56 protein-coding genes (1 of these 56 running past the window's edge) are annotated in these 55382 nt (G+C 71.5%); 34 read left to right on the plus strand and 22 right to left on the minus strand.

The genetic code is table 11. From position 1 onward, the window contains the following. The first annotated feature begins 417 nt into the window (after positions 1–417). From ACWD68_RS17115 to ACWD68_RS17150, 8 genes are read left to right on the plus strand one after another with little or no spacing between them, the layout of a single operon-like run. Positions 418–1500, plus strand: coding sequence for an NADH-quinone oxidoreductase subunit B family protein (locus tag ACWD68_RS17115; protein ID WP_451807232.1), 1083 nt, complete (start codon positions 418–420; stop codon positions 1498–1500). 50 nt (positions 1501–1550) lie between these two features. Then, complete coding sequence (locus tag ACWD68_RS17120; protein ID WP_451807233.1) at positions 1551–3332, plus strand: nickel-dependent hydrogenase large subunit; 1782 nt, start codon at positions 1551–1553, stop codon at positions 3330–3332. A 25-nt stretch (positions 3333–3357) separates the two neighbouring features. Continuing rightward, a complete protein-coding gene (locus ACWD68_RS17125) occupies positions 3358–4269 on the plus strand; it encodes a NifU family protein (protein WP_451807234.1) in 912 nt (303 codons plus the stop codon). Next, the gene (locus tag ACWD68_RS17130; RefSeq protein ID WP_451807235.1) at positions 4266–5000 is read left to right on the plus strand and encodes a DUF5947 family protein; all 735 of its coding nucleotides are present in this window, start codon (positions 4266–4268) and stop codon (positions 4998–5000) included. Before ACWD68_RS17125 ends, ACWD68_RS17130 begins: the two co-directional genes overlap by 4 nt. Next, positions 4997–5638: a DUF6084 family protein gene (locus ACWD68_RS17135; protein WP_351535134.1), complete on the plus strand. Its 642-nt coding sequence runs from the start codon at positions 4997–4999 to the stop codon at positions 5636–5638. The genes ACWD68_RS17130 and ACWD68_RS17135 overlap by 4 nt, the downstream gene beginning before the upstream one ends. Before the next feature lies 1 nt (position 5639). Further along, entirely contained in the window at positions 5640–7070 is a 1431-nt protein-coding gene (locus ACWD68_RS17140) for a hypothetical protein (RefSeq protein WP_451807236.1), read from the plus strand. After that, positions 7067–7627, plus strand: a complete 561-nt coding sequence (locus ACWD68_RS17145; protein ID WP_451807237.1) for a hydrogenase maturation protease — start codon at positions 7067–7069, stop codon at positions 7625–7627. Before ACWD68_RS17140 ends, ACWD68_RS17145 begins: the two co-directional genes overlap by 4 nt. Positions 7628–7644: 17 nt before the next feature. Further along, a complete protein-coding gene (locus ACWD68_RS17150; RefSeq protein WP_398392185.1) occupies positions 7645–7749 on the plus strand; it encodes a DUF6893 family small protein in 105 nt (34 codons plus the stop codon). Here the strand turns inward: ACWD68_RS17150 and ACWD68_RS17155 are convergent. After that, positions 7725–8186, minus strand: coding sequence for a helix-turn-helix transcriptional regulator (locus ACWD68_RS17155; protein ID WP_451807238.1), 462 nt, complete (start codon positions 8184–8186; stop codon positions 7725–7727). The two genes, ACWD68_RS17150 and ACWD68_RS17155, sit on opposite strands and share 25 nt — an antisense overlap. A gap of 64 nt (positions 8187–8250) precedes the next feature. Here ACWD68_RS17155 and ACWD68_RS17160 point away from each other — a divergent pair, with 64 nt between their 5' ends. From ACWD68_RS17160 to ACWD68_RS17195, 8 genes are all read left to right on the plus strand, one after another. After that, complete coding sequence (locus ACWD68_RS17160; RefSeq protein ID WP_451807239.1) at positions 8251–8700, plus strand: hydrogenase maturation nickel metallochaperone HypA/HybF; 450 nt, start codon at positions 8251–8253, stop codon at positions 8698–8700. Continuing rightward, on the plus strand, positions 8684–9535 hold the full coding sequence (hypB, locus tag ACWD68_RS17165; RefSeq protein WP_451807240.1) for a hydrogenase nickel incorporation protein HypB: 852 nt from the start codon (positions 8684–8686) through the stop codon (positions 9533–9535). The genes ACWD68_RS17160 and hypB overlap by 17 nt, the downstream gene beginning before the upstream one ends. Further along, positions 9532–11889 carry a carbamoyltransferase HypF gene (hypF, locus tag ACWD68_RS17170; protein ID WP_451807241.1) on the plus strand — a complete coding sequence of 786 codons (2358 nt, stop codon included), beginning with the start codon at positions 9532–9534 and terminating at the stop codon, positions 11887–11889. The genes hypB and hypF overlap by 4 nt, the downstream gene beginning before the upstream one ends. Positions 11890–11925: 36 nt before the next feature. Next, positions 11926–12264, plus strand: coding sequence for a HypC/HybG/HupF family hydrogenase formation chaperone (locus ACWD68_RS17175; RefSeq protein WP_451807242.1), 339 nt, complete (start codon positions 11926–11928; stop codon positions 12262–12264). Next, positions 12261–13379 (plus strand): hydrogenase formation protein HypD, encoded by a 1119-nt coding sequence (gene hypD / locus ACWD68_RS17180; protein ID WP_451807243.1) that lies wholly within the window; start codon positions 12261–12263, stop codon positions 13377–13379. Before ACWD68_RS17175 ends, hypD begins: the two co-directional genes overlap by 4 nt. A gap of 73 nt (positions 13380–13452) precedes the next feature. Next, positions 13453–14442: a hydrogenase expression/formation protein HypE gene (hypE, locus tag ACWD68_RS17185; protein ID WP_451807365.1), complete on the plus strand. Its 990-nt coding sequence runs from the start codon at positions 13453–13455 to the stop codon at positions 14440–14442. 216 nt (positions 14443–14658) lie between these two features. After that, positions 14659–15015, plus strand: coding sequence for a DUF779 domain-containing protein (locus ACWD68_RS17190; protein ID WP_451807244.1), 357 nt, complete (start codon positions 14659–14661; stop codon positions 15013–15015). 75 nt (positions 15016–15090) lie between these two features. Then, positions 15091–16320 carry a phosphodiester glycosidase family protein gene (locus ACWD68_RS17195; protein ID WP_451807245.1) on the plus strand — a complete coding sequence of 410 codons (1230 nt, stop codon included), beginning with the start codon at positions 15091–15093 and terminating at the stop codon, positions 16318–16320. A gap of 12 nt (positions 16321–16332) precedes the next feature. Here the strand turns inward: ACWD68_RS17195 and ACWD68_RS17200 are convergent, their stop codons facing one another. The 6 genes from ACWD68_RS17200 to ACWD68_RS17225 form a co-directional block, all read right to left on the minus strand. Then, positions 16333–16527 (minus strand): hypothetical protein, encoded by a 195-nt coding sequence (locus ACWD68_RS17200; protein ID WP_355772382.1) that lies wholly within the window; start codon positions 16525–16527, stop codon positions 16333–16335. Positions 16528–16631: 104 nt separating this feature from the next. Then, a complete protein-coding gene (locus ACWD68_RS17205) occupies positions 16632–17501 on the minus strand; it encodes a phosphatidylinositol-specific phospholipase C/glycerophosphodiester phosphodiesterase family protein (RefSeq protein ID WP_451807246.1) in 870 nt (289 codons plus the stop codon). A 206-nt stretch (positions 17502–17707) separates the two neighbouring features. Further along, entirely contained in the window at positions 17708–18814 is a 1107-nt protein-coding gene (locus tag ACWD68_RS17210; protein WP_451807247.1) for an acyl-CoA dehydrogenase family protein, read from the minus strand. Continuing rightward, entirely contained in the window at positions 18811–20013 is a 1203-nt protein-coding gene (locus tag ACWD68_RS17215) for an acyl-CoA dehydrogenase family protein (RefSeq protein ID WP_451807248.1), read from the minus strand. Before ACWD68_RS17215 ends, ACWD68_RS17210 begins: the two co-directional genes overlap by 4 nt. Next, entirely contained in the window at positions 20010–20987 is a 978-nt protein-coding gene (locus ACWD68_RS17220; protein ID WP_451807249.1) for an NADPH:quinone oxidoreductase family protein, read from the minus strand. The genes ACWD68_RS17215 and ACWD68_RS17220 overlap by 4 nt, the downstream gene beginning before the upstream one ends. A 130-nt stretch (positions 20988–21117) precedes the next feature. Further along, positions 21118–21762, minus strand: coding sequence for a helix-turn-helix domain-containing protein (locus ACWD68_RS17225; protein WP_451807250.1), 645 nt, complete (start codon positions 21760–21762; stop codon positions 21118–21120). A 77-nt stretch (positions 21763–21839) separates the two neighbouring features. On the opposite strand from ACWD68_RS17225, the gene ACWD68_RS17230 reads away from it, so the two are divergent. The 5 genes from ACWD68_RS17230 (at position 21840) to ACWD68_RS17250 (ending at position 26644) form a co-directional block, all read left to right on the plus strand. Next, on the plus strand, positions 21840–22784 hold the full coding sequence (locus ACWD68_RS17230) for an NAD(P)/FAD-dependent oxidoreductase (RefSeq protein ID WP_451807251.1): 945 nt from the start codon (positions 21840–21842) through the stop codon (positions 22782–22784). A gap of 83 nt (positions 22785–22867) precedes the next feature. Continuing rightward, positions 22868–24406, plus strand: a complete 1539-nt coding sequence (locus ACWD68_RS17235; RefSeq protein WP_451807252.1) for an ATP-dependent DNA ligase — start codon at positions 22868–22870, stop codon at positions 24404–24406. Then, entirely contained in the window at positions 24403–24879 is a 477-nt protein-coding gene (locus ACWD68_RS17240) for an NUDIX domain-containing protein (RefSeq protein WP_451807253.1), read from the plus strand. Before ACWD68_RS17235 ends, ACWD68_RS17240 begins: the two co-directional genes overlap by 4 nt. Before the next feature lie 108 nt (positions 24880–24987). Next, on the plus strand, positions 24988–26379 hold the full coding sequence (locus ACWD68_RS17245; RefSeq protein ID WP_451807254.1) for an NADP-dependent succinic semialdehyde dehydrogenase: 1392 nt from the start codon (positions 24988–24990) through the stop codon (positions 26377–26379). A 25-nt stretch (positions 26380–26404) separates the two neighbouring features. Next, positions 26405–26644, plus strand: coding sequence for a DUF6213 family protein (locus ACWD68_RS17250; protein WP_451807255.1), 240 nt, complete (start codon positions 26405–26407; stop codon positions 26642–26644). 122 nt (positions 26645–26766) lie between these two features. Here ACWD68_RS17250 and ACWD68_RS17255 read toward each other — a convergent pair whose 3' ends face one another. Both ACWD68_RS17255 and ACWD68_RS17260 read right to left on the minus strand, forming a co-directional pair. After that, positions 26767–27462 carry a transcriptional regulator gene (locus ACWD68_RS17255; RefSeq protein WP_451807256.1) on the minus strand — a complete coding sequence of 232 codons (696 nt, stop codon included), beginning with the start codon at positions 27460–27462 and terminating at the stop codon, positions 26767–26769. Between the two features lie 286 nt (positions 27463–27748). Continuing rightward, on the minus strand, positions 27749–28978 hold the full coding sequence (locus ACWD68_RS17260; protein WP_451807257.1) for an acyl-CoA dehydrogenase family protein: 1230 nt from the start codon (positions 28976–28978) through the stop codon (positions 27749–27751). Between the two features lie 169 nt (positions 28979–29147). Here ACWD68_RS17260 and ACWD68_RS17265 point away from each other — a divergent pair, with 169 nt between their 5' ends. After that, complete coding sequence (locus ACWD68_RS17265; protein WP_266756003.1) at positions 29148–29792, plus strand: TetR family transcriptional regulator; 645 nt, start codon at positions 29148–29150, stop codon at positions 29790–29792. Positions 29793–29908: 116 nt separating this feature from the next. Here ACWD68_RS17265 and def read toward each other — a convergent pair whose 3' ends face one another. Beyond that, positions 29909–30448: a peptide deformylase gene (def, locus tag ACWD68_RS17270; RefSeq protein ID WP_451807258.1), complete on the minus strand. Its 540-nt coding sequence runs from the start codon at positions 30446–30448 to the stop codon at positions 29909–29911. 154 nt (positions 30449–30602) lie between these two features. Here def and ACWD68_RS17275 point away from each other — a divergent pair, with 154 nt between their 5' ends. The 7 genes from ACWD68_RS17275 (at position 30603) to ACWD68_RS17305 (ending at position 39235) form a co-directional block, all read left to right on the plus strand. Then, positions 30603–31841 carry a MurT ligase domain-containing protein gene (locus ACWD68_RS17275; protein WP_351535065.1) on the plus strand — a complete coding sequence of 413 codons (1239 nt, stop codon included), beginning with the start codon at positions 30603–30605 and terminating at the stop codon, positions 31839–31841. Between the two features lie 19 nt (positions 31842–31860). Beyond that, positions 31861–32589 (plus strand): type 1 glutamine amidotransferase, encoded by a 729-nt coding sequence (locus tag ACWD68_RS17280; protein WP_451807259.1) that lies wholly within the window; start codon positions 31861–31863, stop codon positions 32587–32589. Positions 32590–32882: 293 nt separating this feature from the next. Beyond that, the gene (locus ACWD68_RS17285; protein WP_451807260.1) at positions 32883–33908 is read left to right on the plus strand and encodes a 6-phosphofructokinase; all 1026 of its coding nucleotides are present in this window, start codon (positions 32883–32885) and stop codon (positions 33906–33908) included. A gap of 136 nt (positions 33909–34044) precedes the next feature. Further along, on the plus strand, positions 34045–34998 hold the full coding sequence (locus ACWD68_RS17290; RefSeq protein ID WP_451807261.1) for a cytochrome c oxidase assembly protein: 954 nt from the start codon (positions 34045–34047) through the stop codon (positions 34996–34998). 118 nt (positions 34999–35116) lie between these two features. Then, positions 35117–36808 (plus strand): DUF6777 domain-containing protein, encoded by a 1692-nt coding sequence (locus ACWD68_RS17295; RefSeq protein ID WP_451807262.1) that lies wholly within the window; start codon positions 35117–35119, stop codon positions 36806–36808. Beyond that, positions 36808–38982, plus strand: coding sequence for a serine/threonine-protein kinase (locus ACWD68_RS17300; RefSeq protein WP_451807263.1), 2175 nt, complete (start codon positions 36808–36810; stop codon positions 38980–38982). The genes ACWD68_RS17295 and ACWD68_RS17300 overlap by 1 nt, the downstream gene beginning before the upstream one ends. 94 nt (positions 38983–39076) lie before the next feature. Then, positions 39077–39235, plus strand: a complete 159-nt coding sequence (locus tag ACWD68_RS17305; protein WP_351535053.1) for a hypothetical protein — start codon at positions 39077–39079, stop codon at positions 39233–39235. Positions 39236–39364: 129 nt separating this feature from the next. On the opposite strand, the gene ACWD68_RS17310 is transcribed toward ACWD68_RS17305, so the two are convergent. The 4 genes from ACWD68_RS17310 to ACWD68_RS17325 form a co-directional block, all read right to left on the minus strand. Further along, on the minus strand, positions 39365–40570 hold the full coding sequence (locus ACWD68_RS17310) for a sensor histidine kinase (RefSeq protein WP_451807264.1): 1206 nt from the start codon (positions 40568–40570) through the stop codon (positions 39365–39367). Positions 40571–40694: 124 nt separating this feature from the next. After that, positions 40695–42461, minus strand: coding sequence for a sodium/solute symporter (locus tag ACWD68_RS17315; protein ID WP_451807265.1), 1767 nt, complete (start codon positions 42459–42461; stop codon positions 40695–40697). A 3-nt stretch (positions 42462–42464) separates the two neighbouring features. Then, a complete protein-coding gene (locus ACWD68_RS17320) occupies positions 42465–42824 on the minus strand; it encodes a hypothetical protein (protein ID WP_451807266.1) in 360 nt (119 codons plus the stop codon). 10 nt (positions 42825–42834) lie between these two features. Further along, on the minus strand, positions 42835–43590 hold the full coding sequence (locus ACWD68_RS17325; protein ID WP_451807267.1) for a LytR/AlgR family response regulator transcription factor: 756 nt from the start codon (positions 43588–43590) through the stop codon (positions 42835–42837). Positions 43591–43688: 98 nt separating this feature from the next. Between ACWD68_RS17325 and ACWD68_RS17330 the strand changes: the two genes are divergently transcribed. From ACWD68_RS17330 to ACWD68_RS17350, 5 genes are all read left to right on the plus strand, one after another. Next, on the plus strand, positions 43689–44192 hold the full coding sequence (locus ACWD68_RS17330) for an Lrp/AsnC family transcriptional regulator (protein WP_451807268.1): 504 nt from the start codon (positions 43689–43691) through the stop codon (positions 44190–44192). 125 nt (positions 44193–44317) lie between these two features. Next, positions 44318–45130 carry a dimethylargininase gene (gene ddaH / locus ACWD68_RS17335; RefSeq protein WP_451807269.1) on the plus strand — a complete coding sequence of 271 codons (813 nt, stop codon included), beginning with the start codon at positions 44318–44320 and terminating at the stop codon, positions 45128–45130. Continuing rightward, complete coding sequence (rocD, locus tag ACWD68_RS17340; RefSeq protein ID WP_451807270.1) at positions 45127–46377, plus strand: ornithine--oxo-acid transaminase; 1251 nt, start codon at positions 45127–45129, stop codon at positions 46375–46377. The genes ddaH and rocD overlap by 4 nt, the downstream gene beginning before the upstream one ends. A 100-nt stretch (positions 46378–46477) precedes the next feature. Beyond that, positions 46478–47203 (plus strand): lysophospholipid acyltransferase family protein, encoded by a 726-nt coding sequence (locus ACWD68_RS17345; protein WP_451807271.1) that lies wholly within the window; start codon positions 46478–46480, stop codon positions 47201–47203. A gap of 55 nt (positions 47204–47258) precedes the next feature. After that, on the plus strand, positions 47259–48272 hold the full coding sequence (locus tag ACWD68_RS17350; protein ID WP_451807366.1) for an NAD-dependent epimerase/dehydratase family protein: 1014 nt from the start codon (positions 47259–47261) through the stop codon (positions 48270–48272). A 69-nt stretch (positions 48273–48341) separates the two neighbouring features. On the opposite strand, the gene ACWD68_RS17355 is transcribed toward ACWD68_RS17350, so the two are convergent. From ACWD68_RS17355 to ACWD68_RS17390, 8 genes are all read right to left on the minus strand, one after another. Then, on the minus strand, positions 48342–49952 hold the full coding sequence (locus ACWD68_RS17355; RefSeq protein WP_451807272.1) for an alpha/beta hydrolase: 1611 nt from the start codon (positions 49950–49952) through the stop codon (positions 48342–48344). 193 nt (positions 49953–50145) lie between these two features. Continuing rightward, positions 50146–50904, minus strand: coding sequence for an urease accessory protein UreD (locus tag ACWD68_RS17360; protein ID WP_451807273.1), 759 nt, complete (start codon positions 50902–50904; stop codon positions 50146–50148). After that, a complete protein-coding gene (ureG, locus tag ACWD68_RS17365) occupies positions 50901–51578 on the minus strand; it encodes an urease accessory protein UreG (protein WP_451807274.1) in 678 nt (225 codons plus the stop codon). The genes ACWD68_RS17360 and ureG overlap by 4 nt, the downstream gene beginning before the upstream one ends. Before the next feature lie 314 nt (positions 51579–51892). Then, a complete protein-coding gene (locus tag ACWD68_RS17370; RefSeq protein ID WP_451807275.1) occupies positions 51893–52567 on the minus strand; it encodes an urease accessory protein UreF in 675 nt (224 codons plus the stop codon). Next, complete coding sequence (locus tag ACWD68_RS17375; protein ID WP_451807276.1) at positions 52567–54288, minus strand: urease subunit alpha; 1722 nt, start codon at positions 54286–54288, stop codon at positions 52567–52569. The genes ACWD68_RS17370 and ACWD68_RS17375 overlap by 1 nt, the downstream gene beginning before the upstream one ends. Further along, the gene (locus ACWD68_RS17380) at positions 54281–54592 is read right to left on the minus strand and encodes an urease subunit beta (RefSeq protein WP_451807277.1); all 312 of its coding nucleotides are present in this window, start codon (positions 54590–54592) and stop codon (positions 54281–54283) included. Before ACWD68_RS17380 ends, ACWD68_RS17375 begins: the two co-directional genes overlap by 8 nt. 16 nt (positions 54593–54608) lie before the next feature. Beyond that, the gene (locus ACWD68_RS17385; protein ID WP_451807278.1) at positions 54609–54911 is read right to left on the minus strand and encodes an urease subunit gamma; all 303 of its coding nucleotides are present in this window, start codon (positions 54909–54911) and stop codon (positions 54609–54611) included. 386 nt (positions 54912–55297) lie between these two features. After that, positions 55298–55382, minus strand: the 3' end of a protein-coding gene (locus ACWD68_RS17390) for a type II toxin-antitoxin system Phd/YefM family antitoxin (protein WP_266756051.1). Its footprint extends 194 nt past the window's final position; only the last 85 of its 279 coding nucleotides appear in the window; its start codon lies off the right edge, out of view; it ends in the stop codon at positions 55298–55300.

Consider the following 55382-nt stretch of genomic DNA (forward strand, 5'->3'; position numbering starts at 1 on the left):
TGGTGCGGCACTGTTGAGCCAGTGCCGCACCCTGCACCACCGACAAATGAGGCAGTCCGCCATGGTGACTCCATCACGCATCACGCTGGCCCGGATCACCGGTCAGGCGCCGTTCCGCTGTTCACCGGCTGCACGGGCGGGCGCTCACCGAACGCCCCGCGGTCACAGCGCCGGCCCCGGCGCGCCCTGCCGTCACAGCGCCGGCCCCGATGCGCCCTACCGTCACAGCGTCAGCCCCGACGCCCCACCGTCGCAGTGCCGGCCCCGGCGCTCGCGCCGTCGAGGGTGTCGGCGCGACGAAGGTGCGCGGCGGCGATAGGGCCCGTTCGCACTTACCGCCGACACGTCGGGTCGGTAACCATGGGAAAGGCTGTTTGTACAGTTATGACCGGAATGAGCTGATTCCCAGGAGGGCTCATGGACGCCCCGACCGCGACGACGGCCGACCCCGTCGCGCAGGACGACGCGCAGGACGATCCGACCGTCCACATTCTCTGGATCAACGCGGGGCTGAGCTGCGACGGGGATTCGGTGTCGCTGACCGCCGCGACCCAGCCGAGCATCGAGGAACTGGCACTCGGTGCCCTGCCAGGACTGCCGAAGGTGGCGGTCCACTGGCCTCTGATCGACTTCGAGTGCGGGCCCGTGCAGGGCGCGGACAATTTCGTCGAGTGGTTCTTCAAGGCCGACCGGGGCGAGCTGGAGCCCTTCGTGCTGGTCGTCGAGGGGTCCATCCCGAACGAGCGGGTCAAGCCGGAGGGCTACTGGTGCGGATTCGGGGACGATCCGGAGACGGGCCAGCCGATCACCACCAGTGAGTGGCTGGACCGGCTCACCCCCAAGGCGCTCGCCGTCGTCGCCATCGGCACCTGTGCGACGTACGGCGGTATCCACGCGATGGCCGGCAATCCGACCGGCGCGATGGGAGTGCCGGACTATCTGGGCTGGGAGTGGAAGTCCAAGGCCGGCATTCCGATCGTCTGCATCCCGGGCTGCCCCGTGCACCCGGACAACGCCTCCGAGACCCTGCTCTACCTGCTGTACCAGGCGGCGGGCGCGGCGCCCATGATCCCGCTGGACGAGGAGCTGCGGCCGACCTGGCTGTTCGGCGCCACGGTGCACGAGGGCTGCGATCGTGCCGGCTACTACGAGCAGGGGCAGTTCGCCACCGAGTACGGATCGCCGCAGTGTCTGGTGAAGCTCGGCTGCTGGGGCCCGGTGGTCAAGTGCAACGTGCCCAAGCGCGGCTGGATCAACGGTGTGGGCGGCTGTCCGAACGTCGGCGGCATCTGCATCGCCTGCACGATGCCGGGCTTCCCCGACAAGTTCATGCCGTTCATGGACGAGCCGCCAGGCGGCCATGTGTCCGCGACGGCGAGCGGCATCTACGGCTCGGTCGTACGACGGCTGCGGCACATCACCGAGAAGACCGTCGAAAAGGAACCGAAGTGGCGCGGCAAGGGCGAGAAGCTCACGACCGGCTACAAGGCCCCGTGGTGACCACGGTTGCCCGCTGAGCAGGACACTCGACAGGAAGGTGGCGCGGCACCATGGCGACGGCGACGAACAAGCCGGCCGGTGACGGCCTCACGGAGATGTCGTGGGACCCGATCACCCGCATCGTGGGCAGTCTCGGCATCCACACCAAGATCGACTTCAAGGCGAAGCGGGTCGCGGAGTGCTACAGCACCTCGTCCGTCTTCCGCGGGTACAGCGTGTTCATGCGCGGCAAGGACCCGCGCGACGCGCACTTCATCACCAGCCGGATCTGCGGCATCTGCGGTGACAACCACGCCACCTGCTCGGTGTACGCCCAGAACATGGCGTACGGCGTGGCACCGCCGCACCTCGGTGAGTGGATCATCAACCTCGGCGAGGCCGCGGAGTACATGTTCGACCACAACATCTTCCAGGAGAACCTGGTCGGTGTGGACTACTGCGAGCGGATGGTCCGCGAGACCAATCCCCGCGTACTCGAACTCGCCGAACGCACCGAGGCCCCGCACGCGGCCGACCACGGCTACCGCACCATCGCCGACATCATGCGCTCGCTCAACCCGCTGGAGGGCGAGTTCTACCGCGAGGCGCTCCAGGTCAGCCGCTACACACGGGAGATGTTCTGTCTGATGGAGGGCCGCCATGTGCACCCCTCCACGCTCTATCCGGGCGGTGTCGGCACGGTCGCGACCATCCAGCTCTTCACCGACTACCTGACCCGGCTCACCCGCTACGTGGAGTTCATGAAGCGGGTCGTCCCGCTGCACGACGACCTCTTCGACTTCTTCTACGAGGCACTGCCCGGGTACGAGGAAGTGGGCAGGCGCCGGGTACTGCTGGGGTGCTGGGGCGCGCTGAACGACCCCGAGTACTGCGACTTCCAGTACGCCAACATGGAGAACTGGGGCCGGCGGATGTTCGTCACCCCTGGTGTCATCGTGGACGGCAAGCTGGTCACCAACAGCCTTCTGGACATCAACCTCGGCATCCGCATCCTGCTCGGCAGCTCGTACTACGAGGACTGGTCGGGCATGGAGAAGTTCGTCGAGCGGGACCCGCTCGGGAACCCCGTCGACGAGCGGCACCCGTGGAACCAGCACACCATCCCGGCCCCTCAGAAGCGGGACTTCGACGACAAGTACAGCTGGGTCATGTCGCCGCGCTGGTTCGACGGCACCGACCATCTGGCCCTGGACACCGGCGGCGGCCCGATCGCCCGCCTGTGGTCCACGGCGCTGTCCGGACTCGTCGACATCGGCTACATCAAGGCCACCGGGCACAGCGTGCAGATCAACCTGCCGCGCACGATGACCAAGCCGGAGATGGCGCTTGAGTGGAAGATCCCGCAGTGGAGCAACGCCCTCGAACGCAACCGGGCCCGCACCTACTTCCAGGCCTACGCCGCCGCGGCCGCCCTCCACTTCGCCGAGCGGGCGATGGAGGAGGTACGCGCCGGACGCACCCAGACCTGGGAGAAGTTCGACGTGCCGGACGAGTCGATCGGCTGCGGCTTCACCGAGGCGGTCCGGGGCGTGCTGTCCCACCACATGGTGATCAGGGACGGCAAGATCGCCAACTACCACCCGTATCCGCCGACGCCCTGGAACGGCAGCGTGCGCGACAGCTACGGCACACCGGGCCCGTACGAGGACGCGGTACAGAACACCCCCATCTTCGAGGAGAACCCGCCCGAGAACTTCAAGGGCATCGACATCATGCGGGCCGTCCGCAGCTTCGACCCGTGTCTGCCGTGCGGCGTGCACATGTACGTCGGCGGCGGGCGGACCATCCAGCAGACGCACATGCCGACGGGGCTGAGCGGACTGGCGGTCTGACCTTCCTCAGGAGAGGGGCTTGCCGATGGCCGGACAGGAGACGGGTGAGCGGATAGGCGCGCTGCTCGACGAGCTGGCGCAGCAGGCGGGACCGGAAGCACGCGACACGGCGGACGAACTCGTGCGCTGCGTCGTGGAGTTCTACGGCGAGGGTCTGGCGCGGGCCGTACGGCTGCTGCGCGCGGCCCCGGACGGCGCGGATCCCCTCGCCGTCCTGACCGCCGACGAACTCGTCAGCGATCTGCTCATCCTGCACGATCTGCATCCGGAGGACACCGCGACCCGGGTGGGCCGGGCCCTCGACAAGGTCCGTCCCTACCTCGGCTCGCACGCGGGTGACGTCGAGGTGGCCGGGCTCGACATGGAGGCGGCCGACGGCCTGACACTGCGGCTCAGGCTGCGCGGCAGCTGCGACGGCTGCCCGTCCTCCACCCAGACCGTGCGCTGGACCATCGAGGAGGCGGTCGCCCGGATCGCCCCCGAGGTGGAGCACATCGAGGTCGAGGGGATGGCCGAGGAGAACCCGCAGCCGTCGCTGCTCCAGATCCTGCCGCACCGCCCGGACGACGTTCCGGGCGGTCCGGCCGCGTCCGGGGAAACGGGCGACCCGGCGCGCTGGTACACCCTCGGCCCCCGGGCGCTGCCCCTGGGCGAACGGGCCACCGGCGTCACGGATGTCGCCGGCCGCACCCTGCTGCTCGTCCGCCTGCCGGGACAGCTGTACGCCTACCGCGACCGCTGCCCGGTCTGTGCGGCGAGCCTCGCACCGGCGGCCCTGGACGGCGAACTGCTGCGGTGCGCGGGATGCGCCGCCGAGTTCGACGTGCACCGGGCGGGCCGGGGCGAGAGGGGCCACCTGGAGCCCGTACCGCTGCTGGAGGAGGACGGATCGGTGCGGGTGGCGCTGCCCGGCGAGCTGCTGGGGGCGGGGCCATGACCACCGACGTCCTCAAACAGTTCACCCGGAGGCCGCCGCCCGCTGGCGAGCGCTGCGACCTGTGCGGGGAGCCGCTTCCCGCCGAGCACCGGCATCTCGTGGACAGCTCCCGGCGGTCCCTCAAATGCGCCTGCCCGCCCTGCCATCTGCTCTTCACCCGGCCGGGCGCGGGGCAGGGCCGCTTCCGGGCCGTCCCCGACCGGTATCTCACCGATCCCGGGTTCGACCTGGACGAGGCGGACTGGAACCGGCTGCAGATCCCTGTCGCGCTCGCCTTCTTCTTCCGCAACTCGGAACTCGACCGGCTCGCGGCCTTCTACCCGAGCCCGGCGGGCGCCACCGAGAGCGAACTCGATCCGCAGACCTGGGACGCGGTCCTCGGAGGCAGCCGGCTCACGGAGCTGCTCGAACCCGACGTGGAGGCACTGCTGCTGCACTACGAACGGGGCAGCTCGGTGACGTGCACGCTCGTCCCGGTCGACGTCTGCTACGAGCTGGTCGGCCGGATGCGGCTGCACTGGAAGGGCTTCGACGGCGGTGCCGAGGCACGCGCGGACATCGCGGAGTTCTTCGATCGGATCACGGCGGCCGCCCGGCCGCTGGAAGCGGAACCCGGGCCCACCGCCGCATCGGCGCGACCTGGGCCCACCGCCGCATCGGCGGAATCCGGGCCCCCCGCCGCTCCCGCGGAATCCGGCAGCCGGGCCACGCACTCCGGGGGCGCCCCGTGACCGATCTCCAGTTCACCTGCACCGGTGTGCGCCCCGAGCCGTACGGAGCCGGGCCCACGCTGCTGTTCGGGCTGCGCATCGAGGAGGCCGATCACCAGCCCGTGCACGCCGTCGCGCTGCGCTGCCAGATCCGTATCGAGCCCGCCGGGCGATCGTACGAGCCGGAGGAAGTCGGCATGCTGGGTGACCTGTTCGGCGAACCGAGCCGCTGGAACAGCACGCTCAAGCCGTTGCAGTTCGCCCACGCCTCCATCACGGTCCCGGGGTTCACCGGTTCGACGGAGGTCGATCTCCCGGTGCCCTGCACCTACGACACGGAGGTCGCCTCCGCGTCGTACTTCCGGGCGCTGTCCCGCGGGGAGGTCCCGCTGCTCCTGCTCTTCTCCGGCACGGTGTTCACGGGCCGGGACGGCTTCCGGGCCGAGCCGGTGCCCTGGCACAAGGAGACGTCGTACCGGATGCCCGTGGACGTGTGGCGGAACATGATCGAGCAGTACTTCCCCAACTCGGGCTGGCTGCGCGTCCGGCTGGACGTGCTGGACGCCTTGCGCCGCTATCGCTCCGCCCACGCCCTGCCGTCCTGGGAGCGGGTCTTCGAGGAACTCCTCGCCACCGCCGACGCGAAGGGGGCCGACTGAGATGAGCAATCCCCTGGAGAACGGCTTCGAACAGGCCCGCACCGTCGCGGACGCCGTCCTGTTCGAGGGATATGTCCTCTACCCCTACCGTGCCTCGGCCGCGAAGAACCAACTGCGCTGGCAGTTCGGCGTCCTGGTGCCACCCGCCTGGACCGCGACGACCGGGGAACACGCCGTCCAGCGCACCGAATGCCTGCTGGAGCCCCGCGCCGGGGACCGGCTCCACACCGAGCTGCGCTTCCTGCACGTCCGGCGGCGCACGGTCGAACGGCTCGACGCCGACGGCGGCTACACGGAGGTGCCCGAACTCGACCTTCCGGACCGGGTGTTGGTGCCATGGGACGAGGGTCACGAGGAGCGCGTACTGATCCATGAATCGCTCGCCGAGCTGATGGGTGATCAGGCGGCCGTCCACGCCGTACGTTTCGACCTGCCGGATTCCGTCGAGTACGAGCCGGTGACCGACTCCGAGGGCCGGACGCTCGGTCGTCTCGTGCGGCACAGGAAGCGGCTGACAGGAGAACTGCGCCCGCGCGTCGAGGAGTTGCCGGGACCGTACCGGGTGCTGCGGCTCACGGTGAGCGTGCACAACACCACCGTCGCCCCGAAGGACGCCGGCACCGACCGTGAGACCGCCCTCGCCCACAGCATGATCGGCACCCATCTGCTGTTCGGCGTGCCCGGGGGACGGTTCCTGTCGCTGACCGACCCGCCCGAGTGGGCCCGCCCGGCCGCCGCGAGCTGCCACAACGACCACACCTGGCCCGTACTCGCGGGACCGCCCGGTTCGGACGACGTCATGCTGTCCTCGCCGATCATCCTGGAGGACCACCCGGCCGTCGCCGAGGAGAGCCCGGGGCCCCTCTACGACGCCACCGAGATCGACGAGATCCTCTCGCTGCGCACGGCCGCGCTCACCGAACGGGAGAAGCGCGAGGCCCGCGGCACGGACGCCCGCGCCGCCGAGGTCATCGACCTGGTGGACGACATGCCGGAGGCGGTCCGCGAACGGCTGCACGGAGCGATCCGGGGGCTGCGCGAGATCACCGGCGACGGCCTTCCGGGCGAGACACGCCCCGCTGCTCCCGAGACCGGACTGCCCCTGCCCGAGGGCCCCGGGCACCCCTGGTGGGACCCGGCGCAGGACCCCGGGGCCGACGAGGTGCCGGCCGCCGTCGTCATCGACGGCGAGAGCGTACGGGCCGGCAGCAGAGTCCTGCTCAGACCGGGCGCCCGGCGTTCCGACGCCCAGGATGCCTTCCTCTTCGGCCGCCACGCCACGGTCGAGGCCGTGGTCGGGGACCTCGACGGCGAGACGCACCTCGCCGTCGTCGTGGACGACGATCCGGGCACCGACGTACGCCGCGCCCAGGGCCGCTTCCTGTACTTCAAGCCCGACGAGGTGGCCCCGTTGAAGGAGGAGGCGACATGACCGGACCCGATCGCGTCGACCCGTCCGGTACGGCCGCACCGGACGGGACACACCGTGTCCTGGTCGCCGGGGTGGGCAACGTGTTCCTCCAGGACGACGGATTCGGGGTGGAGACCGTACGGCGACTCGCCGCGCGCATGCCCGAACTGCCGCCCGGCGTCGAGCTGATGGACGCCGGCATCCGCGGGGTGCACCTCGCCTACCGGCTGCTGGAGGGCTATCGGACCCTCGTGCTGGTGGACATCGTCGGCCGGGGCGGCCCGCCGGGAACGCTCTACACGATCGACGTCGGCCCCGAGCCCCCCGCGGCACGGCCCGAGCCGGGGCCGATGGACACGCACGCCATGGACCCCGCCACCGTGCTGGCCCTGCTGCACGATCTGCACGCCGGCGCGGGCGGCACTCTCCCCGAGGAGGTGTACGTCGTCGGCTGCGAACCCCGCGACACGGACGAGGGCATGGGCCTGACACCCCCGGTGGCCGACGCCGTGGAGGCCGCCGCCGATCTGGTGCTGGACCTGGTACGCCGCGCTGCCTCTGTACCCCAGAGGAGCTGACCACGATGGAGGCAAGGATGGAATGGCAATGGGTGGGCGTGGCCGCGGGCCTCGTACTGGCCTACGGAGTCGCCAGGAACCTGTCGGACATCCGCCGCTACTTGCGCATGCGGCGCATGTGATCCGGCGTACGCGCATGATCCGGCGCACGCGCGCCGGCGCCCGGGCCTTCGCCCGTGCGCCCCGCACGGCCACCGACGTCCTCGAGCTGCACGTACCGCTCGAGGAAGAGATGCAGGGTGCTGTGGAGTTCGCCCAGGCGAACGAACCACAGGGCGAGGTTCATGGCGCCCTGCTGGGTGATCGCGTAGACGCGGCGCGCGGGACCGCTCTCGGAGGCATGCCAGTGCGAGGTGACCTCACCGCTGCTCTCCATGCCCCGCAGCAGCCGGTACACATGCGCCTGATCGGCGTCGGCACAGCCGAAAGCGCCCAGGCGCTGCACCAGCTCGTAGCCATGCCCTTGGCGTTCGGCCAGCAGCAGGAGCAGCACCGGGGTGAGCAGAGCGCGTCGCTCGACCTCGTGGCCAGTCATCGTCTTCTCAGAGTAACCAGCCATGCGCGAGCCCCACACCTGGGCGCCGGAAGGCCCCACGAGGGCCCGGCAGCGGGAGGTGAGGGCCGTGCATGAACTGTCCATCGCCGTGGCGGTCGTCGAACAGGTCGAAGAGGCCCTGCGGGAACAGGGCGGCACGGTCGCGTCGCTGACCCTGCGGATCGGCGAGCTCGCGGGGGTGGTGCCCGAGGCGCTGGACTTCTCGTTCGACCTGGCGACGGAGGGCACCGCGCTGGCGGGGGCACGTCTGCTGATCGAGACTGTCGAGGCACGGGCGCACTGCGACGGCTGCGGCCGCGAGGCGCCGACCGGGATGCCTCCGGTGCTGTGGTGCGTCGCGTGCGGGGCCACGCTGACGCTGCTCGCCGGCCGGGAGCTGGAGATCGTCCGGGTGACGCTGGCCGACCGCCCCCTGGAAGGGAAGAGCGACACGAAGAGCGCGGACGACGGGCCACGGGCCGCGCCGGCCGGGCTGGCGACACACGACGAGGAGGCGAGCCATGTGCCGCACCGTTGACCTGCATCAGGCCGTCCTCGCCAAGAACGACGAGAACGCCCTGGCCCTGCGGAGCTATCTGGGTGACCGCGGCACCGTGGCGGTGAATCTGCTGTCCAGTCCGGGCAGCGGCAAGACGGCCCTGCTCGAACAACTGCTCGCCCGCGCCGTCGCGGGCGGCACCCCGGCCGCCGCGGTCACCGCCGACCTGGCGACCGAGAACGACGCGGTACGGCTGGCCAGGTCCGGCGCCCCCGTGCGGCAGATCCTCACCGACGGGCTCTGCCATCTGGAGGCGGGCATGCTCCAGCGCCGGCTCGAGGACTGGCTGCCCGAGGGCACGCGCCTGCTGTTCGTCGAGAACGTCGGCAATCTCGTCTGCCCGGCCTCCTACGACCTCGGAGAGACCCTGCGCATCGCGCTCGCGTCGGTCACGGAGGGCGAGGACAAGCCGGTCAAGTACCCGACGGCCTTCGGACTCGCGCACCTGGTCGTGATCACCAAGACCGACATCGCGGACGCCGTCGGCTTCGACCGGGAGGCCTTCCTGGGGGGTGTTCAGCAGGTCAACCCCGGAGTGCCGGTCCTGGAGACCTCGGCCCGCACCGGCCAGGGGGTCGACGCGCTGCTGGCCCACATCCTGCGCTGCGCGGCCGGCGACGAGACGCACGTCCCCGTCCTGGCGCGGCAGCACGAGCGGTACCTGCACCGCCACGAGAACGGCGACGGCCACCCCCGACCGGACGGGCACCCGCACCCGGACGGCCCCTCGCACGCCGACGGACACCAGCACCCGCACGAGCGGGAAGACGGGGCCGGCCGGAGCCGGAAGCCGGAGCAGGAGCACGCGCGGTGACACGGACCCCGGGGCGCGAGCGCAGGCACATCACCGTCACGGGCGTCGTCCAGGGAGTGGGTTTCCGGCCCTTCGTGTACACCCTCGCGGAGGAGCTGGGACTGACCGGCTGGGTCACCAACAACGCGCGGGGCGTCGAGGCCGAGGTCGAAGGCCCGGCCGCCGATGTGGAGGCGTTCTGCGCGCGGATCGGGACGGGTCCGCCGCCGCTCGCGGTCGTCGAGTCGGTCGAGCACCGTGGCGTGCCCCTGGAGAACGACGGCTCGGTGTTCACCATCCGCCCCTCCTCCGGCGGCCCCGGCCGCACGCTCGTCTCCCCCGACACGGCCACCTGCGACGCCTGTCTGAGCGAGCTCGCGGACCCCGCCGACCGGCGGTACCGGCACCCGTTCATCACCTGCACGCACTGCGGTCCGCGGTTCACCATCGTGACCTCGCTGCCGTACGACCGGGACCGCACCACCATGGCGGGCTTCCCCATGTGCGCGGACTGCGCCCGCGAGTACACCGACCCGGCCGACCGGCGTTTCCACGCCCAGCCGATCGCCTGCCCGGCCTGCGGCCCCCGGCTCACCCTGCGCACCGGGCCCGGTGATCCGGGCGAGCTGCGCGACGCGCAGGCGATCGCCGAGGCCCGCCGGCTGCTGGCCGAGGGTGCCGTGGTGGCGGTCAAGGGGATCGGCGGCTACCACCTGGCGTGCGACGCGGGCGACCCCGCGGCCGTCCGCACCCTGCGCAAGCGCAAGAACCGTGGCGGCAAGCCCTTCGCGGTGCTGGCCGACTCGCTGGAGACCGTGCGCCGGCTGGCCCACGTCGGGCCGGCCGAGCAGGAGCTGCTGCTCGGGCCGCGCAAGCCGGTGGTCCTGCTGCGGCGGCGGGCGGCCTCCGGCGAGATCGCGGCGGGGGTCGCCCCCGGCAGCCCCGACCTCGGCTTCATGCTCCCGTACACGCCGGTGCACCGGCTGCTGCTCGGTCTGCCCGGTGATCCACCGGGCCCGGCCGTCCTCGTCATGACCAGCGGAAACCGCTCGGGCGAGCCCATCGTCACCGACGACGCCGAGGCGCTGACCCGGCTGGTGGGGCTGGCCGACGCCTGGCTCGCCCACGACCGCCCCGTCCACGTGCCCTGCGACGACTCGGTGGTACGGGTCTGCGCGGGAGCCGAGCTTCCGGTGCGCCGTTCGCGCGGCTACGCCCCCTTCCCGATCGCGCTGCCGGTGCCGGTGGTCCCGGCGCTGGCCGTGGGCGGCGACCTGAAGAACACCTTCTGCGCCGGGGACGGCCGCTACGCCTGGCTGTCCGCGCACGTCGGGGACATGGACGACCTGGCCACCCTGACCGCCTTCGAGCGGGCCACGGGCCATCTGACGGACCTCACCGCCGTCGCGCCGCGCCTGCTGATCGCCGACCTGCACCCCGGCTACCGCTCCACCCAGTGGGCGCGGCGCGCCGCCGAGGCCCGCGGCCTGCCGCTTCGCCAGGTGCAGCACCACCACGCCCATGTCGCCTCCGCCATGGCCGAGCACGGTCTCGACGGCTCGGCCCCGGTGATCGGGATCGCCTTCGACGGGACCGGTTACGGCGACGACGGTGCCGTGTGGGGCGGCGAGGTGCTGCTCGCCGACTACGACGGATACCGGCGGTTCGCTCATCTGGGCTATGCGGCGCTGCCGGGCGGCGACGCGGCCGTACGCAACCCCTACCGGATGGCCCTGTCGCATCTGCGGACGGCGGGACTGCCCTGGTCCGACGAGCTGCCGTGCGCCGCTGCCGCCACCCCGGAGGAGCGGCGGCTGCTCGAACGGCAGCTGGAACGGGGGCTCAACTGCGTGCCCACGTCCAGTATGGGCCGCCTGTTCGACGCGGTGTCCTCGCTCGCGGGGGTCTGCCACCGGGTGGAGTACGAGGCGCAGGCGGCGATGGAACTGGAGAACGCGGCACTGGACGATCTGGCGGGCCCGCTCGGCGACGACGAGCGGAAAGACGGGTACCGGTTCATGCTGAGAACGGTCCGTCAGGACCCCGAGGCGCCATTGATCGCCGATCCGGCGCCGGTCCTGGCCGCCGCCGTCGCGGACGTCCGTGCCGGCGTCACGGCCGGTCCGGTGGCGCGTCGGTTCCATCGGGCCGTGGTCGCCCTGGTCCAGGAGGTGTGCACGGTGGCGCGAGAGCGGACCGGCATCAGCACTGTGGCCCTCAGCGGCGGGGTGTTCTGCAACGCCCTGCTCACCGAGGGCTGCGGCGCCGCTCTGGAACGGGACGGCTTCACCGTACTGAGGCACCACAGGGTTCCCCCCAATGACGGCGGTCTGGCCCTCGGGCAGCTGATCGTCGCCGCACGAGCGCGGGACTAGCGCGGCGGGAGCGCAGGAACGAGTCAGGAGCGAGTCATGTGTCTGGCCGTACCCGGCCGAGTGCTGGAGATCGAGGAACGCGACGCGACGCGGATGGCCAAAGTGGACTTCGGCGGTGTCGTCAAGGACGTGTGTCTGGAGTACGTGCCGGACATGCAGGTCGGTGACTACGCCATCGTCCATGTGGGATTCGCGTTGCAGCGGCTGGACGAGGAGTCGGCGAAGCAGACCCTGCAGCTCTTCGAGAACCTCGGGGTGCTGGAGGAGGAGTTCGGTGACGCCTGGGGCAAGGCCGCCCGGGACGCCGGCGCCGACCGCCCCGCCGGAACCGAACCAACGCCCATGGATGGCGTCGAGAAGGAGGCACGGTCATGAAGTACCTGGACGAGTTCAGCGACCCTGTCCTTGCCAAACGGCTCTTCGACGACATCAGGGCGACCACCACCCGGCCCTGGTCGATCATGGAGGTCTGCGGCGGTCAGACGCACTCGATCATCCGCCACGGCATCGACCAGCTCCTGCCCGAGGAGATCCAGCTGATCCACGGGCCGGGCTGTCCGGTGTGTGTGACCCCGCTGGAGATCATCGACAAGGCGCTGGAGATCGCCTCCCGCCCGGACGTGATCTTCTGCTCCTTCGGCGACATGCTGCGTGTGCCGGGCAGCGGACGCGACCTGTTCAAGGTCAAGAGCGAGGGCGCGGACGTGCGGGTCGTGTACTCGCCGCTGGACGCGCTGAAGGTCGCGCAGGAGAACCCCGACCGTCAGGTCGTGTTCTTCGGCATCGGCTTCGAGACCACCGCGCCGCCCAACGCGATGACCGTCTACCAGGCCAAGAAGCTGGACATCCCCAACTTCAGCCTGCTGGTCTCGCACGTCAAGGTGCCTCCGGCCATCGACGCGATCATGAACTCGCCGGACTGCCGGGTACAGGCGTTCCTCGCCGCCGGGCACGTCTGCACGGTGATGGGCATGGCCGAGTATCCCGAACTCGCCGAGCGGCACCGGGTGCCGATCGTGGTGACCGGGTTCGAGCCGCTGGACATCCTGGAGGGCATCCGCCGCGCGGTACGGCAGCTGGAGGCCGGGCAGCACACCGTGGAGAACGCCTATCCGCGGGCGGTGCAGCCCGAGGGAAGCCCGGCGGCCCGGGCCATGCTGTCCGACGTCTTCGAGGTGACCGACCGGGCCTGGCGCGGGATCGGCATGATTCCGCAGAGTGGCTGGCGGTTGTCGCCCAAGTACCGCGAGTACGACGCCGAGCACCGCTTCTCGGTGACCGGCATCGACACCCAGGAATCGACCGTCTGCCGCAGCGGCGAGGTGCTCCAGGGCCTCATCAAGCCGCACGAGTGCGCCGCGTTCGGCAAGGAGTGCACCCCCCGCAATCCGCTGGGCGCGACGATGGTCTCCAGCGAGGGCGCGTGCGCCGCCTACTACCTGTACCGGCGGCTGGAGGCCCCGAACAAGGAGGCGAGCTCCGTTGGGTGACTCCGCTTCGGCTCCCGTCGACTTCTCCTCCTGGACCTGCCCCGCGCCTCTGCGCGACCACGACAGGATCGTGATGGGGCACGGCGGTGGCGGCACGCTCTCCGCCGAACTGGTGGAGCACCTGTTCGCGCCGGCCTTCGGCAACGATGTGCTCGCGGAGCTCGGCGACTCCGCGCATCTGCGGCTGGGCGGCGCCCGGCTCGCCTTCTCCACCGACTCCTTCGTCGTCCGGCCGCTGTTCTTTCCCGGCGGCAGCATCGGGGACCTCGCCGTCAACGGCACGGTCAACGACCTGGCCATGGCGGGGGCCGTACCGGCCTACCTCTCCTGCGGGTTCATCCTCGAAGAGGGCGTCGAGCTCTCCGTCGTGGGGCGCGTGGCCGAGGCGCTGGGCGAGGCGGCCCGGACGGCCGGGGTGGTGGTCGCGACCGGCGACACCAAGGTCGTCGACGCGGGCCACGGCGACGGCATCTTCATCAACACCGCCGGGATCGGCCTGATCCCGGACGGCGTCGACATCCGCCCGCAGCGCGCGGCACCCGGTGACGTGGTGCTGGTCAGCGGACCGATCGGCGTGCACGGGGTGGCGATCATGAGCGTGCGGGAGGGGCTGGAGTTCGGCGTCGAGATCCAGAGCGACACCGCGTCGCTGGCCGGTCTGGTCGCGGACATGCTGGCCGTCTGCCCCGACCTTCATGTGCTGCGCGATCCGACCCGTGGCGGCCTGGCCACCTCCCTGAACGAGATCGCCGCGGCCGCGGGAGTCGGCATCGCGCTCGACGAGCGGTCCCTGCCCATCCCGGAGACGGTCGCCAACGCCTGCGCCTTCCTCGGCCTCGACCCGCTGTACGTGGCCAACGAGGGCAAGCTGGTGGCGTTCGTGGCTCCGGAGCACGCCGACGCCGTGCTCGCGGCGATGCGCGCCCACCCGCTCGGCAAGGAGTCCGTGGCGATCGGCCACTGCGTCCCCGACCACCCCGGCATCGTGGTCGCGGCCACCGGTCTGGGCGGCACCCGCGTGGTGGACATGCCGCTCGGAGAGCAGCTGCCGCGCATCTGCTGACAGCCGTTCGCCGAACCCGGCACTCCCGAGGCCGGTCCCCGGTGACGACCCGCACCAAGCGGGCGTCAACCGGGGGCCGGCCTCTTTCGGGTCCAACGCGTGCAACCCCCTCGCAACGTCCGGGATGGTCGGCTGAGTCGTGCCCCTGCGGGCGGTGCGTCCGCGGCGGGGCCGCGCACGACGTGTGAGAGCCGCGAGACCCGAGGGGGAGAGCCGATGGACGTCGTCCCACGTGTGGAGCTGACCCCCGCCGCCTCCGAGCTGCTGCGGCGACTGCGCACGCTGCACGGACCGCTGATGTTCCACCAGTCGGGCGGCTGCTGCGACGGCAGCGCGCCCATGTGCTTCCCGGAGGGCGAGTTCCGCACCGGCGGCTCCGACGTCCTGCTGGCCGAGCTGGAGGTCGAGGGCGTCGAGGAGCCGGTGACCTTCTGGATGTCGAAGAGCCAGTACGAACTGTGGAGCCACACGCGGCTGATCGTGGACGTCGTGCCGGGCCGGGGCAGTGGCTTCTCTCTCGAGGCACCCGAAGGAGTGCGTTTTCTGATCCGTTCCCGCGTCGTCGGCGCCTAGCCACCGGCCCGGGCACCGACCTCTGGTGCAATTCCCCTGAGTCCTGCGAAAGTTGACGAGACATCAGGGGGCACCGTGACGCGTCGCGACGGACGGTTCAGAACGGCACTGACGGTCTTCACGGCATGCGGAGCGCTGGCCGGTATCGCCCTGACCGGGGCGGCACCGGCCAGCGGCGCGGAGGGCGCGGCGGACATCGCGCCCGGCGTCGAGTACACGCAGTTGGACATCCCGGCGGCCAAGGGGATGGCGCACGCGCACGTATTGAGCGTCGATCTGCGCAATCCTCATGTGCGCGTCGACCTCTTGTACCCGGGAGTCGTGGCGTCCCGGGCGCCCGTCTCCCGGCTGGCCGACTCCCGGGGCGCCGTCGCCGGAGTCAACGGCGACTTCTTCAACATCGCGGAGACCCAGCATCCGGGGGTCGAGGCGACGGGCGCGACCGTCGGTCCGGCGATCGCGAGCGGTCGCGGGCTCAAGGCCGCGGTCCCCGACGGTCAGCGTTTCGGACCGGCGCTGCCGCCCGGCACGACCACCGAGGACGTGTTCGGTGTGGGCGTCGACCGCCGGGCCCGGCTGGACAGCGTGGCCCTCGACGGGTCCGTCCGCAGCTCCGACGGCACCTGGCCGCTCGGCGGGTTCAACCAGTACGCGCTCCCGGTCGGTTCCGTCGGCGCGTTCACCGCGGACTGGGGCAGCGTCTCCCGGGTGCGGGCGACCTGTGGCACGGACACCGACCGGGCCGCGCCGTGCAGCACCGACACCTACGAGGTGACGGTCCGCCGCGGGAAGGTCGTGTCCGCCGCCGACACTCCGGGCAGCGGCCCCATCGCGTCCGGCACCACCGTGCTGGTGGGCCGCGAAGAGGGCGCCCGGCAGCTGCGGAAGCTGTCCGTGGGCGAACGGGTCGGGGTGCGGCACCGGTTGGTCGCGGAGTCCTCCCGGGTGCCGTACCGCTTCGCGCTCGGGGGCTATCCGATGATGAGCGACGGCGTGCCGCTGCCGGGTCTGGACGACAAGACCTCCGCCGTACGGACCGCGGTGGGCTTCTCCGACCACGGGCGCCGCATGCAGCTCCTCGCCCTGGACGGCGCCCCGGAGTTCCGGAACGGGCTCACCATCGCCGAAGTGACGGCGGCGATGCGGCGGTTGGGTTCGCTGGACGCCTTCAGCCTGGACGGCGGCGGATCCACCACGATGGTGGCCCGGCAGGCGGGGGCGGACACCGTCAGCGTCCTCAACCACCCGAGCGGCGGCGCCGAGCGTCCCGTCCCGAACGGCATCGGGGTGTTCGCGCGCCCGTGACGCGGCGGCACGTCATGGCGTCAGACTGCCCACGATGTCCGCCGTCGCGGTGAGGCCACTGTGGATGGTCGGGGCCATGCTCGTGCTGGCCAGCAGGAACCCGAGCAGGGCGCAGACCAGGGCGTGGGAGATCTTCAGCCCTCCGTTACGGAGGAAGATCACCGCCAGCAACAGGAGAAGCAGCACCACAGAGATGGAAATGGCCATCGTCAACCTCCTCCGCCACGTCCACTTCGCGGCGTTCGGCCGCAAGTGTGGCGTAGCGGAGGGTTCGCCCGGGCGGTTGACGTGTCCTCCGAACGAGTGGTGTTCTACCGCCGGTCGTGGGCGTCCAGGAACTCTTGGAGACCGCCCAGGTCATCGGTGTTGAGGTAATCGACGTCGGCGGCGAGCAGTTCGCGCCAGAGCGCCTCGCGTGCCGGACCCGCCAGATCGGGTGTCGCCCAGAACCTGACCTTCTGCCGGCGCGCGTGCGCGGCCGCCATGATGCCCCGCAGCTTCTCGCGCTCGGCGTCCGGGAACGGGCCCGCGCCCAGCCAGCTGAAGTTGAGTGCCCAGTTGTCGCTGATCAGCGGGACGAAGGAGGCGGGGGCGGCGCTGCCGAGGTCGGTGAGGCGGCCGTCGTAGAAGGCGCGGCGCACGGTCTGCGCCTCCATGGGAGCCCGCGCGGCGCGGTCCCCGGAGATCACGGCCGTGACCGGGCCGGGGTGCACCCGGCCGTGCGCGTACGTGGTGAACAGGTGCCGGTAGCGGCGCAGATGCCGGTCGAGTTCGAGGTACGTCGAGGAGCCCTCGGTCTTGATGTCGATGAGGAGTTGGAGCGGCCTGCGGTAACCCCGGTACACCGAGCCGTGGTTGGCACGGACGCGGGCGGCCAGCGGGCCGAGGTAGAGGGATTCGAGCGTGCGGGTGGGATCGAGGTCCACCGGGTCGTGGGCGACCAGGAGCTGGCCGCCGACGAGGTAGATGTCCGCCTCGACGCTGCCGAACCGGTGGTCGAGGGCGTCGAAGAGGGGGCGCGGATGGTCGTAGTCGTTGTGGGCGTGGGCGCGCCACAGGGGGTGCGCATGGGGGTGGGGCTTCGCCTCGCCTGCCAGGGCCCGCGAAGCGGGCAGGGCGATCGAGCCCGCGAGGGCGGCGCCGAGGGTGGTGAGAGCTCTGCGACGGGTGGTAGGGGCCATGTTCCGCCTCCCTTGAGGGTGCCGTACGGGACCTCAGGGAGTATGCGGTCGGCAGGGCTCAAGGAACCCTGCCGTGAAGGGAGTTGGCCGGACCGACGCTACGCGTTCACTTCACCGGATCCGCGGGGGACACGGCGTTCCCCCGCCCGTCTCGGGCACACGGGAGAAGCCCGCCCCAGGTGGGGCGGGCTTCAGTCGAAAGGGTGTCAGGGCGCTTGGAGATCGACCAGTTCGGCCAGTGCCGCGCGATGCGCGCCGGCCGTGCCGTACGCGATCGAGTCGGCCTTGGCGCGCTTCAGATAGAGGTGCACCGGGTGCTCCCATGTCATGCCGATGCCGCCGTGCAGCTGGAGCGCCTCCTCGGCGGCGTGCACAGCGACGGGTGCCGCGTACGCCTGGGCGACCGCGACCGCCACGTCGCTGTCCGCGCTGCCGGTGGCCAACGCGTCGGCGGCGTTCCGCGCCGCGGCGCGCGTGTTGACGACCTCCAGCCACACCTGGGCCAGCCGGTGCTTGAGCGCCTGGAATCCGCCGACCGGCCGGTTGAACTGCTTGCGCTCCTTGAGGTAGCGGACGGTCTCCGTCAACGACCAGTCGGCGAGCCCGAGCTGCTCGGAGGCGAGCAGTCCGGCGCCGGCCCGCAGCGCGCGCCGCACGGCCGTCGGCGCGTCCGTGGTGAGCGGCCGTGCGGGAACTCCGTCGAGGGTGATCCGGGCGAGCGGCCTGGTCTGGTCGAGACAGCTCTGCTGGACGATCGTGACGGCGTCCGCGTCGACGGCGTGGAGCCCGCCGTCCTCGGCCGGAACCAGCAGGACGTCGGCGGCGCCCGCGTCCGCGATTCCCGTCAGTTCACCGTGCAGGGCACCGTTCTCCAGCCGTACGACCTGGTAGGCGCCGCCCGGTCCGACGTTCAGCGGGACGGCCAGGGCGCCCACGGTCCGGCCGGAGGCGAGCGCGGCGAGCAGGTCGGCCGCGACCGGTCCCGTACAGGCCAGCAGCGCTTCGGTCGCGACGACGGCGCTCGTCAGATAGGGCACGGGAGCGACCGCGCGGCCCAACTCCTCCAGGACCACGGCGGCTTCGCGGTGCGTGGCACCCTGGCCGCCCCGCTCCTCGGGCACCAGGAGGCCCGCGAGGCCCATGCTCTCCGAGAGGGCCTTCCACAGCTCGGGGTCGTGCGGAGCGCCCGACTCGCTGCGGGTGATGACGTCCGCCGGGGCGCAGCGGTCGGCGAGGAGGTCACGGACGGCGGCCCGCAGCGCCTCTTCCTCCTCGGTGTAGAGGAGATCGGGCTGGGTGCTCTCCTGGCTCATCGGGCGAGGTCCTTCCATGCGACGTCCTTGTCGGTGCGCGGCTCGGACGGCAGGCCCAGGACGCGTTCGGCGACGATGTTCAGCAGGACCTCGCTGGTCCCGCCCTCGATGCTGTTTCCCTTGGAGCGCAGGTAGCGGTAGCCGGCGTCCCGGCCGGTGAAGTCGACGAGTTCCGGCCGACGCATCGTCCAGTCCTCGTACAACAGGCCTTCCTCGCCGAGGAGTTCGACCTCCAGTCCACTGATCTCCTGGTTGAGCCGGGCGAAGCCGAGCTTCATCCCGGAGCCCTCGTGGCCGGGCTGGCCGGCGACGAGCTGCTGACGCAGCCGCTCGCCCGAGAGCCGGGCGACCTCGGCCTCGACCCACAGCTTCAGCAGCCGCTGGTGCGTGTCGTGGGTGCGCAGTTCGGGCCGCTCGCGCCAGGTCTTGGAGACCGGGCCGATCATGCCGCCCTCACGCGGGATGCGCATGCCGCCGATGGACACGCGCTCGTTCATCAGCGTGGTCTGGGCGACCCGCCAGCCGTCGCCGACCTCGCCGAGGCGGTGCGCGTCGGGGATGCGGACGTCGGTGAGGAAGACCTCGTTGAACTCGGCCTCGCCGGTGATCTGGCGCAGCGGCCGTACGTCGACGCCCGGGTCGGTCATGTCGCAGATGAAGTAGGTGATGCCTCGGTGCTTGGGCAGGTCCGGGTCGGTGCGGGCGATGAGGATGGCCCAACGGGCGACGTGGGCGCTGGAGGTCCACACCTTCTGCCCGTTGACCACCCACTCTCCCCCGCTGCCCGTCTCATCGCCGTCCGCGCGGACCGCGCGGGTGCCGAGGGCGGCCAGGTCCGAGCCCGCGCCGGGCTCGCTGAAGAGCTGGCACCACACCTCCTCGCCGACCCACAGGGGCCGCAGGAAGCGCCGCTTCTGCTCCTCCGTGCCGAAGCCGAGGATGGTCGGAGCGGCCATGCCGAGGCCGATGCCGATCCGCCGCGGGTCGTTGTCGGGCGCGTCCGCGGCCGCCAGCTCGGCGTCCACGACAGCCTGGAGGCTGCGCGGGGCGCCGAGTCCGCCGAGGCCCTCCGGGTAGTGCACCCAGGCGAGCCCGGCGTCGAAGCGCGCCTTCAGGAAGTCCAGGCGATCGGTTTCCCTGGGAGGATGCGCGGCCAGCAACTCCTGGGTGCGGCGGCGCAGTTCGGTTGCGTCGGTCATGCGGCGGCTCCGTTCTGAAGTGCGGGCACCACGGCGATCCGTCCGGTGGTGACTCCGTCGGCGACCCGCTGCACGGCGGCGGCGGCCCCGCTCAGCGGCACCCGCTCGCTCACCAGCGGCTTGATCGCGCCCCGTGCGGCCAGCTCGGTGAGCTGCTCGTGGCAGTGCAGGACCAGCTTCGGGTTCTTGGTGTTGTACAGGCCCCAGTGCAGGCCGAGGATCGCGTAGTTCTTGACGAGGGCGTGGTTCAGCGCGGGGCTCGGGATCGAGCCGCTCGCGAAGCCGACGACCACGATCCGGCCCTCGAAGGCGACGACCTTGGTGGACTGGGTGTAGGCCTCGCCGCCGACGGGGTCGTAGATCACGTCCGCGCCGCGTCCGCCGGTCGCTTCCTTGACGGCGCCGATGACGTTCTCGGCTCGCCGGTCGATGACGACGTCGCAGCCCAGCTCGCGCGCCACGGCGGCCTTGTCGGCGCCGCCCACGACACCGATGACGGTGGCGCCCGCCGCCTTTCCGAGCTGGACGGCCGCGCTGCCGACCCCGCCCGCGGCGGCGTGGACGAGGAGGGTCTCGCCGGCTTCGAGGCGGGCCCGGCGGTGCAGGCCGAACCAGCCCGTCTGGTAGCCGATGTGCAGGGCCGCGGCCTCGGCGTCGTCGAGGGCGTCGGGCGCGGGCAGCAGGGCCGCGGCGTCCGCGATCGTGTACTCCGCGAATCCGCCGTCGGGCAGCGCGGGATTGGCGATCACCCGGCGGCCGTCCTCGGTCTCGCCGCAGATCTCCACACCGGGCGTGAACGGCAGCGGCGGCCTGACCTGGTACTGGCCGCGGCACATCAGCGCGTCCGGGAAGTTGATGTTCGCGGCGCGCACCTTGAGCAGGACCTGGCCGTCACCGGGCGTCGGCCGATCCACCTCCTGGAGGCGCATCACCTCTGCGGGCTCGCCGGTCTGGTGCACTTGCCATGCCTGCATGCGGGGCCTCCAGGGGACTGCGTCGTCTGACCGGGGTCGAGCGCATACTAAGCGGTCGCTTGCCCACCTGGGAACAGGAGGCGCCCGTCGTCTTCGCCACGCCGCACGCCGGCGGCCCCGCCGCCCGTTCTCACAGCTCCTTGCCCCGCACCTTGGGCCGCGCCCGTACGTGCATCCGCTCCCCCTGCGGCCCGAACAGGCTCAGGAACTCCACGGGCCCCTCCCCCGTCGACCCGAACCAGTGCGGAACCCGGGTGTCGAACTCCGCCGCCTCCCCCGCCCCCAGCACGACGTCGTGCTCACCGAGCACCAGCCGCAGCCGCCCGGACAGCACGTACAGCCACTCGTAGCCCTCGTGCGTGCGCGGATCCGGTGCCATCGCCCGCTGCGGTTCGACCACCTTGTAGGCCTGGAGTCCGCCGGGCTGGCGGGTCAGCGGCCAGTGCGTCCGGCCGTACCGCACGATCGGCTCGGAGCGCACCCGGGGATCGCCGACCTGCGGGGCGCCGACCAGTTCGTCCAGCGGGACCTGGTGGGCCCGCGCGATGGGCAGCAGCAGCTCCAGGCTGGGCTTGCGCAGCCCCGATTCCAGGCGCGACAGCGTGCTCACGGAGATCCCGGTCGCCTCGGACAGTCCGGCCAGCGTCGCGCCGCGGTCCTTCCGGATCCGGCGCAGTCGCGGACCCACCTCGGCGAGAACCTCGTCCGTCGCCGCGTCGCCGCCCGCTCCGTGCCGGACTCCGTCACTCACACCCGCATGGGCCGCGTCATTCATGCCCTCATTGCAGAATCGGCAAAGCCATTTGTCAATCCGGCGGGTACCGGGCGACCTTCTGGGTGGAGGTGGTCACCATGACCGAGACATACGAAGTGGTCGTCGTCGGCGGCGGCACGGCCGGGCTCTCCGCGGCGCTGGTCCTCGGCCGGGCGCGGCGCCGCACCCTCGTCGTCGACGCGGGCGAGCCGCGCAACGCGCCCGCCGCGCACCTGCAGGGCTATCTGACCCGGGACGGTATGCCGCCCGCCGATTTCCTCGCGGCGGGCCGGCGGGAGGTCGAGGGGTACGGGGTGGAGATCGTCCGGGACCGGGTGGTGGACGTGGTCCGGGACGGTGCCGGGGAGTTCGACGTCACCGTCGGGGCCGGGCGCACGGTCCACGCGCGCCGCCTGATCGTCACGACGGGGCTGGTCGACGAGCTGCCGCCGGTGCCGGGCGTCGCCGAGCGCTTCGGACGCGATGTGCTGCACTGCCCGTACTGCCACGGCTGGGAGGTCCGCGACCAGGCCTTCGGCGTGCTGGCCAGTACGCCGATGAGCGTGCACCAGGCACTGATGGTCAGCCAGTGGTCGAAGGACGTGACGCTGTTCCTGCACACGGTCGGCGAGGACCGGCTCCCCGACGAGGACCTGCGCCGGCTCGCCGCCGCGGGGGTCGCCGTGGTGCCGGGCGAGGTCGCGGAGCTGGTGGTCGAGGCCGACCGCCTCACCGGCGTCCGCCTGGCCGACGGGTCCACGCACGAGCGCACGGTGCTGTTCGTGGCGCCCCGCGCCGTGCCGCAGACCGGTCTGCTCGAACGGCTGGGCGCCGAGCTGACGGAGACCCCGTTCGGCTCCTACCCGGTGATCGACCCGACCGGGCTGACGAGCCTGCCGGGCGTCTGGGCGGCGGGCAACGCGACCGGCTTCGCCGAGCAGGTCGTGAACGCGGCGAGCGGCGGCTACCGCGCGGCGGCCACCCTCAACGGCGAACTCCTCTTCACCGACCTCGACGCGGCCGTGGCGCGGGGGCAGGGCTGAAGGGTGTTGCAGAAGGTTGTGTCCGGGCAGGCCGCCACGCGCGTACGGGTGTGAACCCGGCGTCGGCGTTGCACCATGGCTGCATGCTGCTGAGCCGGCTCGCCCATGTGTCCCAGGAGGTCGCCGCCACCTCGGCGCGGTCCCGGAAGACCGCTCTGCTCGCGGAGCTGTTCCGGGACGCCGAGGCGGACGACGTGCCGATCGTGATCCCGTATCTGGCGGGGCGGCTGCCGCAGGGCCGGCTCGGCATCGGCTGGAAGGTGCTGAGCAGACGGGTCGACCCCGCCGCCGGACCCACCCTCACCGTGCGCGAGGTGGACGCCCGGCTCACCGCGCTCGGCAAGGTCTCGGGCACCGGCTCACAGGCCGAACGGGCCCGCCTGGTGGGCGAGTTGATGGCGGCGGCCACCGAGGACGAACAGCGTTTCCTGTTCGGGCTGCTCACCGGTGAGGTTCGCCAGGGCGCGCTGGACGCGGTCGCGGTCGAGGGGCTCGCCGAGGCGACCGGCGCACCCGCGGAGGATGTACGACGGGCGGTGATGCTCGCCGGTTCGCTGCAGGCGGTGGCGCGGGCCCTCCTCGCGGACGGCCCGGGAGCCCTGGACGGGTTCCGGCTCACCGTCGGCCGCCCGGTGCTTCCGATGCTGGCGCACACCGCCGCCTCCGTGTCCGAGGCGGTCGGCAAGCTCGGCGCCTGCGCGGTCGAGGAGAAGCTCGACGGCATCCGCGTACAACTGCACCGCGACGGCGAGGAGGTCCGCGTGTACACCCGCACTCTCGACGACATCACCGACCGGCTGCCCGAACTCACCGTCGCGGCAATGGAGTTGCGGGGCGAGCGGTTCATCCTGGACGGTGAGGTGATCGCGCTGGACGACCGGGGGCGGCCGCGTTCCTTCCAGGAGACGGCCGGCCGGGTGGGGTCCCGCGTGGACGTGGCGACGGCCGCGCGGACGGTGCCCGTCTCCCCCGTGTTCTTCGATGCCCTCTCCGTCGACGGGCGGGAACTGCTGGACCTGCCGTTCACCGAGCGGCACGCGGAACTGGCACGGCTGGTGCCCGAGCCGATGCGGGTCCGGCGGACGCTGGTGCCGGGGCCCGACGATGCCGCCGAGGCCGAGAGGTTCCTCGCCGACACGCTGGCCCGGGGCCACGAGGGCGTCGTCGTGAAGGCCCTCGACGCCCCGTACAGCGCGGGGCGGCGCGGAGCGTCCTGGCTGAAGGTCAAGCCCGTGCACACCCTCGACCTGGTGGTCCTGGCGGCCGAGTGGGGCCACGGGCGGCGCACCGGCAAGCTCTCGAACCTGCACCTGGGCGCCCGCACCGGCGACGGCTCCTTCGCCATGCTCGGCAAGACGTTCAAGGGCATGACCGACGCGATGCTCACCTGGCAGACCGAACGGCTCCGGGAGCTGGCCGTCGAGGACGACGGCCACGTGGTGACCGTACGGCCCGAACTCGTCGTCGAGATCGCGTACGACGGCCTGCAGAGGTCCACCCGCTACCCCGCCGGTGTCACCCTGCGCTTCGCCCGGGTCGTGCGCTATCGCGAGGACAAGCCGCCTGCCGAGGCCGACACGGTCGACAGCCTGCTCGCCGCACACCCGGAGGTGTCGCGATGAGCGCGGAGAAGCACGGAAAGAGGAGCGCCGGCCTGCTGTTGTTCCGGCACACCGACAGCGGCCTGGAAGTATTGCTCGGCCATATGGGCGGCCCTTTCTTCGCACGGCGGGACGCGGGTGCCTGGACCGTTCCCAAGGGCGAGTACGAGCCCGACGAGACGGCCTGGGACGCGGCCCGTCGCGAGTTCCGGGAGGAGCTCGGGCTGCCGCCGCCCGACGGGGAGGCGGTCCCGCTCGGCGAGGTCACGCAGACGAACGGCAAGGTCGTCACGGCCTGGGCGATCGAGGCGGAGCTCGATCCGGCGACCGTGGTCCCCGGCACGTTCACCATGGAGTGGCCGCCGAAGTCGGGACAGCGGCAGGAGTTCCCCGAGCTGGACCGGGTGGAGTGGATGACCCCGGACCGGGCCCGGACACTGATCGTGAAGGCGCAGGCCGTGTTTCTCGACCGGCTGGCGGAGCACTCGGACTGAGAGCCGGTGTCCGGCCAGGTGCGCCGGCTCCCCGAGACGCCCTCCGCGTTGCGCCGCACCGCGCCGCGCGGGAGGGTCGAGGAACAGCCCGCTTTCAGGAGGTCGGCCATGCCCATCGCGACGGTGAACCCGGCGAACGGCGAGACGCTCAAGACGTACGACGCGCTCGGCGCCGAGGAGATCGAGCGCAGGCTCGATGCCGCCGAGGCCACGTTCCGCACTTATCGCACCACCTCGTTCGCCGAGCGGGCACGGCTCATGCACCGCGCCGCCGGTCTCCTGGACGAGGAACTGGAGGACATCGGCCGGGTGATGACCACCGAGATGGGCAAGCCGGTCAAGCAGGCCCGGGCGGAGGCCGCCAAATGCGCCAAGGCGATGCGCTGGTACGCCGACCACGCCGAGGACCTGCTGGCCGACGAAATGGCCGCCCCCGCCGACGCCGCGGACTCCGGGGCCTCCCGGGTCCTCGTGCGCTACCGGCCGATCGGACCGGTGCTCGCCGTGATGCCGTGGAACTTCCCGCTCTGGCAGGTGGTCCGCTTCGCCGCGCCCGCGCTGATGGCGGGCAATGTGGGCCTGCTCAAGCACGCATCGAACGTGCCGCAGACCGCCCTCTATCTGGAGGACCTGTTCCGCCGGGCGGGCTTCCCCGAGGGCTGCTTCCAGACGCTGCTGATCGGCTCTGGGGCGGTCGAGGGCATCCTGCGGGACCCCCGGGTCAAGGCGGCCACCCTGACCGGCAGTGAACCGGCCGGCCGGGCGGTCGCCTCGGTCGCCGGGGACGAGGTGAAGAAGACGGTGCTGGAGCTGGGCGGCAGCGACCCGTACGTCGTGATGCCGTCCGCCGACGTCGAACGCGCCGCGAAGATCGCCGTGACGGCGCGCGCGCAGAACAACGGTCAGTCGTGCATCGCGGCCAAGCGGTTCATCGTGCACACCGACGTGTTCGACGCCTTCGCCGAGCGGTTCGCGGCGGGCATGGGGGCCCTCAAGATCGGCGACCCGCTCGAGGAGGACACCGAGATCGGGCCGCTCTCCACCGAGCAGGGCCGCGCCGACCTGGAGGAACTCGTCGACGACGCGGTGGAGAACGGCGCGACGGTGCTGTGCGGCGGTGAACGCCCCGACGGCTTCGGCGACGGCTGGTACTACGCGCCGACGGTGCTCACCGACATCACCCCCGCGATGCGCATCCACCTGGAGGAGACCTTCGGGCCCGTCGCCACGCTGTACCGGGCGGCCGATCTGGACGAGGCGTTGGCCATGGCCAACGACACCCCGTTCGGGCTGAGCTCGAACGTCTGGACGCGCGACGAGGCCGAGGTGGAGCGGTTCGTCCGCGATCTGGACGCGGGCGGGGTGTTCGTCAACGGGATGACGGCCTCGCACCCCGCGTTCCCCTTCGGCGGGGAGAAGCGCTCGGGCTACGGACGTGAGCTGTCGGGGCACGGAATCCGAGAGTTCTGCAACATCACCACCGTATGGCACGGAGCGTGAGCGTTCCGCAGTTACGATCCCCCCTGTGAACCGCGAAGTGACCCTCCCTCTGATCGTCGACGACCGCGGCACGTTGCAGGTGTCGGCCGCCGACGTCAGCAAGCTGCTGCGCACGGTGGGCGGCCGGTGGCTGCATCTGGTGGAGGCCGGCCAGGACGGCCTCGACGAGGACACGGTGGCCGCGCTCACGATCGAACTGGCCAAGCTGGCCGACCGGATCGACGTCGCCTGCATCGCGCACAGCAGCGGGACGAGCGCGGGCTGAGCGGCAGGCGCCATGTCTCTGGCGCGCCGCCCCGTACCGGGCGCCGGAGGCCCGCCGAGCGGCCATCCGACGCCCCACGGGCCCCGCGCCCGACGCTCCGCGGGCCCCGCAGGCCCGGTGTGTCAGGCGACCCGCTGGTCCAGCTCCCACAGGGCGTGCCAGAACTTCGTCTCGTACGCCTGGAGCAGCCGCCCGTAGCGGTGGACGTCGTCCTGCGAGACCCGTCCGGCGTCGAGCCCGGCCTGCACGGCGCTCAGCGCCCTGCGCTCCAGCTCGGGGGCGGGCGCGGCGAAGAAGTCGAAGAAGCCGCAGGCCTCGTCGGCGAAGCCGTAGTGGTGGCGCAGCGCCTCGGCGATCGTCTCGCAATAGCCACCCCACACCGCGATGTTGGCGCCGAGCGCGAGGACCACGTCGGCCGGCTCCCCGTTCAGGGCGAGCCAGGCGACATACGCGGGATAGGCCTGGCAGTCGGCGAGCGGCTCGTACGCGGACGTCCGCGCCTCGTCGGCCCCCACGGCGGCGGCGAAAGCGGCGAGCCGCTCCTGGGCCAGCGCCTCACCTTCCGCGAGCATCTCGAAGAAGGCGGCGCACGCCGGGTCGGGGGCCGACGTCCGGGTGCCGATCGCCGACCGTTCGGCCAGATGCAGGAACGCGCGGTGGTCCGCGGCGATCACATGGCGCTGTTCGAGTGCGAGAGCCACGAGCGTGGTGCGCTGGGCGGCGCCCCTGGCGATCACGGGCAGCAGCCGGTTGGCATGGGGATCCGGGGCGAGATTCCCGGTGGTGCTCTCCAGCAGTTCCCTGGCCGTCGGCGTCATCGCGTGCTCCTTCGGTCCGGCTGACTCCGAGCCCCTTCGACCAGGGTGCCACGCCGGGACTCCGTGCCCCCGGTCGCGCCGGTCCGGCGATGTCCCAGGTCCAGCCGGCGACCGTCGCCCCGAAGGCGAGCCGGACATGCTCTCGCCTGCGGGCCGCGCGCGAGCTCCCCACGGGGCTGCGCACACCCGTGATCCGCGGTGCCCGGTGAACGAGTGCCCGGTGACGGGTGCGGGGCCGCGGGGAACCGGGCGAGGGGGCGCGACCGCCCCCGCCCGCGCGGGCCTTCTACCGGATCGGCATCCCGGACAGCGTCCGGGCGATCACCAGCCGCTGGATCTCGCTGGTGCCTTCGAAGATGGTGTAGATGGCCGCGTCACGGTGCATCCGCTCCACCGGGTACTCCCGCGTGTAGCCGTTGCCGCCGAGGATCTGGATCGCCTGACCGGTGACCTTCTTCGCCGTCTCGCTGGCGAACAGCTTCGACATCGATCCCTCGGCCGCCGTGAACTGCTTGCCGTTGACCGCCATCCAGGACGCCCGCCACACCAGCAGTCGCGCGGCGTCGATCGAGGTGCGCATGTCGGCGATCTGGAAGGCGACACCCTGGTTGTCGATGATCGGGCGGCCGAACTGCTCACGCGTCTTCGCGTAGTCGAGGGCGACCTCGTACGCGGCCCGTGCGGTGCCCACCGCCATGGCGCCGACGGCCGGACGGGACGCCTCGAACGTGGCCATCGCGGCGTTCTTCACGCGCTCGCCGCCCCCCGCCCTGACGCGCTCATGGGCGCGGGCCATGCGCTCGTCGAGCTTCTCCTTGCCGCCGAGCAGGCAGGAGCCGGGGATGCGGACGTTCTCCAGGACGACCTCGGCGGTGTGCGAGGCGCGGATGCCGTGCTTCTTGAACTTCTGGCCCTGCGACAGGCCGGGCGTGTTCGGCGGCACGATGAAGGAGGCGTGGCCCTTGGAGCCGAGGTCCGCGTCGACGACCGCGACGACGACGTGGACATTGGCGATGCCGCCGTTGGTCGCCCAGGTCTTCGTGCCGTTCAGGACCCACTCGTCCTTGGCCTCGTCGTAGACGGCACGCGTGCGCATCGAGGCGACGTCGGAGCCGGCGTCCGGCTCGGAGGAGCAGAAGGCGGCGAGCTTGACATCGTTGGCATCGCCGTACATCTGCGGGATCCAGGTACCGATCTGCTCCTCGGTGCCGTTGGCGAGGACGCCCACGGCGGCGAGGCCGGTGCCGACGATCGAGAGGGCGATGCCCGCGTCGCCCCAGAACAGCTCCTCCATGGCCATCGGTACGCCGAGGCCGGTGGGGTCGAAGTACTGCTGGGCGTAGAAGTCCAGGGAGTAGATGCCGACCTTCGCGGCTTCCTGGATGACCGGCCAGGGAGTCTCTTCGCGCTCGTCCCATTCGGCGGCCGCGGGGCGGATGACATCGGCGGCGAAGCCGTGCAGCCAGTCCCGGACCTCCTTCTGTTCGTCGTTGAGCTCCATGGTGAACTCGGCCATGTCCCCTCCAGCGCTGCACTAAACTGTTACTTGCGGTAACTGGAGTCTGTTACCGGCTAGTAGAAAAAGTCAACTCCCGAGCCCGGCTCGGCAGCCCGTTCGATACCCATACGCCGATCAGTGTTAGTTTGCGCAGGCGTCACCGAAAAACCACGGGTGGGGAGAGCACATGGACACCACACAGCGGACCGATCAGCAGAGGTCCGCCGACCGCCGCCGGCGTGAGCTGCTGGAAGCCGCCGACAGAGTGGTGCTCCGCGACGGCCCCGGGGCCTCCATGAACGCCATCGCCGCCGAGGCGGGCATCACGAAGCCGATTCTGTACCGCCACTTCGGCGACAAGGGCGGCCTCTACGCCGCACTCGCCAAGCGGCACACCGACGCACTCCTCGGAGCGCTGCGGGCGGCACTGGACGCCCCGGCCGAGCGGCGTGAGCGCGTCGAGGCGACGCTCGATACGTATTTGGCCGCCATCGAGGCCCGGCCGCAGGTCTACCGGTTCCTGATGCATCCGGCTGAGGGCGGCCAGCCGGGCGACCCCGGCTTCGACGTGGGCAAGTACTCCGCGCCGGTGCTGCGCCGCATGGGCGAGGAACTGGCCGAGGTCATCGAGGAGCGGGTGGATCTCGGGCCGGGCAGCCAGCAGTTGGCGCGGGTCTGGGGCCACGGGATCGTCGGCATGATGCACGCCGCCGGGGACTGGTGGCTCGGCGAACGGCCGTGCACGCGCGCCGAGTTGGTGCGAAGCCTGGCCGACCTGCTGTGGGGCCGCCTCGCGGCGGCGGGCGACCGCGTCGGCGGACCGGGATTCTGACCCGGGCTCAGGCGGGCACCCCGCCAGGGGCGCTGGGCACCGCCCGTGAGGGCGGGGCACGACCCACGGAACAAGACCGGCGCGGGCTGGACACGGCCCCCGGCGCGAGGCCGTGCTCAGCCGCTCCAGGAAGCCCGTGCCACCTGCCGCAGCAGCCGCCGCCGGCGCCACCCGGCGAGGCGGTCCGCGTACACCCCGCCGTCGAGGTGATCGCACTCGTGCTGGAGGCACCGGGCGAACCAGCCGGTGCCGTGCACGGTCACCGGTTCACCGGTGACCGTGCGGCCCTCGACGACCGCGTGGTCGTACCGCTCGGTGCCCGCCTCCAGACCGGGCAGCGAGAGGCAGCCCTCCGGTCCGCGCAGAACCACAGCGTCCGCCTCGACAAGACGCGGGTTCACCACATGTCCGACATGGCGGACTTCGTCGTCGTCCGGGCAGTCGTATACGAAGACCCTGAGCCCGACGCCGACCTGGTTCGCGGCGAGGCCGACGCCCTCGGCCGCGTACATCGTCGCGAACATGTCCTCGACGAGCTCGGCGAGTTGAGGGCCGAAGTCGGTGACGTCCTCGCAGGCCGTGCGCAGCACGGGGTCGCCGAGCAGGGTGAGCGGCCGGACGCGCCCGTGGGTGCCCGGGATGGAACCTTGTCGCATGGCGGCAAGGGTACGGTCCTGGGAAGCGCGCGCACATCGCGCGGGCACCGAGGTGGTGCCGCGATTCGGGCACGTGAGTGGATCTCGATAGGCTGAGGCCCACAGGGTGCCGGGGGCAGGGGCGCGGCGCGTACGCAAGGAGGATCGAGAAACGATGTCAGGCAACTCGGACCCGCTGTCGCCGCGGGCCAAGCTGGCCGTGACGGCGGGCAAGGCGGCGGCAGCCGTCTCGCGAGCCGCCGGACGCGGCAGCGGATCGGTGATCGGCGGCCGGGTGGCGCTCAAGCTCGACCCCGATCTGCTGGCGAGGCTGGCCACACACCTGGACGTGATCCTGGTGTCGGCGACCAACGGCAAGACCACGACCACACGGCTGATCGCGGAGGCGCTGGGCGCCGCGGGCCCGGTCGTGTCCAACGCACTCGGCGCCAACATGCCCGCGGGCATCACGTCGGCGCTCGCCGGGGGGTCGGACGCCAAGTTCGCGGTCATCGAGGTCGACGAGAAGTACCTCGCCGGTGTCGCACGTGACACCGACCCGAAGTGCATCGCGCTGCTGAACCTCTCCCGCGACCAGCTCGACCGGGCCGCCGAGACGCGGATGATGGCCGAGCACTGGCGTGAGGGGCTGGCCGGTTCCAAGGCCGTCGTGGTCGCCAACGCGGACGACCCGCTGGTCGTCTGGGCCGCGTCGTCCTCGCCGAACGTCATGTGGGTGGCGGCCGGTCAGATGTGGAAGGACGACGCCTGGTCCTGCCCGTCCTGCGGCGGTGTGATGCAGCGCCCCGGCGACGACTGGTTCTGCGGTGACTGCGGCTTCCGCCGTCCGACGCCGACCTGGGCCCTGTCCGGGGACCACGTCCTCGACCCGCACGGTTCCGCCTGGCCGATCCACCTCCAGCTGCCGGGCCGCGCCAACAAGGCGAACGCCGCCTCGTCGGCCGCCGTGGCCGCCGTCTTCGGGGTGCCGCCGCAGGTCGCCCTGGAGCGGATGTACCAGGTGCAGGCGGTGGCCGGACGCTACGACGTGGTGCAGTTCATGCAGCGCGACCTGCGTCTGCTGCTCGCCAAGAACCCCGCGGGCTGGCTGGAGACCTTCTCCCTGATCGACCCGCCGCCGACCCCGGTCATCCTGTCGGTGAACGCGCGCGGCGCCGACGGCACCGACACCTCCTGGCTGTGGGACGTCGACTACACCCGCCTGACCGGGCACCCGATTTTCGTTCTCGGCGACCGCAAGCTGGACCTCGCCGTGCGCCTCGAAGTCGCCAACCAGCAGTTCCAGGTCTGCGAGAACCTCGACCAGGCCGTGCAGCTGGCACCGCCCGGACGCATCGAGGTCATCGCGAACTACACCGCATTCCAGGACTTGAGGCGTCGTGTCGGCAACTGAGCCACGGAGGACGAAGAGAATGAGTGACAACAGCCTGCGTCTGGTGTGGATCTATCCGGACCTGCTGAGCACCTACGGCGACCAGGGCAACGCCCTGGTCGTGGAGCGCAGGGCCCGTCAGCGCGGCCTCGACGTGGCCCGTGTGGACGTGCGCAGCGACCAGCCGATCCCCACCTCCGGCGACATCTACCTCATCGGGGGTGGTGAGGACCGGCCGCAGCGGCTCGCGGCGGAGCGGCTGCGCCGCGACGGCGGTCTGCACCGCGCGGTCGGCAACGGCGCGATCGTGTTCTCCGTCTGCGCCGGCTACCAGATCCTCGGGCACGAGTTCATCAACGACCTCGGCCAGCGCGAGGCCGGCCTCGGTCTGCTCGACGTGGTCTCCACGCGTGGAGAGGGCGAGCGGTGTGTCGGCGACGTCCTCGCGGACATCGACCCGCGGCTCGGCCTGCCCCAGCTGACCGGCTTCGAGAACCACCAGGGCGTGACCCACCTCGGGCCCACCGCCCGCCCGTTCGCGAACGTGCGGCTCGGCAAGGGCAACGGCACGGGTGACGGCACCGAGGGCGCGTACAACGACACCGTGTTCGGTACGTACATGCACGGACCCGTCCTCGCCCGCAATCCGCAGATCGCGGACCTGCTGCTGAAGCTGGCCCTCGACGTCAACGCGCTGCCGCCGATCGACGACCGCTGGTACGACGCGCTGCGCACCGAGCGCATCGCGTCCGCCCAGCAGCCCGCGTAGCACCTGCCCGCCCGGCGGGCCGGAGGAACCGTTCCTCAAGGAGGAACGGTTCCTCTTCGCGTTTCCCGGGAGGACCTCCGCACGCGTCCCCGAAGGACCGTTTCCGCTCGAGAAGCGGTTCCGCGCAGCCCCCTCCGGAGCCCGTCTGACAGCGCATCCGCACAGGTGAGCGGGTCCGTCCAGCAGGCGGACGCACGGTACGGCCGGGCCCCCTCCCGCCGGTAGGGTGGCGGGAATCCTCGCCGGACAACGTGGTCCGGTCCCCGGCCCACGTTGAGAAGGTATTTCGGGCTATGCGCATTGGTGTCCTCACGTCCGGCGGCGACTGCCCCGGCCTGAACGCCGTCATCCGGTCGGTCGTACACCGTGCCGTCGTCGACCACGGCGACGAGGTCATCGGCTTCCGGGACGGCTGGAAGGGTCTCCTGGAGTGCGACTACCTCAAGCTCGACCTCGACGCGGTGAGCGGAATCCTGGCTCGCGGCGGCACCATGCTCGGCTCCTCCCGGGTCCAGCCGGCGCATCTGCGTGACGGCGTGGAGCGGGCCAAGGGCCACGTCGCCGATCTCGGGCTCGACGCGATCATCCCGATCGGCGGAGAGGGCACGCTGAAGGCGGCCCGCCTGCTGTCGGACGGCGGCCTGCCGATCGTCGGCGTGCCGAAGACCATCGACAACGACATCGCGGTCACGGACGTCACCTTCGGCTTCGACACGGCCGTCGGTGTCGCGACCGAGGCCCTCGACCGGCTGAAGACCACCGCCGAGTCCCACCAACGCGTGCTGATCGTGGAGGTCATGGGCCGCCACACCGGCTGGATCGCGCTGCACTCCGGCATGGCCGCGGGCGCCCACGCCATCGTCGTACCGGAGCGCCCCTTCGACATCGAGGAGCTGGCCGCGCGGGTCGGCGAGCGCTTCGCGGCGGGCAAGCGGTTCGCCATCGTGGTCGCCGCCGAGGGCGCGAAGCCCCGCGAGGGCTCGATGGAGTACGACGAGGGCGGCAAGGACATCTACGGCCACGAGCGCTTCGCGGGCATCGCCCGGCAGCTCTCCATCGAGCTGGAGGAGCGGCTCGGCAAGGAGGCCCGGCCGGTCATCCTCGGGCACGTGCAGCGCGGCGGTACTCCGACGGCGTACGACCGTGTGCTCGCGACCCGGTTCGGGTGGCACGCCGTGGAGGCCGTGCACCGGGGCGAGTTCGGGAAGATGACCGCACTGCGCGGGACCGACATCGTCATGGTGTCGCTCGCGGAGGCGGTCGAGACCCTGAAGACGGTTCCTGACGAGCGGTACGCCGAGGCGGAGTGCGTGCTCTGAGACGTACGAGGCTCGAACCGCCCCCGGTCGCAGCAGCGGCCGGGGGCGGTTCTACTCTGGTGCGGACAGACAGCACACAACCTCCCCCAGTGCCTTAAAAGGGCCTGGGAGGTACCCCAGAAACAGGAGCCGGCGGATGGATCACAGCGGGCACGGCATGACCATGGATCTGCCGCCGTTCACGCTTGGGCGAGGGCTCGTGTGGTCCCCGGACCCGTTCTTTCTCGTCGCGTGCCTGCTCGGGCTCGGGCTGTACGGCTGGGGTGTCGTGCGGCTCGCACGGCGCGGCGACGCGTGGTCGTGGGGCCGTACGGCCTCCTTCTTCATCGGCGTGCTGACCGTGCTGCTCGTCATGTGCACCCGGCTGAACGACTACGGCATGGTCATGTTCAGCGTGCACATGGTGCAGCACATGGTGATCAGCATGCTGTCGCCGATCCTGATCCTGCTCGGGGCGCCGATCACGCTGGCGCTGCGCGCGCTGCCGGTCGCGGCGAAGCGGGGCGACAAGGGGCCGCGTGAACTGCTGCTGATGTTCCTGCACAGCCGGTACATGCGCATCGTCACGCACCCCGCGTTCACCATCCCGCTGTTCATCGCGAGCCTGTACGCGCTGTACTTCTCCCCCATCTTCGACTTCCTGATGGGCTCCACAGCGGGCCACATCGTGATGATGTGCCACTTCCTCGCCGTCGGGCTGGTCTTCTTCTGGCCGATCATGGGCGTGGACCCGGGCCCGCACCGCCCGGGCTACCTGATGCGGATGCTGGAACTGTTCGCGGGCATGCCGTTCCACGCGTTCTTCGGCATCGCTCTGATGATGGCCTCGGAGCCGATGGTCGAGGCCTACAAGAACCCGTCGGCCTCCCTCGGCATCGACGCGCTCGCCGACCAGACCGCCGCGGGCGGCATCGCCTGGGCGTTCAGCGAGATCCCCTCCGTCCTCGTCCTGCTCGCGCTGCTCTTCCAGTGGTACGGCTCCGAGCAGCGGCAGGCCAAGCGCCAGGACCGGGCCGCGGACCGCGACGGCGACAAGGAACTCGAGGCCTACAACGCCTATCTGGCCTCCCTCAACGCACGCGGCAACTGAATTAACCGCGTCATTCGTGCTTGCGTGAAAGGCATTTCCATTCAGTAGCATGGAAGCGAAGCTCCGCGCCCGGTCTCCGGCTCGCGGGGTCCAGGGGGAAACCGCGGGGGGAGCGGTCATGACATTTCGCGCATCCATGCGAAGGGCCGGATTATCGGCGGCCCGCAGGATGGTTTTACCGCTGGTTTCCGTACTGGTAATCAGCGGGTGCAGTAAATCCGATCAATTGTTCGCCATACGTGCCGTGGCCGCAGGGGTTTCCCAGGCCGATCCCTTCTTCAAGGAGGACGGCACACTCGGCAAGGACGCCACCGACGCGCAGCGGGCCCGGCCGATCGGCGGGGTGCAGGCCAGCAACAGCCCGGGGTTGTACGGAGGTACACCCGGCGGCCACGAAGACACCGGTGGGCAGGGCGGGAACGGCGGCACGCCCGGACCGGACGGGTCCGGTGCACCCATCCCCGCCTTCGGCGGCTCGGCGCGGCCCGGCACGTGCGCCGTCGGGAAGCTCAAGAAATTCCTCACCGACCCCAAGAACTCCGCCAAGGCGCGGGAATGGGCACACGTGCTGAATTTCCGGCCGGCAGAGATCCCCGGATATGTCGATCGACTCACACCCGTTGTCCTGCGTCACGACACCCTCGTGACGAATCACGAGTACAAGCGCGGCAAGGCCGTCCCGTTCGACGCCTTGCTCCAGACAGGAATCGCCATTCTGGTCGACCGTCAGGGGCTGCCCGCGGTGAAGTGTTCCTGCGGTAATCCGCTCCGCCCCTCCAAGACGAACATCAAAAAGACCTCGGTGCAGTTCAAGGGCGGAAACAGGAAATGGTCCGGATATCGTCCGGACCGGATCGTCGTCGTCGAGCCGCCGCCGGGGAAAGCGCGGATCGACCGGCTCCGGCTCGTGGACGTCGAGAACCCCGACCGGGGGATCACGCGCCCGCTCGGCACGGCGGGCGAGGACGACACCCCCTTCGACCCACACGTGGAGAAGACCGTTCCGCAGGTGACGGGCCTGACGTTCGCCGAGGCGAGCGGCCGGCTGGCGGACGCGGGGCTGGCCCTGGCCTACGACGGCGGTTCCCTGCCCCCGGACGACGTCCGCGTCACCTCGGCCTCGCCTGTCGAGGGCAGCACCCTGCAGTGGGGCTCGCCGGTGACGCTGTTCGTCGTCTCCGACACGGACCACGCCGAGGACCCGGACACGTCCAAGGACACCGGCGGACCGACGCCGAGCCCGGACCGGTCCAGCACGGGACCGGGTGAAACCACCGCGGGGGCCACGACAGGCGAGAGCAGCAGCACGGGCGAGAGCACCGCGGGCGAAACCACGACAGGCACCACCGCGGGCGAAACAAGCACGGGTGCCACCACAGGCGAGAGCAGCACGGGCGAGACGAGCGCAGGTGCCACCACAGGCGAGAGCAGCACGGGCGAGACGAGGGGAGGCGAAACCAGTCCGGGCGCCGGCGTCACAGGTGAAACCAGCACAGGCACCACCACTGGCGCGACCACCGCGGGCGAAGCCGACGCCGGCACGACCACCACAGGTGAAACCAGCGCGGGCGCAACCAACACGGGCGCCACCGGCGCGGGCGGAGCCACCACCGGCGCCACCACCACGGGCGAAGCCAACGCCGGCGCCACCACCACGGGGCAGACCGCCACAGGCCGAACCACCACCGGTCCCACCGGCGACACCACCACAGGGACCGGCGACGCCGGCGCCGGTGAGTCCGGCTCGGTCGATTCCGGTGGGGTCGGTGACTCCGCCGGACCCCCCTCCCCCGATGAGGGAGCCACCTGATGATGGGAGCACCTCAGTCCGGCGTGGGCCGGATCATCGCCGGCCGGTACCTGCTCGTGGACCAGGTCGGATCGGGCGGGATGGGTCATGTGTGGCTCGCGCACGACCAGCGGCTCGACTGCGACGTCGCACTCAAGGAGATCAGGTTCCGTGACATCCCGGAGAGCGGCGCGGAGCACGAGTCCCGGATAGCGCGGGCCCGCGCCGAGGCCCGGCACGCGGCGGTGCTGCGCGGGCACCCGCACGTCGTCACGGTCCACGACGTCCTGGAGCACGAGGGCCTGCCGTGGATCGTGATGGAGTACGTGGCGGGCGCCGCGGATCTGCGCGACTGGCTCGCCCGGCGCGGTCCGCTGGCCCCCGACACCTGTGCCCGAATCGGCCTCGCCGTGCTGGACGCCCTGACCGCCGGGCACGAGCGCGGGATCATGCACCGGGACGTGAAGCCCGCCAACATCCTGCTCGCCCCGGACCGCACCGGAAGCCCGGGGGCCCGCATTCTGCTCACCGACTACGGGATATCGGTCCAGCCCGACTCGCTGGAGACGCGCTGGACCCAGACGTCCGCGCTGGTGGGCACCGCCGGCTATCTGGCCCCGGAACGGGCCACGGGCGGTCCTCCGACCACCGCGGCCGACCTGTTCTCGCTGGGCTGCACCCTGTATTTCGGGGTGGAGGGCCACGGGCCGTTCGACCGGGACACCGATCTCGAGGCGATCACCGCCGTGGTACTGGAGGAGCCCCCGCCACCGCGGCGGGCCGGCGCCCTGCGACCGGTCGTCGAGGCGCTGCTGGTCAAGGATCCGGCCCGGCGGCTCTCCGCGGAGGACACGGCGTCGGCGCTGGCCCGGATCCTGACCCCGCAGCCCCATCCGCCGACCCGTCTCGACACGGGCTCACAGCCACCCTGGTCGGGCCTCGTCACGTCCGACGGGTCCCCGGGAGTGTTCGGCCCGGCGGGAGACCGGAGCCGGGCCCTGCCGGGCGCGTATCCGGCGCCGGGCGGCGCGACGGGGTACGGCCCGGCCCAGGACCGGGGCCTGGCGGCACCCGGTGGCCACACGCCCGCCACCCCCACCGCGCCCGCCGCCCCGGCAGCCCCCGCCCCGGGAGCCCCCGCCGCGGACCCGAACCCGGCGCCGGCCCAGGAGCCGGGCACGTACACACCCACCAGCCAAGCTCACGGCCCCTACGCGCCCACCGGCCACTCCCATGGCTCGTACACACCGCCGCCGCGGCACGCGTTCGACCGTTCGGAGTCCGGTGGACCTCAGCCGGGGCGCGGGCAGGGCTTCGGACCGCCCTGGACCGGGGCACCGCCCGCCCCGGTCCCCGGACCCCCCGGGCGGCGACGGCGAAAGCGGCCACGCGTGCTGCAGACCGTGGCCGCGGGGCTGCTCGCGCTCGGCCTGGCGGCCGGTGCGGTCTGGTACGCGGGCGCGCACCAGGCGGCACGGCTGCCGTACGGCGACACGGTCGGGCTCACCGAACCGCTCCGCCGGGGCGACTGCGTCTACGGTGATCCGTCCCTCTCGAAGTCGGCCACCGTGCCACGACTGCGGCTTGATGCCAGCTGCCATGACGAGAGCCCCGACGCACAGGTCATGACCGTGCTCAAGGCCCCCTCCTTCGAGGCGGCCCGCCATGACGGCTCGCGCCGGTGCGAGGAGAAGACCAAGGCCACGGCCCGCAAGCTCGCCTGGAACGTCAAGAGCATGGCCGTCGTGCCCACCCGGGAAGGCTTCGCCACCACGGGCGGCACCGTCGCCTGCCTGCTCGCGGGCCGGCACGGCCCGGTGTTCGGGCCGCTCGGGAAGCTCCGCCCCTACGGGATGACGTTCACGGACGCGACGCAGATGCAGCGGGACGACTGTCTGGGCCATGTGAGCGGCGAGGCCCGGGTCAGTACGCACTTCGAGCTGGTCGCCTGCGACAAGGAGCATCAGGGAAAGGTCGTCGAGATCACCCACCTGAGCGTGTACCGGCCCGGGACGGACCCGTTGGAGCAGGCGAACGACCAGTGCGCGGTCGACGCGCCACCGGATCGGTACGGCTACGACCCCGCCACGCACTGGAGTCATGGCTTGCGCAGTACGGGTGTGTGGGCCCGGCCGTACCACCTGGTGATCTGCTCGATCGAGGAGGGCCAACGACCGCCGCAGGGAGCGCAGTAGTCCCCGGGGCTCTGGCGAACCTCCTCCCTCCGGGTGAAAATGGCCCCAAAGGCCACGGCCCGCGTCGCGGACCCGCCTGGAGGAGGGTGTTGCGATGCCCGGTACGACGAAGACGATGGGGGTGCTCACCGTGGGCGGGCTCGTCATGGTGACGGCCTACACGGTGGCGCTTGGCAGTAACGGCTGGCTGTGGTTCGGCTGGGTCGTGCTCGGCCTGATCACGCTGGGGATGGTGGCCTCACGCAGCGCCTGAGCCCGGCCCCCCGCTCGGGCCGCGCACGCGCCGGGTCCCCGCCCGCCGCCTCGGCCGGGGGTTCGCGAGGCCCCGGCCCGCCGGTTCGGCCACTGCCCTCCCCCGGCCCCGGACCGCCGTCCGCGCCGGTCATGGCCGGGGTCGGCGTGCCGCCGAGTGCACGCCCGGCTGGTATTTGGGGAGCCGGGCGGTGATCTTCATTCCCGCCCCCACCGCGGTCTCGATGACGAGGCCGTGATCGTCCCCGTACACCTGGCGCAGCCGTTCGTCGACGTTGGAGAGCCCGATCCCCCCGGAGGGGCTGACCTCTCCGGACAGGATGCGGCGCAGCCGGTCGGGGTCCATGCCGGTGCCGTTGTCCTCGATGACGACCAGTGCCTCGGCGCCCGCGTCCTGCGCCGTGATGCTGATGTGGCTCTTGTCGGTCTTGCCCTCGAGGCCGTGCTTGACGGCGTTCTCCACCAGGGGCTGGAGGCAGAGGAAGGGCAGCGCGACCGGCAGTACCTCGGGGGCGATCTGAAGGGTGACGGACAGCCGCTCGCCGAAACGGGCCCGGACCAGCGCCAAGTAGTGGTCGATGGCGTGTAGTTCGTCGGCGAGGGTGGTGAAGTCGCCGTGCCTGCGGAACGAGTACCGGGTGAAGTCGGCGAACTCCAGCAGGAGTTCCCGGGCCCGCTCCGGGTCGGTGCGGACGAACGAGGCGATCACGGCCAGCGAGTTGAAGATGAAGTGCGGGGATATCTGGGCGCGAAGTGCCTTGATCTCGGCCTCGATCAGCCGCGTCCGCGACTGATCGAGGTCGGCGAGTTCCAACTGGACGGAGACCCAGCGCGCGACTTCGCCCGCGGCGCGTACCAGGACGGCCGACTCGCGGGGAGCGCAGGCGACGAGCGCTCCGTGCACCCGTTCGTCGACGGTGAGCGGTGCGACGACGGCCCAGCGCAGCGGGCAGTCGGGCTCGTCGCAGGTCAGCCGGAAGGCCTCGCCTCGGCCGGTTTCCAGCGGGCCGCCGAGCCGTTCCATGATCTCGGTGCGGTGGTGGGCCCCTACGCCGTCCCAGACGAGGACCGTCTCCTGGTCGGTGAGGCACAGCGCGTCCGTGCCGAGCAGGGTGCGCAGCCGCCGGGCGGACCGGCGGGCCGTCTCCTCGGTGAGTCCGGCGCGGAGCGGGGGCGCGGCCAGCGAGGCGGTGTGCAGGGTCTGGAAGGTGGCGTGCTCGACCGGCGTGCCGAGCCCTCCGAGACTCTCCGGCCGCGCGGTGCGCCTGCCGAGCCAGAACCCGGCTGCCAGCAGGGGGAGCACGGCGACGCAGAGCCCGGCGAGAAATCCGCTCACCCGGTCACCCCTTCGCCCGCCGGGCCCGTACAGCCGTCCGGGCGAGCGCCGGCATCCACCGGCAGCCGGCCTCGTCGCACCCCCGGCGAACACCCCTCACCTGTCACCCCGTCGGACGGATCCCTCATACCCCTGGCTCCTTCACGCCCGCCGTCGCGCTCGCCGCCCCGCTCACGGCCGCGCGGACCTGGCCGTCCGTTAGTTCCTCCGGGAGATGGAAGCGGGCCAGGATCGCCGCCGTCCCGGGCGGTACGCGGGTGGCGGTGGCCAGGGACACCAGCACCATGGTCACGAAGCCGAGCGGCACCGACCAGAGCGCCGGCCAGGCGAGCAGCGCGTGCAAGGACCCCGTGCCCGGATAGCCGGCCATGGTCGCGCCGACGGCGACGAGTGCCGCGCCGCCGCCGACGAGCATCCCGGCGGCCGCCCCCGGCGGGGTGAGCCGGCGCCACCAGATGCCCAGCACCAGCAGCGGGCAGAAGGAGGAGGCGGACACGGCGAACGCGAGCCCCACCGCGTCGGCGACGGGCAGCCCGCCCACCAGCACGCTCGCGGCGAGCGGCACGGCCATCGCCAGCACGGTGCCGAGCCGGAAGTGCCGTACACCGCGGGAGGGCAGCACATCCTGGGTGAGCACGCCCGCGACCGCCATGGTCAGTCCGGACGCGGTCGACAGGAAGGCGGCGAAGGCGCCGCCCGCGACGAGCGCACCGAGGAGGTCCGCGCCGACTCCGCCGATCATCCGGTCGGGCAGCAGGAGTACGGCGGCGTCGGCGTCGCCGGTGAGGCTGAGTTCGGGGGCGTACAGCCGGCCCAGCGCTCCGTAGACGGGCGGGAGGAGGTAGAAGGCGCCGATCAGGCCGAGGACCGCGACGGTGGTGCGGCGGGCGGCGACGCCGTGCGGGCTGGTGTAGAAGCGGACGACGACGTGGGGCAGTCCCATGGTGCCGAGGAAGGTGGCGAGGATCAGCCCGTAGGTCGCGTACAGCGGGCGTTCCTCCCGCCCGGCGGCCAGCGAGGTCGACATGGCGCCGTTGGCGCCGCGGTCGGCCGCGGGAACCGGGTCGCCCTGGGCGAAGGTCAGCCGGGTGCCGCGCTCGATGTGGTGGGCGCCCGGCGGGAGCCGGACGCGCGTGTCCTCGTACCGGCGGCCGTCGACGGTGCCCGTCGCGGTGACGGTGAGCGGCCGGGACAGCTTCAGGTCGAGCGTGGCGTCGATCTGGACGAGGCGCTGTTCACGGAAGGTCGGCGGTTCGTCGAAGGCGTTGCGGGGGGTGCCGTGGGACTGCCAGGCGAGGATCAGGAAGAGCGCGGGGACCAGCAGGGCGGTGAGCTTGAGCCAGTACTGGAAGGCCTGGACGAAGGTGATGCTGCGCATGCCGCCCGCGGCGACCGTGGCCACCACGACGACGGCGACGAGCACCCCGCCGAACCAGTCGGGGGCTTCGGTCAGCACCGCCAACGTCAGCCCCGCGCCCTGTAGTTGAGGCAGCAGATAGAGCCAGCCGACACCGACGACGAACGCCCCGGCGAGCCGCCTGACGGCCTGGGAGCCGAGCCGGGCCTCCGCGAAGTCCGGCAGCGTGTAGGCGCCGGAGCGGCGCAGCGGGGCCGCGACGAACAGGAGCAGGACGAGATAGCCGGCGGTGTAGCCGACGGGGTACCAGAGCATGTCGGGGCCCTGGACGAGGACCAGGCCCGCGATGCCCAGGAAGGAGGCGGCGGAGAGGTATTCGCCGCTGATCGCCGCCGCGTTGAGCCGGGGGCCGACGGTGCGCGAGGCGACGTAGAAGTCGGAGGTGGTCCGGGATACGCGCAGCCCGAACGCGCCGACCAGGACGGTCGCGACGACGACGAGGGCGACCGCGGGAACGGAGTAGTTCTCGTTCACGGTTCAGCGGTCCTCGACCAGGCGCACGAAGTCCCTCTCGTTTCGCTCCGCCCGCCGTACGTACCAGCGGGCGAGCAGCACCAGCGGCGGATACACGCAGAAGCCGAGGACGGCCCATTCCAGGGTCGCGCCGTCCGGCATCGCGGCGAAGACCAGCGGCAGCGGTCCGACGAGCAGCACCAGTACGGCGAACACCACCATCGCGACTCGGAGTTGACTGCGCATCAGGGACCGTACATAGGTGTGGCCGAGGGTGGTCTGTTCGTCGATCTCCGTCCGCGGCCGGTAGTAGCCGGAGGTCCGGCGGGTGCGCCGGGGCGCTCCGGTGACGACCACGCGGCGTTCGGTGGGGTCCTGCGGCACGCCGTCCTCCTCAGCTCGTGGTCCGGCGCAGCAGCAGATCGCGCAGCTGGCGGGCGTGACGGCGGCTGACCTGGAGTTCGACGGAGTCGACGAGGACGCTCACCGCGCCCGCGTCCAGGCGGAGTTCGCCGATGTGGCGCAGCGCGACGAGATGGCGCCGGTGGATGCGGACGAAGCCGCGGGGGCGCCAGCGCTCTTCGAGGGTGGACAGCGGGATGCGCACCAGGTGGCTGCCCTGCGCGGTGTGCAGCCGGGCGTAGTCGCCGTGTGCCTCGGCATGGGTGATGTCCTCGACGGCCACGAAGCGGGTCACTCCGCCGAGTTCGACGGATATGTGGTCGGGGTCGGGCTCGTGGACGGGGATCAGGGGTGCGGCGTCCCGCAGTTGGACGGCCCGCCGTACCGCCTCGGCGAGCCGTTCGCGGCGTACGGGCTTGAGGACGTAGTCCACGGCCTTGAGGTCGAAGGCCTGTACGGCGAAGCCCTCGTGGGCGGTCACGAACACGACGAGCGGCGGCTGGGCGAACCCGCCGAGCAGCCGGGCCAGGTCGAGCCCGTCCAGGCCGGGCATGTGGATGTCGAGGAAGACGACGTCGATCGCCTCGGGCCCGCCGGGTCCGGATTCCAGGGCCCGGTTGATCCGGCGCAGCGCCTCGGTCGCGTCGCTCGCGCCCTCGGCGCTGCCGACCCGGGGATCGGCGTTCAGCAGATACAGAAGTTCCTCGAGGGACGGTTGTTCGTCGTCGACGGCGAGCACGCGCAGCATGAGAGTGGAGTGTAAGAGCGATTGCCACGGCTGGACATGCGCGGGACATGGACGTCGTCCCCGGCCGGGTGGAGGTCGTCGCTGGATACAGTGCCGCCATGAACAGCAAGCCCGCGATGTTCGACGAGCTCGACCGCAAGATCATCACGGCCCTGATGGCCAATGCCAGGACGAGCTTCGCGGAGATCGGCGCGGCGATCGGACTGTCCGCGACGGCGGTCAAGCGCCGTGTCGACCGGCTGCGCGAGACGGGCGTGATCACCGGGTTCACGGCCACGGTGAAGCCCGTGGCGCTCGGCTGGCGCACGGAGGCGTACGTCGAGGTGTACTGCGAGGGCGCGGCGCCGCCCCGGCGGCTCGCGGAGGTGGTGCGCAACCATCCGGAGATCACCGCGGCGATGACGGTGACCGGGGGCGCGGACGCGCTGCTGCATGTGCGAGCCATCGATGTGGAGCACTTCGAGGAGGTACTGGAGCGCATCCGGGTGGAGCCGTTCATCCGGAAGACGATCAGCTACATGGTGCTGTCCCATCTGCTGCCCGAGGCCCCGGAAGCCGGAGCGACGCACGCGGCCCCGGACGACGCAGGAAACGTGCGCTGACCCACCGGATCACGCAGCAGTACTGCGTATACGCGCAGCTCTCCTCGCTTGTCGCCCGTATCCCCTCTTTCTTACCGTGGAGGCATCCCACCAGCCGCCACCGCAGGAAGCGGAGGACCCTCTCTGTGCCCGACAGCCGTGTGCCGCGCCCCCGGCGCTTTCTCGTCTGCGAACCCAGACACTTCGCCGTGCAGTACGCGATCAACCCCTGGATGCGTCCCGACACCCCCGTGGACGTCGATCTCGCACGCGATCAGTGGCAGGCGCTGATCAGCGCCTATCGCGCGCACGGCCACACCGTCGACTCCGTCGAACCGGTCGCGGGCCTTCCCGACATGGTCTTCGCGGCGAACTCCGCGCTCGTCCTGGAGGGCCGTGTCTTCGGCTCCTCCTTCCACGCGCCGGAACGCCGCCCCGAGTCCATCGCGTACGAGACCTGGTTCAAGGCGGCCGGTTTCGACGTCTACCGCCCCGAGTCGGTGTGCGAGGGCGAGGGCGATCTCGTCCCGACGCGCCGGTACATCCTCGCGGGGACCGGATTCCGCACGACGCCCGAGGCCCATCGCGAGGTCCAGGAGTTCTTCGGCGTCCCGGTGATCAGCCTTCAACTGGCGGACCCGCTCTTCTACCACCTGGACACCGCGCTCTTCGTCCTCGACGACGACAACATCGCGTACTACCCGGAGGCCTTCTCGCCGGGCAGCCGCGAGGTGCTGGCCCGGCTGTTCCCGGACGCGGTGCTCGCGACCCGCGAGGACGCTTTCGCCTTCGGCCTCAACTCGGTCTCCGACGGCCGTCATGTCTTCATCGCGCCGCGCGCCGAGTCCCTCGCCGATCAGCTCGTCCGCCACGGCTACGTCCCCGTCCCCGTCGACCTCTCGGAGTTCCAGAAGGCCGGCGGCGGCATCAAGTGCTGCACTCAGGAGATCCGTTCATGACCGCTCCCGCCCGTACGACTGCGTCCGCCGTCGCCGGAACGCGCAGCTCCGACGAACTGATCCGAGCCGAAGCTCCCGTCCTGGCCCACAACTACCACCCGCTGCCCGTGGTCGTCGCGCACGCCGAGGGCAGCTGGGTCGAGGACGTCGAGGGCCGCCGCTACCTCGACATGCTGGCGGGCTACTCGGCCCTCAACTTCGGCCACCGCAACCCGGTGCTGATCGAGGCCGCGCACCGCCAGCTGGACCGGCTCACCCTCACCTCGCGGGCGTTCCACAACGACAAGCTGGCCGGATTCGCCGAGTCCCTGGCCGAGCTGACCGGCCTGGACATGGTCCTGCCGATGAACACGGGCGCGGAGGCGGTGGAGAGCGCCATCAAGGTGGCCCGCAAATGGGCGTACGAGGTGAAGGGCGTCGAGCCCGACCGGGCCACCATCGTGGTGGCGGCCGACAACTTCCACGGCCGTACGACCACGATCGTCAGCTTCTCCACGGACGAGACGGCCCGTACCGGCTTCGGCCCCTTCACGCCCGGTTTCCGGGTCGTGCCGTACAACGACCTGGCCGCGCTCGAAGCGGCGATCGACGAGACGACGGCCGCTGTGCTGCTCGAGCCCATCCAGGGCGAGGCGGGCGTGGTCATCCCGGACGACGGCTATCTCGCCGGCGTCCGCGAGCTCACCCGCCGCACCGGCTGTCTGTTCGTCGCGGACGAGATCCAGTCCGGCCTCGGCCGCACCGGCACCACTCTGGCGGTGGAACACGAGTCGGTCGTCCCCGACCTGCTGCTCCTCGGCAAGGCGCTCGGCGGCGGCATCGTGCCGGTCTCGGCGGTGGTCGGGCGCCGGGACGTGATGGAGGTGCTGCGCCCGGGTGAGCACGGCTCCACCTTCGGCGGCAATCCGCTGGCCGCGGCGGTCGGCTCGGCGGTCGTCGGGCTGCTGGAGACCGGCGAGTACCAGCGCCGGGCGTCCGAGCTGGGCGTCCTGCTGCGGGACGGGCTGACGGCCCTGGTGGGCCGGGGTGTCGAGGGCTTCCGCTCGCGCGGGCTGTGGGCGGGTGTCGACATCGACCCGTCCATCGGCACGGGCCGCGAGATCAGCCAGGGCCTGATGGGCGAGGGGATTCTGGTCAAGGACACGCACGGTTCGACCATCCGTCTGGCGCCGCCGCTCACCATCACGGCCGAGGAACTCCAGTCGGCTCTCGGGGCCCTGGAGAAAGTACTGACGCAAGGGGTCTGATACCGGCCAAGAGGCCACAGAGGGTGACACCGCACTGGTTACGCCCGGCGACGGCCGCGCCTACACTGATCGCTCCCCGGGGGAAATGAGGAGCGCCCCAGTGTTTTATTACGTGCTCAAATATGTGCTTCTGGGTCCACTGTTGAGACTGGTCTTCCGGCCTCGGATCGAGGGCCTTGAGCACATACCGTCGTCGGGCCCGGCCATCGTGGCCGGCAACCACCTGTCCTTCTCGGACCACTTCCTGATGCCGGCGATCCTGAAGCGCCGGATCACCTTCCTCGCGAAGGCCGAGTACTTCACGGGGCCCGGTATCAAGGGGCGGCTGACGGCCGCCTTCTTCCGCAGCGCCGGGCAGATTCCGGTGGACCGCTCCGGCAAGGAGGCGGGGCAGGCCGCGATCCGCGAGGGGCTCGGCGTGCTGCGCAAGGACGAGCTGCTCGGCATCTACCCCGAGGGCACCCGTTCGCACGACGGACGGCTCTACAAGGGCAAGGTCGGCGTCGCGGTGATGGCCCTGAAGGCCCAGGCCCCGGTGATCCCGTGCGCGATGATCGGCACGTTCGAGGCCCAGCCCCCGGGCAGGAAGCTCCCGCGGATCCACCCCGTGGTGATCCGCTTCGGCAAGCCGCTCGACTTCTCGCGCTACGCCGGGATGGAGAACGAGAAGGCGATCCTGCGGGCCATCACCGACGAGATCATGTACGCCATCCTGTCCCTCTCCGAGCAGGAGTACGTCGACCGGTACGCGGCCGTCGTCAAGGCGGAGGAGGCCGCGGAGAAGGCCGAGGCGGGGCGCAAGTTCCCCCGGATGCCGATGGGGTGACCCAGCCGGGAACCCATACGTACATCCTGTACGTTTCTTACGTATGAGACGTGTTGTGGTGATCGGAGCGACGGGACAGATCGGGCGCGCGGCCGTGAACGCGCTCGCGCGGGACGGCTGGGACGTGACGGCCGCGTCGCGCGGCGGCGCCCGCGACGACGGCTGGCCGGCCGAGGTGCGCACGACGGAGCTCGACCGGGACGACGACACCGCGCTGGCCGCGGTGGTCGGTGACGACTGCGACGCGCTGGTGGACATCGTGGCGTACGGAGCCGGCCACGCGCGGCAGCTGACGGCGCTCGCCGGCCAGGTCGGCTCGGCGGTCGTCATCTCCAGCGTGTCGGTGTACGAGGACGACAAAGGGCGCGGTTTCGACACGCAGTCCGAGCCGGACGGTTTTCCCGCCTATCCGGTGCCGATATCGGAGAGCCAAGGGACCGTCCCGCCCGGAGACACCACGTACAGCACGCGCAAGGTGGCCCTGGAGCGTGAACTCCTCGCCGCGGGCGACCGGTTGCCCACGACGCTGCTGCGGGCGGGCGCCGTCCACGGCCCGTACGGCCGCACGCCCCGCGAGCTGTACGTGGTCAAGCGCAATCTCGACGGCCGCCGCAGGCGGATCCTCGCGTTCGGCGGCGCGAGCCGTTTCCATCCGGTGAGCGTCCACACCCTCGCCGAGCTGATCCGACTGGCCGCCGCACACCCGGGCTCGCGCGTCCTGAACGCGTGCGACCCGGACGCGCCGACCGTGGCGGAGATCGCCCGGGCCATCGACGCGGTGATGGGCGCCCGCACGGAGGACGTCCTCGTCGACGGGCCTCCCCCGGCCCCCACGGTGGGCGACACCCCTTGGTCGGTTCCCCTGCCCGTGATCTGCGACATGAGCGCCGCCGAGAGGGAGTTGGGCTATCGCCCCGCGATCCGGTACGCCGACACGCTCCCGGAGACGGTCGCCTCTATCGAGCGGCACCTCGCGGGGCGGGACTGGCGTGAGGCGTATCCCGCGATGGTCAGGACCTACGGGGATCTCTTCGACTACGCGGCGGAGGACGCCTGGCTCGCGTCCTGAGGCGGCGACGTGACGCGCACGACCGAGGGGGTGGCCGGTCGGACCGGCCGCCCCCTCGTGCAGCAAGGACTACGGCTGCGGAGTGGCGTGCGGCGCGCACGTCACGTCGGCGGCGTCCGTCTTGCCGGTGAGCAGGTAGGAGTCCACCCGCCCGTTGATGCACGGGTTGACCAGACCGGTCACACCGTGCGAGCCCGCGCCCTGCTCGGTGATCAGGCGGGAGCCCTTGAACCGCTTGTGCAGCTCGACGGCGCCGACGTACGGCGTGGCGGCGTCATTCGTGGACTGCACGATCAGGACGGCCGGCAGACCCTTGCCGGTCTTCACGTTCACCGGGGTCTGCTGCTTGACCGGCCAGGTCGCACACGGCAGGTTCATCCACGCGTTCGCCCAGGTCATGAAGGGGTACTGCGCGTGGAGCCGCGTGTTGTCCCGGTCCCACTTCTTCCAGCTGGTGGGCCACTGGGCGTCGGTGCACTCGACGGCCGTGTACACGGCGTTGCCGTTCTCCGAGGAGATGTTGCCCGCCGTGTCGGACAGGTCCGGGGCCGCGGCGTCGACGAGCGCCTGGGTGTCACCCGCGACGTACTTGCTGAACACCGAGGCGACCGGCACCCACGACGAGTCGTAGTACGGGGCGCTCTGGAAGAAGGAGATCAGCTCGGCGGGGCCGACGACGCCGCCCAGCGGGCTCTTCTTCGCGGTGGCGCGCAGCTTCAGCCACTGGTCCTGCACCTTGGCGCGGGTGTCGCCGAGGTGGAAGGTGGCGTCGTTCTTGGCGACCCAGTCCTCCCAGTCCTTCCAGCGGCCCTCGAAGGCGATGTCCTGCTCCAGGTTGGCCTGGTACCAGATGTTCTCGCGCGACGGGTTGACGACGCTGTCGACGACCATGCGGCGCACGTGGCCCGGGAACAGCGTGCCGTAGACGGCACCGAGGTACGTGCCGTACGAGACGCCCAGGTAGTTGAGCTTCTTCTCACCGAGCGCGGCCCGGATGACATCGAGGTCGCGTGCCGTGTTGGGCGTGGTCATCTGCGCCAGCACGGCCTTGCCGCTGCGCTCGGCACAGCCGTCCGCGTACGCCGCGGCCAGCTTGCGCTGGGCGCGCTTGTCGGCCTCGGAGTCCGGGACCGGGTCCGCCTTGGGCGCCTTGACGAACTCCTGCGGATCGATGCAGGAGATGGGCGCCGAGTGGCCGACACCGCGCGGGTCGAAGCCCACGAAGTCGTACGCCTTGGCGGTGTTCGCCCACAGGGGGTTCTTGGTGGTGACACGACGCGGGAAGCGCATGCCCGAACCACCGGGGCCACCCGGGTTGTAGACGAGCGCGCCCTGGCGCTCCTCCTTGGTGCCGGTGTTCCCGATGCGGTCCACGGCCAGCTTGAGCTGCTTGCCGTTCGGGTGGGCGTAGTCCAGCGGCACGCTGACCCAGCCGCACTGGATCGGCTTCTCGAAGCCCCAGTCCGCCGGGCAGTCCTTCCAGTCGATCCCGGTCTTGGCGGCACGCTCGGCGGCGACGACCGCGCCGCGCTGCTCGCGGCTCTGCCCGTAGCCCTGGCCGTGACGCGAGTCGGCGGTGGCCGACGGGGCCGCGACGGCTCCGGCTATCAGGGTCGCCGTGACGAGTGCTCCGGCCGAACCGAGCGCTGTCACCCGTCTTGTCGGTCTCTTGGACCTCAAGTGGGTACCTCCCCGTACATCGTTGCGATTGATACGGGGATCCTTGCGGCTGTGAGGTCCCTGAGAACAGATGTGACCGGGGTTCTTTACTAATCCGATAGCCGGTACGCCTTGTTCCGTTGAGCGGTGAATGTACCGCGAATCGCCCTTCCCTCAAAGGCGGTTGACGTCAGGCGAGCATGGACCGCCGCCTTCAGGCGAGCTCACGCAGCGCCTCGTCCAGCACCCGGCGCAGCAGCAGCGCGTCGGGGGCGAGCGCAGTCACGAGCACGGCGGGCCCGGCGAGCGGGGTCAGCGCGGCGGACTCGCCCAGCAGTCGCGCCGACGGCACCTCCTTCTCGAACTCCGGTCGTACGACGATGAGTTGCCCGATGGCCCGATGTCCCGCCAGGACGGCGGGCCCGTCCCAGCCACCGGGTGCGCCGGGACCGCACGCCAACTCCTGGTCGAGCAGGGCCCGGCCGTCGCGCCGGACAGTGAGACGGCTGGTGAGCCGCCCGGGTTCCTCGCCCACCCGCCCGAGCACCTGCTCCTCCCGGAAGACGAGCCGGGCCCCGAGTCCGAGGTCGACGCACGAGGAGACGGACAGTTCACTGCCACCGGCGGAGATCAACTGCTCGGGCAGCCAGGCCAGTTCGCCACCGTCGGCGACATCGAGGCGCACGTCGTAGCGGGCCTCGCCCTTGGCCTGGCCCGGCAGGGCGATGGTGGCGGCCGCCGAACCCACCCGCAGGCGCGCGGCCGGGCCGACCCGCGCCTCGACGGTGAGGTGATCGCCGCCGAGCGGTCCGCTCATCGCCCCGACCAGCATCACGCGCGCCTCGGACCCGCTGCTCCGGACCCGGCGCAGGGCGAGCGGCCCCTCCCCGTCCAGTACGGGCAGCGACGTCCCGCCCCGGCCGTCGTCCCGCGCCTCGATCCGCGCGGTGGCGCGCACTCCCGCCGTCGTCATGCCGTCCACGCCGCGAGCCGTTCCCGCACCCAGCCTGCGACCGCCGTGACCCCGCCCTCGGTCCGCAACGACTGGAAGACCACGGGAAGTTCGGCCCGCTGCGCCTTTGCGTCGGCCGCCATCCGGCCCAGATCGGACCCGACGTACGGCGCCAGGTCGGTCTTGTTCACGACGAGCAGGTCGGCCGTCGTGACACCCGGCCCGCCCTTGCGCGGGATGTCGTCCCCGCCCGCGACGTCGATCACGAAGATCTGCGCGTCGACGAGCCCCTTGGAGAAGGTCGCGGTGAGGTTGTCGCCCCCGGACTCCACGAGGATCAGATCCAGTGGCCCGATCTCGTCCTCCAGGTCCTCGACCGCTTCGAGGTTCGCGGAGATGTCGTCCCGGATCGCCGTGTGCGGACAGGCGCCCGTCTCCACGGCCGTGATCCGCTCGGGCGGCAGCACCGCTTCCCGCAGCAGGAACTCGGCGTCCTCTCGGGTGTAGATGTCATTGGTGACGACGGCGAGGGACAGTTCGTCGCGCAGCACCCGGCAGAGCGCGGCGACGGTGGCGGTCTTCCCCGAACCGACGGGGCCACCGAGCCCTATCCGCAGGGCGCGGCGCGAGCCGTCGGGACGGTGGGCGTCGGCGCTGATCGCGGACGGCCCGTGGTGACTGTGGTCGAGATGCACGGTACGGCTCCAACTTCGTTCGGTCCGCGCCGACGCGAGGCGGCCTGTCCGGCGTTCACGGACCGGGCCGTTCGGGCCGACGGCGGGGTTCTGGGGGAGGCTGCCCCGGAGGCGATGGGTCCCGGGCCCATCGAGTGGGCCAGTGGGGCTCCGACCTCCGGAGAGGGTGGGGCGAAGGGGCGGCCACGTCCGACGGCGGCGGCCCCGCGGGTTTCCTCGGATGGCGAAGGCGACGGGCTCCTCCGATGGTGAAGGTGACCGGCTCCCCGCGATGGTCAGGACTCGCGGGCTCCTCGCGACAACTCCTACGACTCCTACGACGCGAAGAGGCGTACCGGCCAGGCCGCGTGGACCTCCGCGCTGATCTCCAGCAGCGGCGCCGACGCCGCGGGCAGTGCCTCGACCCCGTCGTCGAGAGCCCGCCGCGCCGCACCGGCCGCCGCGTGGGCGACGACGTCAAGTTCCGGTGCGAGGCAGGCCAGTACGGCCGTCGCGTCGAACGGATCGAGACTCAGCAACCGCACCGTCGCCGACGCCGGCCCGCTGACGCACTCGTACGCGGAGCAGTACGCGGCGTCCTCGGGCCCCAGCCCGGCGGCCCGCGCCGCCACGCCCAGCACGACCGGCTGATGGGCACCCTTGGGGAACTCCCGTGCCAGCGCTTCGAGTTCGCCGGAGGGCCAGGTCGCTCTGGCCGCCCGCATGAGCTGCCGTCCCAGCCGACGCGCGGCGACCCGCAGCGCCGGCGAGGGCGTGCGCGCGTCGGCCGCCGCGTCCAGGGCCGACGGATCGATCCCGAGCGCGCCCGCCGCGGCCAGTGCGGCCCCGACGAGTCCGGTCGTGTGCAGCCGGCCCCTGATGAAGTCCTCCAGGGTCGCCGCTCCGGTGATCCGCCCGGCCTTGACGGCCGCCTCGGCCCCGCCGGAGTGCGCGTGCCCTCCGGCGGGAAAGCGGCCGTCGGCCAGGACGAGAAGCGCTGCCCTGGACATCAGAAGAGGAAGTAACGCTGGGCCATAGGCAGTTCGGCGGCAGGAGTCGCCTCGACGAGTTCGCCGTCGATGTGCACGGCGAAGCTGTCGGGGTCGATCCGCACCTGCGGCCGCGCGTCGTTCTCCCGCATGTCGGCCTTGGTGACCGCCCGCGTCGAGTCGATGGCCACGAACCGCTTGCCGAGCGAGAGCCGTTCGGGGAGCCCGTCCTCGATGGCGAGCGGCGCGACGAAGTTGAACGAGTTCGCCGCCGGGGCCCGCCCGATCGCCCCGAACATCGGCCGGGGCAGGATCGGCTGGGGCGTCGGGATCGACGCGTTGGCGTCGCCCATCTGCGCGTACGCGATCATTCCGCCCTTGATGACGAGATGCGGCTTGACCCCGAAGAACGCGGGCTCCCACAGCACGAGGTCGGCGAGCTTGCCGGTCTCGACGGAGCCGATCTCCCGCGCGAGGCCCTGCGCGAGCGCCGGGTTGATCGTGTATTTGGCGACATAGCGACGGACCCGGTGGTTGTCCGCGCGGCCGTCACCGGGCAGCGCGCCCCGGCGCCGCTTCATCACATGGGCCGTCTGCCAGGTCCGCATGATCACCTCACCGACACGGCCCATGGCCTGGGAGTCGGACGAGATGATCGAGATGGCACCGAGGTCGTGCAGTATGTCCTCGGCGCCGATCGTCGACGGCCGGATCCGGGACTCGGCGAAGGCCAGGTCCTCGGGCACCGCCGGGTTCAGGTGGTGGCACACCATCAGCATGTCGAGGTGTTCCTCGGCGGTGTTGACGGTGTAGGGCCGGGTCGGGTTGGTCGAGCTGGGCAGCACGTACGACTCGGAGACCACGGACATGATGTCCGGCGCGTGCCCGCCGCCCGCACCCTCGGTGTGGTACGCGTGAATGCCGCGTCCGCCGATCGCCGCGAGGGTGTCGGCGACGAACCCGGCCTCGTTGAGCGTGTCGGTGTGGATGGCGACCTGGACGCCGGTGCGGTCGGCGACGGTGAGCGCCGCGTCGATCGCCGCGGGAGTCGAGCCCCAGTCCTCGTGGATCTTCAGGCCGAGTGCGCCGCCCCGGATCTGCGACAGCATCGCGTCGTGCGAGACGGTGTTGCCCTTGCCGAGCAGGCCGAAGTTGAGCGGGTACCCCTCCATCGCCTCCAGCATCCGGGCCAGATGCCAGGGGCCGGGCGTGACGGTGGTCGCCTTGGAGCCCTCGGCGGGACCCGTACCGCCGCCGACGAGCGTCGTGATGCCGGAGGCGAGCGCCTCGTCGGCGATCTGCGGACAGATCAGATGGACGTGCGCGTCGATGGCGCCGGCCGTCAGGATCCGCCCGTTGCCCGCGATGATCTCGGTCTCGGGGCCGATCACCAGGTCGGGGTGGACTCCGTCCATCGTGTCCGGGTTGCCGGCCTTGCCGATGCCGGTGATCCGGCCGTCGCGAATGCCGACGTCGGCCTTGACGATCCCCCAGTGGTCGATGATCACGACACCGGTGACGACCGTGTCCGGGGTGCCGTCTGCGCGCGTAGCGCGCGCCTGGCCCATGGATTCCCGGATGACCTTGCCCCCGCCGAACACCGCCTCGTCACCGGCGAGTCCGGGGCCGCCGGAACGGTCCTCCTCGATCTCGATCAGCAGGTCGGTGTCCGCGAGGCGGATGCGGTCGCCCGTGGTGGGGCCGAACAGGTCGGCGTACACGGCACGCGAGATCTCAGGCATCGAGGGCACCTCCGGTCTCACCGCGCAGGCCGGGCACCACGCGGGCGCCGGCGAGCGGGACGAGTTCGACGTCGACGGGGATCCCGGGCTCGAAGCGCACGGCGGTGCCGGCGGCGACGTTGAGCCGCTTGCCGCGCGCGGCGGCGCGATCGAAGTGCAGCCCGGGGTTGGCCTCGGCGAAATGGTAGTGGGAGCCGACCTGGACGGGGCGGTCGGCGGCGTTGAGGACGGTCAGACGGGTGACCTCACGGCCCTCGTTGAAGACGACGGGCTCGTCGGCGAAGAGGATCTCTCCGGGAATCATGGCGCTCGCTCTCCCGTCAGACGATCGGGTCGTGGACGGTGACGAGCTTGGTGCCGTCCGGGAAGGTCGCCTCGACCTGGACGTCATGGATCATCTCGGAGATGCCCGACATGACGTCGTCGCGGGTGAGGATCTTGCGTCCGGAGGACATCAGCTCGGCGACGGTACGGCCGTCGCGGGCGCCCTCGAGGATGTGCGACGTGATCAGGGCGACGGCCTCGGGGTGGTTCAGTTTCAGCCCGCGGGCCCGGCGCTTCTCGGCGACGTCGGCGGCCACATGGATCAGCAGCCTCTCCTGCTCGTGCGGGGTCAAGTGCACGGCGTCCCACCTCACATCCTCGCTCCGGACCGTGCGGGGCCCGGTGGCCGCAGCCACCAAAACCCCTGGTGGCGTGGATGCGCACGCTAGTTGGCCGGAGTTTCGAGGACGTTAACCAGCCTGTGATCCTTCCGGGCCCGAGCGGCCGGACTCCGTCGCGCACGAGGGACCGCCCAGCTTCCCCGGGTTCGCCTCGTCCGGCCGCACCGACACTCCGGAAAGCCACGGCCCCGGAGCGGACCGGACCGTATACGGGATGTCGCACGGTCACGGTCGTGATCCGAGCCGCGATCGCGGTCGTGGACGAAGGGCCGCTGCCGCGACGCGTCCCGGGTCGCCGGCGGCACCCCACCCATCTCGCCGGGGCCCGAGCCGAACCTCTTCGGCTAGGAGGCGCTGGGCCCCCGGTGCTCCGCGGCGATGCCGAACCGCTGGCGTTCGCGGGGCGCGGACGCCACCTCGCGCACGCTG

The organism is Streptomyces sp. NPDC005141 (assembly GCF_053599975.1).

What these genes read in the sequence shown, in the direction of transcription:
- ACWD68_RS17140 (WP_451807236.1), top strand. Translation starts at nt 5,640, where the DNA reads ATGAGCAATCCCCTGGAGAACGGCTTCGAACAGGCCCGCACCGTCGCG.
- ACWD68_RS17130 (WP_451807235.1), top strand. Translation starts at nt 4,266, where the DNA reads ATGACCACCGACGTCCTCAAACAGTTCACCCGGAGGCCGCCGCCCGCT.
- ACWD68_RS17190 (WP_451807244.1), top strand. Translation starts at nt 14,659, where the DNA reads ATGGACGTCGTCCCACGTGTGGAGCTGACCCCCGCCGCCTCCGAGCTG.
- ACWD68_RS17115 (WP_451807232.1), top strand. Translation starts at nt 418, where the DNA reads ATGGACGCCCCGACCGCGACGACGGCCGACCCCGTCGCGCAGGACGAC.
- ACWD68_RS17210 (WP_451807247.1), bottom strand. Translation starts at nt 18,814, where the DNA reads ATGAGCCAGGAGAGCACCCAGCCCGATCTCCTCTACACCGAGGAGGAA.
- ACWD68_RS17305 (WP_351535053.1), top strand. Translation starts at nt 39,077, where the DNA reads ATGCCCGGTACGACGAAGACGATGGGGGTGCTCACCGTGGGCGGGCTC.
- ACWD68_RS17235 (WP_451807252.1), top strand. Translation starts at nt 22,868, where the DNA reads ATGCTGCTGAGCCGGCTCGCCCATGTGTCCCAGGAGGTCGCCGCCACC.
- ACWD68_RS17205 (WP_451807246.1), bottom strand. Translation starts at nt 17,501, where the DNA reads ATGGCCCCTACCACCCGTCGCAGAGCTCTCACCACCCTCGGCGCCGCC.
- def (WP_451807258.1), bottom strand. Translation starts at nt 30,448, where the DNA reads ATGCGACAAGGTTCCATCCCGGGCACCCACGGGCGCGTCCGGCCGCTC.
- ACWD68_RS17175 (WP_451807242.1), top strand. Translation starts at nt 11,926, where the DNA reads ATGTGTCTGGCCGTACCCGGCCGAGTGCTGGAGATCGAGGAACGCGAC.
- ACWD68_RS17120 (WP_451807233.1), top strand. Translation starts at nt 1,551, where the DNA reads ATGGCGACGGCGACGAACAAGCCGGCCGGTGACGGCCTCACGGAGATG.
- ACWD68_RS17255 (WP_451807256.1), bottom strand. Translation starts at nt 27,462, where the DNA reads ATGACGCCGACGGCCAGGGAACTGCTGGAGAGCACCACCGGGAATCTC.
- ACWD68_RS17230 (WP_451807251.1), top strand. Translation starts at nt 21,840, where the DNA reads ATGACCGAGACATACGAAGTGGTCGTCGTCGGCGGCGGCACGGCCGGG.
- ACWD68_RS17375 (WP_451807276.1), bottom strand. Translation starts at nt 54,288, where the DNA reads ATGCCTGAGATCTCGCGTGCCGTGTACGCCGACCTGTTCGGCCCCACC.
- ACWD68_RS17360 (WP_451807273.1), bottom strand. Translation starts at nt 50,904, where the DNA reads ATGACGACGGCGGGAGTGCGCGCCACCGCGCGGATCGAGGCGCGGGAC.
- ACWD68_RS17300 (WP_451807263.1), top strand. Translation starts at nt 36,808, where the DNA reads ATGATGGGAGCACCTCAGTCCGGCGTGGGCCGGATCATCGCCGGCCGG.
- ACWD68_RS17260 (WP_451807257.1), bottom strand. Translation starts at nt 28,978, where the DNA reads ATGGCCGAGTTCACCATGGAGCTCAACGACGAACAGAAGGAGGTCCGG.
- ACWD68_RS17370 (WP_451807275.1), bottom strand. Translation starts at nt 52,567, where the DNA reads ATGTCCAGGGCAGCGCTTCTCGTCCTGGCCGACGGCCGCTTTCCCGCC.
- ACWD68_RS17215 (WP_451807248.1), bottom strand. Translation starts at nt 20,013, where the DNA reads ATGACCGACGCAACCGAACTGCGCCGCCGCACCCAGGAGTTGCTGGCC.
- ACWD68_RS17325 (WP_451807267.1), bottom strand. Translation starts at nt 43,590, where the DNA reads ATGCTGCGCGTGCTCGCCGTCGACGACGAACAACCGTCCCTCGAGGAA.
- ACWD68_RS17285 (WP_451807260.1), top strand. Translation starts at nt 32,883, where the DNA reads ATGCGCATTGGTGTCCTCACGTCCGGCGGCGACTGCCCCGGCCTGAAC.
- rocD (WP_451807270.1), top strand. Translation starts at nt 45,127, where the DNA reads ATGACCGCTCCCGCCCGTACGACTGCGTCCGCCGTCGCCGGAACGCGC.
- ACWD68_RS17155 (WP_451807238.1), bottom strand. Translation starts at nt 8,186, where the DNA reads ATGGCTGGTTACTCTGAGAAGACGATGACTGGCCACGAGGTCGAGCGA.
- ACWD68_RS17125 (WP_451807234.1), top strand. Translation starts at nt 3,358, where the DNA reads ATGGCCGGACAGGAGACGGGTGAGCGGATAGGCGCGCTGCTCGACGAG.
- ACWD68_RS17245 (WP_451807254.1), top strand. Translation starts at nt 24,988, where the DNA reads ATGCCCATCGCGACGGTGAACCCGGCGAACGGCGAGACGCTCAAGACG.
- ACWD68_RS17225 (WP_451807250.1), bottom strand. Translation starts at nt 21,762, where the DNA reads ATGAATGACGCGGCCCATGCGGGTGTGAGTGACGGAGTCCGGCACGGA.
- hypD (WP_451807243.1), top strand. Translation starts at nt 12,261, where the DNA reads ATGAAGTACCTGGACGAGTTCAGCGACCCTGTCCTTGCCAAACGGCTC.
- ACWD68_RS17150 (WP_398392185.1), top strand. Translation starts at nt 7,645, where the DNA reads ATGGAATGGCAATGGGTGGGCGTGGCCGCGGGCCTCGTACTGGCCTAC.
- ACWD68_RS17290 (WP_451807261.1), top strand. Translation starts at nt 34,045, where the DNA reads ATGGATCACAGCGGGCACGGCATGACCATGGATCTGCCGCCGTTCACG.
- ACWD68_RS17220 (WP_451807249.1), bottom strand. Translation starts at nt 20,987, where the DNA reads ATGCAGGCATGGCAAGTGCACCAGACCGGCGAGCCCGCAGAGGTGATG.
- ACWD68_RS17280 (WP_451807259.1), top strand. Translation starts at nt 31,861, where the DNA reads ATGAGTGACAACAGCCTGCGTCTGGTGTGGATCTATCCGGACCTGCTG.
- ACWD68_RS17330 (WP_451807268.1), top strand. Translation starts at nt 43,689, where the DNA reads ATGAACAGCAAGCCCGCGATGTTCGACGAGCTCGACCGCAAGATCATC.
- ACWD68_RS17295 (WP_451807262.1), top strand. Translation starts at nt 35,117, where the DNA reads ATGACATTTCGCGCATCCATGCGAAGGGCCGGATTATCGGCGGCCCGC.
- hypB (WP_451807240.1), top strand. Translation starts at nt 8,684, where the DNA reads ATGTGCCGCACCGTTGACCTGCATCAGGCCGTCCTCGCCAAGAACGAC.
- hypE (WP_451807365.1), top strand. Translation starts at nt 13,453, where the DNA reads ATGGGGCACGGCGGTGGCGGCACGCTCTCCGCCGAACTGGTGGAGCAC.
- ACWD68_RS17275 (WP_351535065.1), top strand. Translation starts at nt 30,603, where the DNA reads ATGTCAGGCAACTCGGACCCGCTGTCGCCGCGGGCCAAGCTGGCCGTG.
- ACWD68_RS17200 (WP_355772382.1), bottom strand. Translation starts at nt 16,527, where the DNA reads ATGGCCATTTCCATCTCTGTGGTGCTGCTTCTCCTGTTGCTGGCGGTG.
- ACWD68_RS17145 (WP_451807237.1), top strand. Translation starts at nt 7,067, where the DNA reads ATGACCGGACCCGATCGCGTCGACCCGTCCGGTACGGCCGCACCGGAC.
- ACWD68_RS17380 (WP_451807277.1), bottom strand. Translation starts at nt 54,592, where the DNA reads ATGATTCCCGGAGAGATCCTCTTCGCCGACGAGCCCGTCGTCTTCAAC.
- ACWD68_RS17240 (WP_451807253.1), top strand. Translation starts at nt 24,403, where the DNA reads ATGAGCGCGGAGAAGCACGGAAAGAGGAGCGCCGGCCTGCTGTTGTTC.
- ACWD68_RS17265 (WP_266756003.1), top strand. Translation starts at nt 29,148, where the DNA reads ATGGACACCACACAGCGGACCGATCAGCAGAGGTCCGCCGACCGCCGC.